At 71.9% G+C, this 53,659-nt stretch carries 60 protein-coding genes (2 of these 60 only partly in view); 34 read left to right on the forward strand and 26 right to left on the reverse strand.

Translation table 11 applies throughout. The features are described from left to right. A protein-coding gene (locus FHX33_RS10900) for a BglG family transcription antiterminator (protein WP_039922741.1) crosses the window boundary here: on the reverse strand, nucleotides 1-1,093 show its 5' portion. It extends 809 nt beyond the left edge of the window; 1,093 of the gene's 1,902 nt are visible here — the first part of the coding sequence; its start codon is at nucleotides 1,091-1,093; its stop codon lies beyond the left edge, outside the window. Nucleotides 1,094-1,258: 165 nt separating this feature from the next. Continuing rightward, nucleotides 1,259-3,460, reverse strand: a complete 2,202-nt coding sequence (locus FHX33_RS10905) for an Ig-like domain-containing protein (protein ID WP_021764789.1) — start codon at nucleotides 3,458-3,460, stop codon at nucleotides 1,259-1,261. A gap of 241 nt (nucleotides 3,461-3,701) precedes the next feature. Between FHX33_RS10905 and FHX33_RS10910 the strand changes: the two genes are divergently transcribed. Genes FHX33_RS10910 through FHX33_RS10935 form a run of 6 tightly spaced genes read left to right on the forward strand, consistent with a single transcriptional unit; the run spans nucleotide 3,702 to nucleotide 9,269 of the window. Continuing rightward, nucleotides 3,702-4,010: a PTS sugar transporter subunit IIB gene (locus FHX33_RS10910; RefSeq protein WP_021764791.1), complete on the forward strand. Its 309-nt coding sequence runs from the start codon at nucleotides 3,702-3,704 to the stop codon at nucleotides 4,008-4,010. A 57-nt stretch (nucleotides 4,011-4,067) separates the two neighbouring features. Next, nucleotides 4,068-4,334: an HPr family phosphocarrier protein gene (locus FHX33_RS10915; RefSeq protein ID WP_021764792.1), complete on the forward strand. Its 267-nt coding sequence runs from the start codon at nucleotides 4,068-4,070 to the stop codon at nucleotides 4,332-4,334. Nucleotides 4,335-4,336: 2 nt separating this feature from the next. Next, the gene (ptsP, locus tag FHX33_RS10920) at nucleotides 4,337-6,013 is read left to right on the forward strand and encodes a phosphoenolpyruvate--protein phosphotransferase (protein WP_183428500.1); all 1,677 of its coding nucleotides are present in this window, start codon (nucleotides 4,337-4,339) and stop codon (nucleotides 6,011-6,013) included. Nucleotides 6,014-6,053: 40 nt separating this feature from the next. Next, on the forward strand, nucleotides 6,054-7,670 hold the full coding sequence (locus FHX33_RS10925; RefSeq protein WP_021763897.1) for a PTS mannitol transporter subunit IIBC: 1,617 nt from the start codon (nucleotides 6,054-6,056) through the stop codon (nucleotides 7,668-7,670). After that, complete coding sequence (locus tag FHX33_RS10930; RefSeq protein ID WP_021763896.1) at nucleotides 7,667-8,104, forward strand: PTS mannitol transporter subunit IIA; 438 nt, start codon at nucleotides 7,667-7,669, stop codon at nucleotides 8,102-8,104. Before FHX33_RS10925 ends, FHX33_RS10930 begins: the two co-directional genes overlap by 4 nt. A gap of 13 nt (nucleotides 8,105-8,117) precedes the next feature. After that, nucleotides 8,118-9,269 carry a mannitol-1-phosphate 5-dehydrogenase gene (locus FHX33_RS10935; protein ID WP_021763895.1) on the forward strand — a complete coding sequence of 384 codons (1,152 nt, stop codon included), beginning with the start codon at nucleotides 8,118-8,120 and terminating at the stop codon, nucleotides 9,267-9,269. A gap of 28 nt (nucleotides 9,270-9,297) precedes the next feature. Here FHX33_RS10935 and FHX33_RS10940 read toward each other — a convergent pair whose 3' ends face one another. The 4 genes from FHX33_RS10940 to FHX33_RS22130 all read right to left on the reverse strand — a co-directional run bounded on the left by FHX33_RS10940 (nucleotide 9,298) and on the right by FHX33_RS22130 (nucleotide 13,806). Continuing rightward, on the reverse strand, nucleotides 9,298-9,861 hold the full coding sequence (locus tag FHX33_RS10940; RefSeq protein ID WP_021763894.1) for an RBBP9/YdeN family alpha/beta hydrolase: 564 nt from the start codon (nucleotides 9,859-9,861) through the stop codon (nucleotides 9,298-9,300). A 443-nt stretch (nucleotides 9,862-10,304) separates the two neighbouring features. Further along, complete coding sequence (locus FHX33_RS10945; RefSeq protein ID WP_183428501.1) at nucleotides 10,305-11,927, reverse strand: N-acyl-D-amino-acid deacylase family protein; 1,623 nt, start codon at nucleotides 11,925-11,927, stop codon at nucleotides 10,305-10,307. Further along, a complete protein-coding gene (locus FHX33_RS10950) occupies nucleotides 11,924-12,547 on the reverse strand; it encodes a bifunctional 4-hydroxy-2-oxoglutarate aldolase/2-dehydro-3-deoxy-phosphogluconate aldolase (RefSeq protein ID WP_183428502.1) in 624 nt (207 codons plus the stop codon). Before FHX33_RS10950 ends, FHX33_RS10945 begins: the two co-directional genes overlap by 4 nt. An 11-nt stretch (nucleotides 12,548-12,558) precedes the next feature. After that, nucleotides 12,559-13,806, reverse strand: coding sequence for an alanine racemase (locus FHX33_RS22130; RefSeq protein ID WP_183428503.1), 1,248 nt, complete (start codon nucleotides 13,804-13,806; stop codon nucleotides 12,559-12,561). Nucleotides 13,807-13,977: 171 nt separating this feature from the next. Between FHX33_RS22130 and FHX33_RS10960 the strand changes: the two genes are divergently transcribed. From FHX33_RS10960 to FHX33_RS10990, 7 genes are all read left to right on the forward strand, one after another. Next, on the forward strand, nucleotides 13,978-14,985 hold the full coding sequence (locus tag FHX33_RS10960; RefSeq protein ID WP_183428504.1) for a sugar kinase: 1,008 nt from the start codon (nucleotides 13,978-13,980) through the stop codon (nucleotides 14,983-14,985). After that, nucleotides 14,982-15,788 (forward strand): IclR family transcriptional regulator, encoded by an 807-nt coding sequence (locus FHX33_RS10965; RefSeq protein WP_021765136.1) that lies wholly within the window; start codon nucleotides 14,982-14,984, stop codon nucleotides 15,786-15,788. The genes FHX33_RS10960 and FHX33_RS10965 overlap by 4 nt, the downstream gene beginning before the upstream one ends. After that, on the forward strand, nucleotides 15,785-16,189 hold the full coding sequence (locus FHX33_RS10970; RefSeq protein WP_021765137.1) for a RidA family protein: 405 nt from the start codon (nucleotides 15,785-15,787) through the stop codon (nucleotides 16,187-16,189). The genes FHX33_RS10965 and FHX33_RS10970 overlap by 4 nt, the downstream gene beginning before the upstream one ends. 168 nt (nucleotides 16,190-16,357) lie before the next feature. Continuing rightward, on the forward strand, nucleotides 16,358-17,461 hold the full coding sequence (locus FHX33_RS10975) for a 3-oxoacyl-[acyl-carrier-protein] synthase III C-terminal domain-containing protein (RefSeq protein WP_183428505.1): 1,104 nt from the start codon (nucleotides 16,358-16,360) through the stop codon (nucleotides 17,459-17,461). Nucleotides 17,462-17,474: 13 nt separating this feature from the next. After that, nucleotides 17,475-17,999 carry an isoprenylcysteine carboxyl methyltransferase family protein gene (locus tag FHX33_RS10980; RefSeq protein ID WP_021765248.1) on the forward strand — a complete coding sequence of 175 codons (525 nt, stop codon included), beginning with the start codon at nucleotides 17,475-17,477 and terminating at the stop codon, nucleotides 17,997-17,999. Beyond that, complete coding sequence (locus FHX33_RS10985) at nucleotides 17,996-19,039, forward strand: NAD(P)/FAD-dependent oxidoreductase (RefSeq protein WP_183428506.1); 1,044 nt, start codon at nucleotides 17,996-17,998, stop codon at nucleotides 19,037-19,039. The genes FHX33_RS10980 and FHX33_RS10985 overlap by 4 nt, the downstream gene beginning before the upstream one ends. Before the next feature lie 100 nt (nucleotides 19,040-19,139). Beyond that, a complete protein-coding gene (locus FHX33_RS10990) occupies nucleotides 19,140-19,469 on the forward strand; it encodes a ParB family protein (RefSeq protein ID WP_021763355.1) in 330 nt (109 codons plus the stop codon). A gap of 78 nt (nucleotides 19,470-19,547) precedes the next feature. On the opposite strand, the gene FHX33_RS10995 is transcribed toward FHX33_RS10990, so the two are convergent. From FHX33_RS10995 to FHX33_RS11010, 4 genes are all read right to left on the reverse strand, one after another. Further along, complete coding sequence (locus FHX33_RS10995) at nucleotides 19,548-19,916, reverse strand: META domain-containing protein (RefSeq protein WP_021763356.1); 369 nt, start codon at nucleotides 19,914-19,916, stop codon at nucleotides 19,548-19,550. Nucleotides 19,917-20,048: 132 nt separating this feature from the next. Continuing rightward, a complete protein-coding gene (locus FHX33_RS11000) occupies nucleotides 20,049-21,818 on the reverse strand; it encodes a hypothetical protein (protein ID WP_246397252.1) in 1,770 nt (589 codons plus the stop codon). 80 nt (nucleotides 21,819-21,898) lie between these two features. Then, a complete protein-coding gene (locus tag FHX33_RS11005; RefSeq protein WP_183428507.1) occupies nucleotides 21,899-22,879 on the reverse strand; it encodes a hypothetical protein in 981 nt (326 codons plus the stop codon). Nucleotides 22,880-22,963: 84 nt separating this feature from the next. Beyond that, nucleotides 22,964-24,166, reverse strand: coding sequence for an MFS transporter (locus tag FHX33_RS11010; RefSeq protein WP_021757643.1), 1,203 nt, complete (start codon nucleotides 24,164-24,166; stop codon nucleotides 22,964-22,966). A gap of 134 nt (nucleotides 24,167-24,300) precedes the next feature. Here FHX33_RS11010 and FHX33_RS11015 point away from each other — a divergent pair, with 134 nt between their 5' ends. Together FHX33_RS11015 and panD are read left to right on the forward strand one after the other, a co-directional pair. Further along, complete coding sequence (locus tag FHX33_RS11015; protein WP_021757642.1) at nucleotides 24,301-24,753, forward strand: MarR family winged helix-turn-helix transcriptional regulator; 453 nt, start codon at nucleotides 24,301-24,303, stop codon at nucleotides 24,751-24,753. A gap of 11 nt (nucleotides 24,754-24,764) precedes the next feature. Then, complete coding sequence (panD, locus tag FHX33_RS11020; protein WP_021757641.1) at nucleotides 24,765-25,178, forward strand: aspartate 1-decarboxylase; 414 nt, start codon at nucleotides 24,765-24,767, stop codon at nucleotides 25,176-25,178. 15 nt (nucleotides 25,179-25,193) lie between these two features. Here the strand turns inward: panD and FHX33_RS11025 are convergent, their stop codons facing one another. Beyond that, nucleotides 25,194-25,694 carry a hypothetical protein gene (locus FHX33_RS11025; RefSeq protein WP_021757640.1) on the reverse strand — a complete coding sequence of 167 codons (501 nt, stop codon included), beginning with the start codon at nucleotides 25,692-25,694 and terminating at the stop codon, nucleotides 25,194-25,196. Between the two features lie 70 nt (nucleotides 25,695-25,764). Between FHX33_RS11025 and FHX33_RS11030 the strand changes: the two genes are divergently transcribed. Continuing rightward, nucleotides 25,765-26,127 (forward strand): nuclear transport factor 2 family protein, encoded by a 363-nt coding sequence (locus FHX33_RS11030; protein ID WP_021757639.1) that lies wholly within the window; start codon nucleotides 25,765-25,767, stop codon nucleotides 26,125-26,127. 42 nt (nucleotides 26,128-26,169) lie between these two features. On the opposite strand, the gene crcB is transcribed toward FHX33_RS11030, so the two are convergent. Genes crcB through FHX33_RS11045 form a run of 3 tightly spaced genes read right to left on the reverse strand, consistent with a single transcriptional unit; the run spans nucleotide 26,170 to nucleotide 27,523 of the window. Then, nucleotides 26,170-26,544: a fluoride efflux transporter CrcB gene (gene crcB / locus FHX33_RS11035; RefSeq protein ID WP_021757638.1), complete on the reverse strand. Its 375-nt coding sequence runs from the start codon at nucleotides 26,542-26,544 to the stop codon at nucleotides 26,170-26,172. Then, entirely contained in the window at nucleotides 26,541-26,954 is a 414-nt protein-coding gene (locus FHX33_RS11040) for a fluoride efflux transporter FluC (RefSeq protein WP_021757637.1), read from the reverse strand. The genes crcB and FHX33_RS11040 overlap by 4 nt, the downstream gene beginning before the upstream one ends. A 41-nt stretch (nucleotides 26,955-26,995) precedes the next feature. Beyond that, nucleotides 26,996-27,523: a universal stress protein gene (locus FHX33_RS11045; RefSeq protein ID WP_039920961.1), complete on the reverse strand. Its 528-nt coding sequence runs from the start codon at nucleotides 27,521-27,523 to the stop codon at nucleotides 26,996-26,998. A 66-nt stretch (nucleotides 27,524-27,589) separates the two neighbouring features. Between FHX33_RS11045 and FHX33_RS11050 the strand changes: the two genes are divergently transcribed. The 4 genes from FHX33_RS11050 to FHX33_RS11065 all read left to right on the forward strand — a co-directional run bounded on the left by FHX33_RS11050 (nucleotide 27,590) and on the right by FHX33_RS11065 (nucleotide 30,022). Next, nucleotides 27,590-28,048: a phage holin family protein gene (locus tag FHX33_RS11050; protein ID WP_021757635.1), complete on the forward strand. Its 459-nt coding sequence runs from the start codon at nucleotides 27,590-27,592 to the stop codon at nucleotides 28,046-28,048. A 44-nt stretch (nucleotides 28,049-28,092) separates the two neighbouring features. Beyond that, on the forward strand, nucleotides 28,093-28,290 hold the full coding sequence (locus FHX33_RS11055; RefSeq protein ID WP_021757634.1) for a DUF3618 domain-containing protein: 198 nt from the start codon (nucleotides 28,093-28,095) through the stop codon (nucleotides 28,288-28,290). Then, complete coding sequence (locus FHX33_RS11060; protein WP_021757633.1) at nucleotides 28,280-29,284, forward strand: YihY/virulence factor BrkB family protein; 1,005 nt, start codon at nucleotides 28,280-28,282, stop codon at nucleotides 29,282-29,284. Before FHX33_RS11055 ends, FHX33_RS11060 begins: the two co-directional genes overlap by 11 nt. Nucleotides 29,285-29,347: 63 nt before the next feature. Further along, a complete protein-coding gene (locus tag FHX33_RS11065; protein WP_051336893.1) occupies nucleotides 29,348-30,022 on the forward strand; it encodes an NUDIX domain-containing protein in 675 nt (224 codons plus the stop codon). A 19-nt stretch (nucleotides 30,023-30,041) separates the two neighbouring features. Here FHX33_RS11065 and FHX33_RS11070 read toward each other — a convergent pair whose 3' ends face one another. The 5 genes from FHX33_RS11070 to FHX33_RS11090 form a co-directional block, all read right to left on the reverse strand. Next, nucleotides 30,042-31,523, reverse strand: coding sequence for an arylsulfotransferase family protein (locus tag FHX33_RS11070; RefSeq protein WP_183428508.1), 1,482 nt, complete (start codon nucleotides 31,521-31,523; stop codon nucleotides 30,042-30,044). Between the two features lie 83 nt (nucleotides 31,524-31,606). After that, nucleotides 31,607-32,686, reverse strand: a complete 1,080-nt coding sequence (locus FHX33_RS11075; protein WP_246397254.1) for a hypothetical protein — start codon at nucleotides 32,684-32,686, stop codon at nucleotides 31,607-31,609. Between the two features lie 252 nt (nucleotides 32,687-32,938). Continuing rightward, entirely contained in the window at nucleotides 32,939-34,627 is a 1,689-nt protein-coding gene (locus tag FHX33_RS11080) for a hypothetical protein (protein WP_183428509.1), read from the reverse strand. Next, entirely contained in the window at nucleotides 34,624-35,292 is a 669-nt protein-coding gene (locus FHX33_RS11085) for a response regulator transcription factor (RefSeq protein ID WP_021765789.1), read from the reverse strand. The genes FHX33_RS11080 and FHX33_RS11085 overlap by 4 nt, the downstream gene beginning before the upstream one ends. A gap of 28 nt (nucleotides 35,293-35,320) precedes the next feature. Continuing rightward, nucleotides 35,321-35,758, reverse strand: coding sequence for a YdeI/OmpD-associated family protein (locus FHX33_RS11090; RefSeq protein WP_183428510.1), 438 nt, complete (start codon nucleotides 35,756-35,758; stop codon nucleotides 35,321-35,323). Between the two features lie 148 nt (nucleotides 35,759-35,906). On the opposite strand from FHX33_RS11090, the gene FHX33_RS11095 reads away from it, so the two are divergent. The 3 genes from FHX33_RS11095 (at nucleotide 35,907) to FHX33_RS11105 (ending at nucleotide 38,061) form a co-directional block, all read left to right on the forward strand. Next, a complete protein-coding gene (locus FHX33_RS11095) occupies nucleotides 35,907-36,542 on the forward strand; it encodes a hypothetical protein (RefSeq protein WP_246397256.1) in 636 nt (211 codons plus the stop codon). Nucleotides 36,543-36,622: 80 nt separating this feature from the next. Continuing rightward, on the forward strand, nucleotides 36,623-37,348 hold the full coding sequence (locus FHX33_RS11100; protein ID WP_021764995.1) for a YcnI family copper-binding membrane protein: 726 nt from the start codon (nucleotides 36,623-36,625) through the stop codon (nucleotides 37,346-37,348). Then, nucleotides 37,345-38,061 carry a copper resistance CopC family protein gene (locus FHX33_RS11105; protein ID WP_183428512.1) on the forward strand — a complete coding sequence of 239 codons (717 nt, stop codon included), beginning with the start codon at nucleotides 37,345-37,347 and terminating at the stop codon, nucleotides 38,059-38,061. The genes FHX33_RS11100 and FHX33_RS11105 overlap by 4 nt, the downstream gene beginning before the upstream one ends. A 62-nt stretch (nucleotides 38,062-38,123) precedes the next feature. Here FHX33_RS11105 and FHX33_RS11110 read toward each other — a convergent pair whose 3' ends face one another. Next, complete coding sequence (locus FHX33_RS11110) at nucleotides 38,124-38,300, reverse strand: hypothetical protein (RefSeq protein ID WP_021758421.1); 177 nt, start codon at nucleotides 38,298-38,300, stop codon at nucleotides 38,124-38,126. Nucleotides 38,301-38,421: 121 nt separating this feature from the next. Here FHX33_RS11110 and FHX33_RS11115 point away from each other — a divergent pair, with 121 nt between their 5' ends. Beyond that, nucleotides 38,422-39,609, forward strand: coding sequence for a MarP family serine protease (locus tag FHX33_RS11115; RefSeq protein WP_021758419.1), 1,188 nt, complete (start codon nucleotides 38,422-38,424; stop codon nucleotides 39,607-39,609). A 19-nt stretch (nucleotides 39,610-39,628) separates the two neighbouring features. After that, nucleotides 39,629-40,651 carry an NADPH:quinone reductase gene (locus FHX33_RS11120; protein WP_021758417.1) on the forward strand — a complete coding sequence of 341 codons (1,023 nt, stop codon included), beginning with the start codon at nucleotides 39,629-39,631 and terminating at the stop codon, nucleotides 40,649-40,651. Here the strand turns inward: FHX33_RS11120 and FHX33_RS11125 are convergent. Then, on the reverse strand, nucleotides 40,635-41,909 hold the full coding sequence (locus FHX33_RS11125; protein ID WP_183428514.1) for an MFS transporter: 1,275 nt from the start codon (nucleotides 41,907-41,909) through the stop codon (nucleotides 40,635-40,637). The two genes, FHX33_RS11120 and FHX33_RS11125, sit on opposite strands and share 17 nt — an antisense overlap. A 90-nt stretch (nucleotides 41,910-41,999) precedes the next feature. Between FHX33_RS11125 and FHX33_RS11130 the strand changes: the two genes are divergently transcribed. The 5 genes from FHX33_RS11130 to FHX33_RS11150 are packed head-to-tail and all read left to right on the forward strand — an operon-like array spanning nucleotide 42,000 to nucleotide 44,567. Continuing rightward, entirely contained in the window at nucleotides 42,000-42,554 is a 555-nt protein-coding gene (locus FHX33_RS11130; protein WP_021760319.1) for a TetR/AcrR family transcriptional regulator, read from the forward strand. A 34-nt stretch (nucleotides 42,555-42,588) separates the two neighbouring features. After that, nucleotides 42,589-43,050, forward strand: coding sequence for a hypothetical protein (locus FHX33_RS11135; RefSeq protein ID WP_021760317.1), 462 nt, complete (start codon nucleotides 42,589-42,591; stop codon nucleotides 43,048-43,050). Between the two features lie 44 nt (nucleotides 43,051-43,094). Next, nucleotides 43,095-43,835 carry an AzlC family ABC transporter permease gene (locus FHX33_RS11140; RefSeq protein ID WP_021760315.1) on the forward strand — a complete coding sequence of 247 codons (741 nt, stop codon included), beginning with the start codon at nucleotides 43,095-43,097 and terminating at the stop codon, nucleotides 43,833-43,835. Beyond that, entirely contained in the window at nucleotides 43,832-44,137 is a 306-nt protein-coding gene (locus tag FHX33_RS11145) for an AzlD domain-containing protein (protein ID WP_021760313.1), read from the forward strand. Before FHX33_RS11140 ends, FHX33_RS11145 begins: the two co-directional genes overlap by 4 nt. A gap of 34 nt (nucleotides 44,138-44,171) precedes the next feature. Further along, a complete protein-coding gene (locus FHX33_RS11150; RefSeq protein ID WP_183428515.1) occupies nucleotides 44,172-44,567 on the forward strand; it encodes a hypothetical protein in 396 nt (131 codons plus the stop codon). Here FHX33_RS11150 and FHX33_RS11155 read toward each other — a convergent pair. The 5 genes from FHX33_RS11155 to FHX33_RS11175 all read right to left on the reverse strand — a co-directional run bounded on the left by FHX33_RS11155 (nucleotide 44,554) and on the right by FHX33_RS11175 (nucleotide 50,867). Continuing rightward, nucleotides 44,554-45,213 carry a GntR family transcriptional regulator gene (locus tag FHX33_RS11155; protein ID WP_021765791.1) on the reverse strand — a complete coding sequence of 220 codons (660 nt, stop codon included), beginning with the start codon at nucleotides 45,211-45,213 and terminating at the stop codon, nucleotides 44,554-44,556. The genes FHX33_RS11150 and FHX33_RS11155 overlap by 14 nt on opposite strands. A 274-nt stretch (nucleotides 45,214-45,487) precedes the next feature. Further along, on the reverse strand, nucleotides 45,488-46,582 hold the full coding sequence (locus tag FHX33_RS11160) for a substrate-binding domain-containing protein (protein ID WP_021763614.1): 1,095 nt from the start codon (nucleotides 46,580-46,582) through the stop codon (nucleotides 45,488-45,490). A gap of 48 nt (nucleotides 46,583-46,630) precedes the next feature. Continuing rightward, the gene (mmsB, locus tag FHX33_RS11165; RefSeq protein WP_021763615.1) at nucleotides 46,631-47,974 is read right to left on the reverse strand and encodes a multiple monosaccharide ABC transporter permease; all 1,344 of its coding nucleotides are present in this window, start codon (nucleotides 47,972-47,974) and stop codon (nucleotides 46,631-46,633) included. A gap of 2 nt (nucleotides 47,975-47,976) precedes the next feature. After that, nucleotides 47,977-49,524 (reverse strand): multiple monosaccharide ABC transporter ATP-binding protein, encoded by a 1,548-nt coding sequence (gene mmsA, locus FHX33_RS11170; protein ID WP_021763616.1) that lies wholly within the window; start codon nucleotides 49,522-49,524, stop codon nucleotides 47,977-47,979. Nucleotides 49,525-49,676: 152 nt separating this feature from the next. Beyond that, nucleotides 49,677-50,867: an ROK family transcriptional regulator gene (locus tag FHX33_RS11175; RefSeq protein WP_039922671.1), complete on the reverse strand. Its 1,191-nt coding sequence runs from the start codon at nucleotides 50,865-50,867 to the stop codon at nucleotides 49,677-49,679. A gap of 109 nt (nucleotides 50,868-50,976) precedes the next feature. Between FHX33_RS11175 and FHX33_RS11180 the strand changes: the two genes are divergently transcribed. The 4 genes in view from FHX33_RS11180 to FHX33_RS11195 are tightly spaced (at most 31 nt apart) and all read left to right on the forward strand, a layout consistent with a single transcriptional unit that may run on beyond the window. Further along, nucleotides 50,977-51,720, forward strand: coding sequence for an SseB family protein (locus FHX33_RS11180; RefSeq protein ID WP_021763618.1), 744 nt, complete (start codon nucleotides 50,977-50,979; stop codon nucleotides 51,718-51,720). Nucleotides 51,721-51,740: 20 nt separating this feature from the next. Beyond that, nucleotides 51,741-52,400: a LysE family translocator gene (locus FHX33_RS11185; RefSeq protein WP_021763619.1), complete on the forward strand. Its 660-nt coding sequence runs from the start codon at nucleotides 51,741-51,743 to the stop codon at nucleotides 52,398-52,400. Nucleotides 52,401-52,431: 31 nt separating this feature from the next. Beyond that, nucleotides 52,432-53,247, forward strand: coding sequence for a shikimate 5-dehydrogenase (locus FHX33_RS11190; protein ID WP_021763620.1), 816 nt, complete (start codon nucleotides 52,432-52,434; stop codon nucleotides 53,245-53,247). Nucleotides 53,248-53,277: 30 nt separating this feature from the next. Then, on the forward strand, nucleotides 53,278-53,659 hold the 5' portion of the coding sequence (locus tag FHX33_RS11195) for a MarR family winged helix-turn-helix transcriptional regulator (protein ID WP_021763621.1). Its footprint extends 56 nt past the window's final position; only the first 382 of its 438 coding nucleotides appear in the window; it begins with the start codon at nucleotides 53,278-53,280; its stop codon lies off the right edge, out of view.

Genomic DNA, 53,659 nt, shown 5'->3' on the forward strand with positions numbered 1-53,659 from the left:
CCTCGATGCCCTCGGCCGTCTGCAGGCGGCTCGCGATGTAGACCGCCAGCTCGTAGATCATCGGGTAGGAGCTCTTGATCGAGCGGGTCAGCGGGTTGCGCGAGTACGTCTTCTCGTGGGCGCGCGCGACGAGGTTCTGCACGTGCAGAGTGAGCCGCACGATGAAGTTCTCGTCGCGCAGGTCGACCAGGTACTCGGTGGAGGCGCGTGCCACGATGCCGCGCACGACCTCCAGATCGTGCTCGCTCACGAACTCCTCGACCGGGTCGCGGCCGGCTCCCGGCGCGATGACGCGCGTGCGCAGCAGGATGGCGAGGTAGCGCAGCTCGGTCGGGTCGAGCACCACGTCGAAGTGCGTGTCGATCAATCCGCCGAGGTCGTCGGCGAGCGCTCGGATGCCCCCGCTGACCTCCGGATCGCCCACGGCGGGCAGCACGCGGTCTTTGGCGACGCGGTCGAGCGCGACGGCCATGTGGAGCAGCACGTCGTTGATCCCGTACTCGTTGACGAAGAAGCCGCGGGCGTCGAGCATCCCGACCAGGTCGGACTTGAACTCGGCCAGCCCGCGCGACGCGAACGCCTCCTGGATGCGCGCCACGTCGACGACACCCTGCCGCATCTCATCGCGGAACAGCCGGCTGATGAGCTTGCGGCGCGCGATCTCCGGGCCGGTGAGCTGCACGACCGGCCCCTGCCGCTGCAGCGCGAGCTCGGTGTCGGCGAGGATGCCGCGCAGCCGGGTCAGGTCGGACTCGATGGTGGATTCGCTGACGAACAGGCTCTCGGCCGCCTCGTACACGTCGACGCCCTCCGGCTCGTCGAGCAGACGACGGGCGAGGAAGACCAGGCGCTCCTGGGGCGAGCCGACGCTCGGTTCGGCGGCCTCCGCATCGTCGAGGTGGGCGGCGTACGCCTCGGTCCGCACCCGGTATCCGCTGGCGCCCGACTCGACCAGGTCTCCCAGTGCGGCGGCGTAGGTGCGGATGCTGCGGGTCGTGACGCCCAGATCGTGCGCGAGCTCGGCCGCGGTCACCCAGGCAGCACGGCGCGCCAGGATGTCCAGCATCCTCGTCTGCTGTGCCGAGAGCGCCACCCGCACCACCTTTCTGCACCGAGTCAACCACGAGGGCATCGGTGGGGGCTCGCGCACGGAGAAGATCTTCCGCTCCCCCCGGAAGGCTGCCGCGGGATCGCCGGGTCACCGGGCGCGCGAAAGGGCCGCACCCTCGCGGATGCGGCCCCTCCACCGGGCGTCGCGCTACGCCCGGTCGGTGCGACGGCGCCGGACGATCAGGAGCGTCAGGCCCGCGACGAGGCACACCGCCGCCGCCGCGCCCAGCCCGATCGGGAGCGTGGATCCCGTCACCGCGAGTCCGCCCGGCTCCGTCGCTGCGGGGGCCGTCGCGGGAGGCGTCGCGGGCGCGGGGTCGACGACCACCCTGATCGTCGCCGTGTCCCGCTGTCCCACCGCGTCCTCGATCGTGTAGCCGAACGTCGCCGTCCCGGCGAAGCCGTCGTTCGGGGCGAAGGTGACCGTACCGTCGTCGTTCAGGGTCACCGTGCCGTCCTCCGGCGTCTCGGCCTCGGCGACGACGATCGCCTCGCCCGAATCGTTGTCGAGGACGGGGATGACGACGCTCGTGCCCGCGCCGGTGCGGGCATCGTCATCCGCGGCGACCGGCGCTGCCGGCGCTTCCACGGTCACGGTGACCGTCGCCGTGGCGCGCTGCCCCACCGCGTCCTCGACCGTGTACCCGAACGACGCTTCGCCCGCGAAGCCCGCATTCGGCACGAACGTCACGGTGCCGTCCGCGTTCAGCGTCACCACTCCGTCCGCACTCTCGTCCACCGCGGACACCGACAGATCGGCACCCGAGTCGTTGGCCAGCACGGGGATCGTCACGGCCGTCGCGTACGGCGTCGACGCCGTGTCGTCCGCCGAGACCGGAGCCGCGGGCTCCGCGACCGTCACGACGACCGTCGCCTCCGAGTGGTTTCCCCGCTCGTCCGTGATCGTGTAGACGAAGGACGCCTCGCCCGCGAAGCCGGCATTCGGCACGAACGTCACGGTGCCGTCCGCGTTCGCCGTCGCGGTTCCGTCGGGGCTCGCGCCGACCGCCGAGACGACGATCCCGTCACCCCGGTCGTTGGCGAGCACCGGGATGGTCACCGCGGTCGCGTACGGGGTCGACGCCGTGTCGTCGGCCGCCGCCGCATCCACCAGGGGAGCCGTCACCGTCACCGTGGTCGACGACTCGAGGACCGGCGCGAGCAGGGCCGAACCGCTGAGCTCGAACGCGGCCGCGCCCTGCTCGCTGAGCACGACGTCGAACGTCACCGCGGCCGACGCCTGACCGGCGATCTCCTGCACGAGCGGGATCGTCAGCGTGTCACCCGTCTGCGAGGCGGGTCCCGACGCTCCGACGAGGGATCCGTCGACGTACGCGGCGCCACGCGGCAGCCGGACGACGAGCGCGTCCATCGACACGTCCGCCGTGTTGGCCGCATTGCTGACCTCCGCCCGGAGGGAGACCGTCGAGCCTGCGGCGACCGACGACGGGTCGGGCGTGATCGTGGTGGGCAGGGCCCGCAGGTCGACCGGGGAGAAGTTCGTCAGCATCGACGCGGTCGCTGTCCCCTCGACCGGCACGTGGAGGTTCCAGGAGAGCGCGATGGCGTTGTCCTGCGCCTCGTCCGCGCCTTCCAGCGTGTTCGGGAGCGGCGCCTTGGACGCGATGTTCGCCCACATCCTCGAATACTTGCCATAGAAGAAGTCCGATCCGGGCGTCCGGGGGATGAACTGCTCGATGCGGGACGAGGAGTCCGGCGATGCCTTGCAGGTCACGGCGCCGGTGGCGGAAGAGTAGTCCCCATAGCCGGAATCCATCTCGCCGAGGTAGCAATCCCCTCCGTGGTAGAGGGTGATGTCGTGGGCCTGCCCGTCAAGGGAGCGGACACTGGTGCTGGTCGCATAGAAGTTGTCGCCGACCACGTAGCTGTCCACCTGGGTCAGCTCGAGCACGTCGACGCCTGCGGCGTTCCGCGCGCGGACGGTCGTCGTGATCGAGTGCGGGTCCGCTCGCGTCCCGGACCCGGCCCGGCTCTGGCTCACCGGGATGTACGTGGTTCCGGCCTGGACGGCCGCCTGCCCCGCCGGAACGGACGCCGGACCCGCCAGCGAACGAGAGCCTTCCTCGTCGAAGGCGACGAAGGTCGCGCACGCGGTCTCGCCGTAGAACTCCGCGTGCGTGTCTCCTGCGTAGTTGACGGCGCAGTTCAGATAGGGGGTGATCTTGACGTCGACGAGTGGCCCGCTGGAGGTGATCGTCTCATCGGCGACGGCCGCCGAGGGCGCTGCCAGTGCCAGGGCGACGGCGGCGGCGAGAGCGCCGACGACGCCGGCGAGCCTGGTGACGCGGCGCCGGGCACGACGAGGGCGGGAGATCGGAGAGATGCGCATGATGTTCCCAACCTGGCGGTCCGGATGCTCGGACTCCGCAGGCGGACGGGATTAACCGAAGCGGGAACCGCCGAGTTCCGTAGTCGGTATTGCATATATATAGCGTCCACGCTCTTCGGCTTCCGCTCCCCCGGAAGAAAGCCGGCTGGAGGGACGGACGCGACCGGACGAGCATGAAGGACGATCCACCAGATCCATCCGCTCCACCCAGCAACTCCGCGTTACCGAAAGGCACAGGTCGATGAAGATCGTGGTCGTCTGCGGCGCGGGTGCCTCGAGCACCTTCGTCGCCGTCAAGCTCCGCAACGCGGCTGCGTCGCGCGGCGTCCCGGTGACCGTCGAGGCGGGGAGCGTCTCCCAGCTCGACGCGCTGACCGGCGTCGACGTGATCCTCGTCGGGGCGCACCTCGAAGCCTCGGTGCCCGCTCTGCGCGAACGCGCCGCCGCCTCCGGCACGTCGGTCGCCGTGCTCCCGCCCATCTCCCCGGCCGCCCTCGACGGCGCCCAGGCGCTGGATCTGGCTCTCGGCGCCCGGACGGCGGCACTATGAGAGCACGAGCCACTCTCCCGGGCACCCGGGGCATCGAACGATCGAAGGAGAACACACATGGCTGAGCGGATCATCACCGTCGGATCGACCCACGGACTGCACGCCCGACCGGCGAAACTCTTCGTCGAGGCGGTCAAGAGCTCCGGCGCCGCGGTGAAGCTGTCGAAGGAGGGCGGCAAGACCGTCGACGCCGGCAGCATCCTCGGCGTGATCTCGCTGGGCATCGACCACGGCGACAAGATCGTCCTCACCACCGACGCGGCGGACGCGGACGCGGTGCTCGACGACCTCGCCGACATCCTGACCACCGACCACGACGCCTGATCATGGCCGAGACGACCACTCAGCTCACCGGCGCCGGCATCGGCCAGGGCGTCGCCCTCGGCCGGGTGCTCCGCATGTCCGACCCGCTTCCCGAGCCCGCCGAGACGCCCAGCACCCGCACCCCCGACGAGGAGAAGGCGCGCGTCGCCGAGGCGGTCGCGGCCGTCGCGGACGACCTGCGGTCCCGCGCGGCGAAGGTCACCGGCGTCGCTGCGGACGTGCTGGAGGCGCAGTCGATGATGGCGGAGGACTCCACCCTCGCCGACGACGTCGCCACCCGGATCGACGGCGGCACGACCGCCGAGCGCGCCGTGTTCGAGGGCTTCGCGGTCTTCCGCGACATGCTCATCGACCTGGGCGGATACATGGGCGAGCGCGCCACCGACCTCGACGACGTCGCCCAGCGCGTCATCGCCGCTCTCGCCGGTCGTCCCGCTCCCGGGGTCCCGGAGTCCGACGAGCCGTACGTGCTCGTCGCGCACGACCTCGCGCCGGCCGACACCGCCCTGCTCGACCTGACCAAGGTCCTCGGCCTCGTCACGCGCGAGGGAGGCCCGACCTCCCACACCGCGATCCTCGCCCGGGAGAAGGCCATCGTCGCCATCGTCGGCGTGGCCGGCGCGGATTCGCTCGCCGACGGCACCGAGGTCATCGTGGATGCGGCCTCCGGCACGGTCACGGTCGCCCCGGCCGACGACCAGCGCGCCGACGCCCAGCACCGCATCGAGGAGCGCGCGGCCGCCCTGGCCGGCGGCCTCGAGCCCGGCGCCCTCGCCGACGGCACGCCCATCCCGCTGCTCGCCAACCTGGGCTCGGCCGACGGCACGCAGAAGGCCCTCGACGCCGGAGCCGAAGGCGTCGGGCTGTTCCGCACCGAGTTCCTCTTCCTCGACCAGCGCATGGCCCCGACGGTGGAGCAGCAGCGCGAGCACTACATCGCGCTCCTCTCCGCCTTCCCCGGCAAGAAGGTCGTCGTGCGCGTGCTGGACGCGGGCGCCGACAAGCCGCTCGCCTTCCTGAACGACGCCCACGAGGACAACCCGGCGCTCGGCCTGCGCGGCCTGCGCGCGCTGCGGGCCAACGAGGACCTCCTCCGCGAGCAGCTCACCGCCCTCGCCGAGGCGGACGCCGCCACCGAGGCCGACCTGTGGGTCATGGCGCCGATGGTGTCGACCGTCGAGGAGACGCGCTACTTCGTCGAGCTGGCGACCGGGTACGGGCTGAAGACCGTCGGCGTCATGGTGGAGGTCCCCTCCGCCGCCCTGCTCGCCGACCGCGTGCTGCAGACGGCCGCGTTCGCCTCCATCGGCACGAACGACCTCACCCAGTACACGCTCGCCGCCGACCGCCTCCTCGGCTCGGTCGCCGGCTTCCAGGACCCGTGGCACCCCGCCGTCCTCCGCCTCATCGGCGAGGTCGGCGCTGCGGGCGCCGCCCACGGCAAGCCGGTCGGCATCTGCGGCGAGGCCGCGGCCGACCCCCTGCTCGCGGTCGTGCTGGTCGGCCTCGGCGCCACCACGCTCTCGATGTCGCCGGCGGCGCTCGCCGACGTGCGGCTCTCCCTCACCCGTTACACCCTCGACCAGGCACGAGCCCTGGCCGAGGTCGCCCTGGCCGCCGACGGCGCGGCCGAAGCCCGGGACGCGGTCCGTGCGGCCGCGACCCCACCCCCTCAGTGATCCACCTCACCGTGATCCCCGACAGAAACGAGGCCCCATCATGACATCGGCGACAGCGACGACGCCGAAGAAGCCCGGAGGCGCGCGCGTCCACGTGCAGCGCTTCGGGACCTTCCTCTCGAACATGGTCATGCCGAACATCCCCGCGTTCATCGCGTGGGGATTCATCACGGCGCTGTTCATCGCGACCGGCTGGTTGCAGAACACCGGCTGGGACATCAACGGCATCCTCGGCGGCTTCGGGGACCAGGCGAAGATCGGCTGGCAGGGCGCGGCGACGGTGCTCGCGCAGGACGGCGACGGCCGCACCTTCCAGCAGTACGTCGGCCTCGTGGGCCCGATGATCACCTACCTGCTGCCCCTGCTCATCGCGAACACCGGCGGCCGGATGGTCTACGGCGTCCGCGGCGGCGTGGTCGGCTCGATCGCCACCATGGGCGTCATCGTCGGCTCGACCATCCCGATGTTCATCGGCGCCATGATCCTCGGCCCCCTCGCCGCGTGGATCATGAAGAAGGTCGACGGGATCTGGGACGGCAAGATCAAGGCCGGCTTCGAGATGCTGGTCAACAACTTCTCGGCGGGCATCGTCGGCATGCTGCTCTCGATCGGCGCCTTCTTCGGCATCGCCCCGATCGTCGAGTGGCTGAGCTCCGTGCTCGGCGGCGCGGTCAACTGGCTGGTGTCTGCGCACCTCCTGCCGCTCGCCAGCATCCTGATCGAGCCGGGCAAGGTGCTGTTCCTCAACAACGCCATCAACCACGGCGTGCTCACCCCGCTCGGCATCGAGCAGGCGCAGCAGACCGGCAAGTCGATCCTGTTCCTGCTGGAGGCGAACCCCGGCCCCGGCTTCGGCATCCTGATCGCGTACTCGATCTTCGGTCTCGGCATCGCCCGTGCCAGCGCCCCGGGCGCCGCGCTGATCCAGTTCGTCGGCGGCATCCACGAGATCTACTTCCCGTACGTGCTCATGAAGCCGATGATCATCATCGCGGCCATCCTCGGCGGCATGACCGGCATCGCGATCAACGTCACCTTCAGCTCGGGCCTGCGCGCCCCGGCCTCCCCGGGATCGATCATCGCGGTCCTGCTGCAGACCCCGGCGGACAGCTTCGTCGGCGTCATCCTGTCGGTGGTCGGCGCCGCGGCCGTGTCGTTCATCGTCGCGTCGATCATCCTGCGGGCCAGCCGCAAGCGCGACCTCGCCGCCGGCAACGCGGGCGACCTCTCGGCCGCCGTCGCACAGACCGAGGCCAACAAGGGCAAGTCGTCCAGCGTCCTCGAGGGCCTGGTCGACGAGGCCGAGCACGACGCCGGCGACGCCCAGGGCGACGGCACCGATCGACTGGTGCGCAACATCGTGTTCGCGTGCGACGCTGGGATGGGCTCGAGCGCGATGGGCGCGTCCGTGCTGCGCAACAAGATCAAGAAGGCGGGCGTCGAGGGCGTCACGGTGACCAACCAGGCCATCGCGAACCTCGACGGCACGGCCGATCTCGTCATCACGCAGCGCGAGCTGACCGACCGCGCGAAGGGCCAGTCCCCGGACTCGGTCCACGTGTCCGTCGACAACTTCATGAACAGCCCGCGGTACGACGAGGTCGTGGACCTCGTCGCCAAGCAGGCCCAAGCAGCACCGGAGGACGCCAACAAATGACCGACACGATTCTCGACCGGGCGAACGTCGTGGCCGCGGGTTCCGCGACCACGCGGGAGGACGCGATCCGCGAGGCGGGTGCGCTGCTGGTGAACGCCGGCGCCGTCCTCCCCGGCTACGTCGACTCGATGCAGGACCGCGAGAACACGGTCTCCACCTTCATGGGGAACGGGCTCGCCATCCCGCACGGCACCAACGAGTCCAAGGACGAGATCACCCGCTCGGCGCTCTCTTTCATCCGCTACTCCTCGCCGCTCGACTGGGGCGGCGAGGAGGTGCGGTTCGTCGTGGGCATCGCCGGGCAGAACAACGAGCACCTCGAGATCCTGTCCAAGATCGCCATCCTCTTCTCGGAGGAGGACGACGTGCAGAAGCTCATCGACGCCCCGGACGCGGACGCCCTGTTCGCGCTCCTCGGCGACGTGAACGAGTGAGGTGACCGAACGCATGAAGGCCGTCCATTTCGGTGCGGGCAACATCGGCCGCGGCTTCGTGGGGCTCCTGCTCCACGAAGCCGGGTACGAGGTCGTGTTCGCCGACGTCAACGCCGAGCTGATCGACGCGCTGGCCGCGGCCGACTCGTACGACGTGCACCTCGTCGGCGAGGAGTCGGAGACCAAGACGGTCACCGGGTTCCGCGCCATCAACAGCGCGACCGACGAGGAGGCGCTGGTCGCCGAGATCGCGACGGCCGACATCGTCACGACCGCCGTCGGCCCCCGCATCCTGCGCTTCGTCGCGCCGGTGATCGCGAAGGGCCTCGCCGCCCGCGCGGACGACGCACCCCGCCTCGCCGTGATGGCGTGCGAGAACGCGATCGGCGCGACCGATCTGCTGGCCGCCGAGCTGATGGACGGCCTGCCGGACGACGAGACCCGGGAGGCGCTGGGCGCCAAGGCGGTCTTCGCCGACACCGCGGTCGACCGGATCGTGCCCGCGCAGGCCCCCGGGTCGGGCGTAGACGTGACCGTCGAGACGTTCTACGAGTGGGTCGTCGACCGCAGCCCGTTCGCCGGGCACGAGCCCGTCATCCCGGGCGCGCACTTCGTCGACTCGCTGGCGCCGTACATCGAGCGCAAGCTCTTCACGGTGAACACCGGCCACGCGACCGTGGCGTACACCGGCTTCCTGCAGGGCGCGAAGACCATCAGTGAGGCCATCGCGATCCCGCTCGTGCGCGAGGCCGCCGAGGACGCGCTGCGCGAGACGTCGGCGGCGCTCGTCGCCAAGCACGGACTGGACGAGGACGAGATGGCCGCGTACCGCGCGAAGATCCTCGACCGCTTCACGAACCCGCACCTGGTGGACGAGGTGACGCGCGTCGGCCGCGAGCCGCTGCGCAAGCTCGGCCGCAACGACCGGTTCATCGGGCCGGCCATCGACCACGTCGCCTACGTCGGCTCCGTGCCGCAGGCGCTGCTGGCAGCGGTCGGCGCGGCGCTCCGCTTCGACGTGCCGGAGGACACCCAGAGCGTGGAGCTGCGACACCTGCTCGAGGAGGCCGCCCCGGAGGACATCGTCACCGAGATCACCGGGGTCGTGCCGGGCGAGGCCCTCTACGAGCCGCTCGTCGCGGTCGTACGCGAGGTGCAGGGCTGAGCTCAGTCCCTGAGCTCGGTCCCTGCGCTCAGCGCGGCTGCAGCGTCGTGGTCGGGTCGAAGCACCACGCGAGCATCGACGGCCACTCGCCGTAGCCCGCGCTGAGCTCCAGATGGCCGCCGCCGGGGATGATCTGGACCGGGATGCCCAGCGGCGCACCGTAGGCGGCCTGGGCGCCCTCGGGGCAGTACGGGTCGTCGTCCGAGGCGACGATGGTCGTCGCGTACGCCGGCCGGGCCGGGTCGGGCGACGCGAAGGCGGCGATCTCGGGGATGCCGGCCACGACCTCCCGCGACGGCGGAGCGACGAGCATGACGCGGTCCACCACCGTGTCGAGCGGGCGGCCGCCGAGCCAGAGCAGGCAGGCGAGGCTGTGGCAGATCACGGTGACCTCGGCGTCGTCGGCCGCGGCCGCGCGCAATGAGACCGCCACCGCATCCCGCCACGCCGGGACGGACGGCGCCGACGCGCTCGGAAGCTGCGGGTACTCCACCCGCTCGCCGCGCGAACGCAGCGCGGTAGCCAGCTCGTGCTGCCAGTGCCCGGGCGGTCGGTGGTTGTCCCAGCCGTGCAGGATCAGGAAGCTGCGCATGCCGTCGAGCGTAGCGCGCGGTTCAGGTTCCGCCCGAGGCGTACCGATAGCCCTCCTCTACGGTGAATCCGTCGCCGAGCTCTACTCTGAGGTCGTGTGCGAGGCGGCCCCCTTCGGCCAGCCATGCTCTTCCGAGGTCCGGATCATCCCACCCACCGCCGGGATGGAAGTGGTCGAACCATTCGTCATACCACCGCCGCATTCTCACGGTGAGGCCAGGTGACAGGCCGTAGTCCTCGGGGGACATGTCCGGCCCCGGCTCGGCCTCCCACAGCGGCCACCGATGACCCCAATCGGGGAAGAGGCGGACATCCCGCGGCTTTTGTTCCATCGGCTGCCTAACTGCAGAAGGATCCGCCGTCTTTCAACGGGAGGGCGGTGATCACGCGGTCATTGCTGTCGGAGGCGACATGCGACCAACATCTCAGGATGTCGCGACGGTGTCAAATATTACATGCTTTAATGGCGTTAGGGTGGCGTAGCGCGCGGCCCGGGCGGGCCTCGGTCCGCCGCCCGTCGGCGATGACCGCCTCGCCCGCCACGAACACCCACGGGATGCCGGCCGCCTGTTGCCGCGGCTCGGCGAACGTCGCGCGGTCGGCCACGGTCGCCGGGTCGAAGAGCACGAGGTCGGCGACCATACCGGGAGCGATGCGACCGCGGTCGGTGAGTCCGAGCAGGGCCGCCGGGCGCGCGGAGAGGTGCACGATCGCGTCCTCGAGGCGCAGCACGTTCTCCTCGCGCACGTAGTGGCCGAGGTAGCGCGGGAAGGTGCCCCAGGCACGGGGATGCGGCTTGTCGCCGACCAGGATGCCGTCGCTGCCGCCCGTGTGCCGCGGGTGCGCCATCATCGTGCGCACGTTGGCCTCGTCGCCGACGTGCTGCAGGATGCCGGTGCCCAGCCGGTCGGCCACCAGCAGCTCGAGGGCGATCGTGGACGCCGGCCTCCCGGTCTCGGCGGCGAGGGCGGCGACGGTGTGCCCGACCCGGCCGGAGAGCGCGGGATCGCGCACGCCCGAGATCTCGATGGTCTCCCACTCCACGGGGACGCCGTGGCAGCCGTCGGTTCCGACCACATCGAGCTCGTACGCGATGCGCGCCCGGGAGGCGGGGTCGCGCAGGCGGTCGAGTGTGGCGGCAGGGCCGCCTGCCGCGGCCCACGACGGCAGGAGCGCGGCGAGGGTCGTCGAGCCCGGGAGGTACGGGTAGGTGTCGAAGGTGAGGTCGACACCGGAGGCCAGAGCCGCATCCAGCAGCGCGACGAGTTCGCCCGCGCGCCCGCGGTTGACGCCGAAGTTCATCGTGGCGTGCGCGAGGTGCAGGGCGACCCCGGACCGGCGGGCCACCTCGATCATCTCGGCGTACGCCTCCAGCGCCCCCGCGCCGTAGGAGCGCTGGTGCGGCACGTAGACACCGCCGTGGGCCGCGACCACCTCGCAGAGGGCGACGAGCTCATCCGTGCCGGCGAACATCCCGGGCACGTAGGTGAGGCCGGACGACATCCCGAACGCGCCGTCCCGCATCCCGCGGTCGACGAGGGCGCGCATCGCCGCGATCTCCGCGTCGGCGGCGGGGCGGTCGACGGCACCGACGACGTCCAACCGCACGGTGCCCTGCGGGACGAGCGCGGCGACGTTGGCGGCGGGGCGTGCGGCGTCGACGGCCGCGAGGTAGTCGCCGACGGTCTCCCAACCGAGGGCGAGATCGGACGGCACGCCGTTCCAGCCCGCGAGCTGCTCGCGGAGTACCTCGATCGCGGCGGGCGTCGCGGGAGCGTACGAGAGTCCGTCCTGACCGACGACCTCGGTGGTCACCCCCTGCGAGACCTTCGCCAAATGGACCGGGTCGGTCAGCACGGCGAGGTCGGAGTGGGCGTGCATGTCGATGAAACCGGGAGCGAGGGCGAGACCGTCGGCGTCGACGACCCGTGCACCGGGTGCGTCGACCCGGCCGCCGGCCCGCTGGATGCGTCCCTCGGCGAGGAGCACGTCCCCGGTCCGCCCCGGCCGTCCGGTGCCGTCGAGCACCAGCGCTCCGCGGAGGAGCGTCGGCGCCGGCCCGGTCATGCGCCCGTCGCGGCGGCGCCGAACTCCCGCGCGCGCTCGGTCACGGCGGCCCAGGAGGCGGCGGCGATGTCAGCCGCGCTCACCACGCTCGAACCGGCGGTCACCGCGAGGGCGCCCGCTTCCATCCACGCGCGCGCGTTACCGGCGTCGAGGCCGCCGGACGGCACGAACGCTGTGCCGGGGAACGGCCCGCCGAGATCGCGCAGGTAGCGCGGGCCGACGAGCGATGCCGGGAAGACCTTCACGGCGGCGGCGCCCAGCTCGACCGCGCGCATCACCTCGGTGGGGCTGAGCGCGCCGAGCAGGATGGGCACGCCCGCCTCCCGTGCGACGGCCGCCGCACTCTCGCTGAGCCCGGGCGTCACCAGGAAGCGCGCGCCCGCGGCGATGGCCGCCTCGGCGGTGCGCGCGTCGGTCACCGTGCCGGCCCCGACGAGGGCGTCGTGCTCCCCCGCGGCCGCCTCGGCGATCACGTCTTCGACGCCGGGAGTCGTGAAGGTGAACTCCACCGTGCGGATGCCGCCCGCGGCGAGCGCACGGCAGAGCCCGGCCGGGTCGTCGATGCGGGGCGCGCGCACGACGGCGAGCGCGCGGTCGTGGCGGAGGGTGTCGAGGAGCATCCGGGGTCCGTTCAGCCGAAGGCGGTCTCGAGCAGGCCGGTGACGTGCGGCTCGGCGGCGAGCGCGTCGTCGACGACGGCGAGCGCGCGCCACTTGTCGAAGGTCGTGCAGGGGTGCGAGAGGCCGAAGCGGATCACGTCGCCGACCTCGACGCGGGCGTGGGAGGGCAGCCGCACGAAGGTGTGCTGGTCGTTCATCGCGGTGACGACGGCACCGTCGAGCGGGATGCCGCTCGCCGCCCCCAGGGCTCGGATCGCCTGCGGGACGGGCATCCCCTCGTCGTAGGGGAAGTCGCGCTTGCCCGCATCGACGAGCGCGAGACCCGGCTCGGGGCGCGAGACGACCGTCGCCCAGCCGTGGATGGCCGAGCGGAACTCGCCGCCGCCCACCCGGCCGAGCGGGGTGATGACGCTGTAGAAGCCGTCGTCGTGGGTGATGTACGCGCCGGAGCGCAGCAGCACGTCGACGACGCGGCCACCGCTGCCGTCGAGGTCGCGACGGGGCGCGAGCACCTCGGCGACGAGGTCGAAGTAGGCGCTCCCCCCGGCCGTGATGATCGCCGGCGCACCGGCGGCGTACAGGCCCTCGGCTTCGAAGCCGTCGTGCAGTTCGCCGAGCGCCTGGAGGTAGCCGCGCACGGTCGCCAGCGACTCCGGGCGCCCGTCGTGCGCGAGCGCACCCTCGTAGCCCGCTACCCCGGCCAGCCGCAGCACGGGCGACGCGGCGACGGCGCGTGCGATCGCGACCGCCTCGTCCGCCGTTCGCGCACCGGTGCGGCCGCCGGGAGCGCCCAGCTCGACCAGCACGGCGAGCGGCTCCGGGAGGTCGAGTCCCGCGAGCGACTCCGTCATGATCTCGACGCCCCGCAGGGAGTCGGCCCAGACGGTCAGCCGGTCGGTGTCGGGAGCGAGGGCACGCAGCGCCGCGGGCTGCACGAGCGCGTTCGCGAGCAGCACCCGTGGGACGCCCCAGCCGAGCGCGACGGAGGCCTGCCACGGCGTCGCCACCGTGATTCCCCAGGCGCCCGCGTCGAGCTGGCGCTGCCAGAGTTCGCGGCTCATCGTGGTCTTGCCGTGCGGCGCGAGGCCGACTCCCGCGGTGCGGCACCATTCCGCCATCGTCGCGAGGTTGTGCGCGACCGCGCTCTCGCTGAGGGTGACGAGCGGGGTCGGGAAGTCGCGGAGCGCGGGGCGCGCGTCGCCGAGCGCGGCGACATCGGCGGCGGCGTAGCCGAGGGGTACGGCCTTGTACTCTCTCACGTCGGTCCTCCGGGATGGGGCGTGGATGCGGGTGGGCTGAACGGCTGCGTTGCGTATTTTGCAACGCGCGTTGCAGTGTGTGCTCGTTCTGTTCTAGCATGCCTCTGGGCGTCCGCCAAGACCGGCGCGAGCGCCGAGAGCCACCGAGAGCCACCGCAGAGAGGAGGGGCAATGCCGTCCCCCCTGCTCGTCACCCTCGGCGAGGCCATGGTCGTGCTCTACCCCGAGGCGCACCGCCCGCTCGCCGAGGCGACGGCCTTCGGCTCCGACGTGGGCGGCGCCGAGTTCAACGTCGCCACCTCCCTCGCCCGGCTCGGCCTGCCGACCGCGTGGATCTCCCGCCTCGGCGCGGACGGATTCGGCGAGCGCATCCTGCGCGTCGCCGCGGACGCCGGCCTCGACACGCAAGGCGTCGAGCTCGACGAACAACGCCCGACCGGCCTCTACATCAAGGAGTCCACGCCCGGCGCCGACGGCGTCGCGACCCGGATGCACTACTACCGCCGCGACTCGGCAGCCTCCGCCCTGGAGCTGCCGCAGCTGCACGCCGCTCCGGCCGCCGACCTGCTGCGCCGCGCCTCCCACCTCCACACCAGCGGCATCACCGCGGCCCTCTCGCCGAGCGCCGCGGAGGTGACCGCCGGGCTCCGGGAGGTCGTCGGCCCGGAGACGCTCATCAGCGTCGACCTCAACTTCCGCCCCCGGCTCTGGCGCGACCACGACACCGCCCCGCTCGACGCGCTCGTCGCCCAGGCCGACCTGCTCTTCGCCGGCCACGACGAGGCCCAGGCGCACTACGGCCACACCGACCCGGCGCGCCTGTTCGCCGCCTTCCCCCGCCTCGACGCCGTGGTGCTCAAGGAGGACGCGCACCGCGCCTCCGTGCACCGCCGCGACGGCCGCGCGACGCACGTGCCCTGCCTGACCGTGGAGGTCGTGGAGCCGGTCGGCGCGGGCGATGCGTTCGCGGCCGGGTTCCTCGCCGGCCTCGCCGAGGGACGCGACGACGCGGCGTCCCTGCGCCTCGGGCACGCCCTGGCAGCGCTCACCCTGATCGGCCACGGCGACCGGCCGCTCTCGGTGCCGACCGCGGCCGAGCGCGAGACGATCGCCGCGGCCGGCGACGAGTGGGCCGGGTGGCGCGTGCATCCCGGCGAGATCCCCTGGAGGTCCGCATGAGTCAGTCCCTCGCCCGCGCGCTCGACGTGCTCGACCTCGTCTCCCGCGGCATCGCGACGCTGGACGCCCTGGCCGAGGAGGTCGGTGTGCACAAGACGACGGTCCTCCGCCTCCTGCAGACCCTCGAGCAGCGCGGGTTCGTCGGGCGCGACAGCTCCCACCGCTACCACCTCGGCCCTGCGGTCTTCGCCCTCGCCGAGAGCGCGCTCGACGCCCGCGACGTGCGCACCGCCGCGGGCCCCGCGCTGCGCGAGCTCGCCGCCGAAACCGGTCAGACCGTGCACCTGGCGACCTACCAGGACGGCGTCGTCACCTACATCGACAAGGTGGAGTCGCGGCAGCCGCTGCGCATGTACTCCCGCGTCGGCCTCCCCGCCGCCCTGCACGCGACCGCCGTCGGCAAGGTGCTGCTGGGCGCGCTGGATGCCGCGGAGCTCGATCGCGTCGTCTCCGCCGTGCCGTTCGAGCGCTACACCGAGCGCACCATCGGCAGCGCCCCCGAGCTCGTGGCCGAGGTGCGCCGGAGCGCCGACCGCGGCTGGGCCGAGGACCACGAGGAGCACGAGACCTTCATGAACTGCGTCGGCGCCCCGGTCTTCGGAGCCGACGGACGCATCGCCGCAGCCGTCTCGGTCTCGGTGCCGAACGTCGTGCTGCCCTACGAGGGTGTGCTCGGCCTCCTCCCGTCGCTGCTCGCGGCGACCGCGCGCATCTCCGCCGAGCTGGGAGCACCCGCCTCCAGCATCCCGACCGCCACCCTGCCGGGCGCGAGCGCGCCCGCCGCACCGAAAGGCTCCGCATGACCGACCGCATCGCCCTCTCCACCACCGACGCGCCCGCGCCCGCCCACACCTTCTCGCAGGGCGTCCGCCGTGGACCGTTCCTCCAGGTCTCCGGCCAGGGGCCGGTCGATCCCGCCACCAACGAGTACCTGCACCCGGGCGACGTGAAGGCGCAGACGATCCGCACCCTCCAGAACGTGGAGGCCATCCTCGCCGCCGGGGGCGCGACTTTCGACGACGTGATGATGCTGCGCGTCTACCTCACCACCCGCGACGACTTCGGCCTCATGAACGAGGCGTACGGCGAGTTCGTCGGCGCGCGCGTCGCGTCCGGCGTGCTCCCGGCCCGCACCACGGTCTTCACCGGCCTGCCGCGCGAGGAGATGCTCGTCGAGATCGACGCCCTCGCCGTCCTGGCCTGACGCGCCGCCCCTCCCCTCCGCTCCCCTTCGCTCCTCCCTCCGGCACATTCGTGCCGAATGTCGTGAATGGGCGCCGCTAACACCGCATTCGTGCCGAATGTCGGGAGTGGGGAGACTGCCCCGTGCCCTCCCTGTGGCGCACGGAGCCACGGGGTGTACGTTGCGCTTGTGAGCCGAATCGTGTCGGTGGCGCCGGTGCTCCCGGCCCGCAGCTACCCCCAGCAGGAGATCACGACCGCGCTTCTGGGGATGATCACACCGGACCCGAAGCGCCAGGCCGTGATGCGCCGCATCCACGCCTCCAGCGGGGTGGAGACACGCAGTCTGGTCATGCCGCTCGAGCGGTACAGCTCGATCGCGTCGTTCCAGGAGTCGAACGACTTCTTCATCGCCGAGGGCACGACCCTGGCCGAGCGCGCCATCACCGGGGCGCTCGCCTCGGCCGGGCTCGAACCGGCCGACGTCGACTTCCTGCTCTTCACCTCGGTGACCGGCATCGCCGCCCCGTCGATCGACGCGCAACTCGTCGCGCGACTCGGGCTGCGCCCCGACGTCAAACGGCTGCCGAGCTTCGGTCTCGGCTGCGTCGCCGGCGCAGCGGGCATCGCCCGGGTGCACGACTATCTGGCCGGTCATCCCGGGGAGGTCGCCGTGCTGCTGTCGGTGGAGCTCTGCTCCCTCACGGTGCAGGCCAGCGACGACTCGATGGCGAACATCGTCGCCAGCGGCCTCTTCGGCGACGGCGCCGCGGCGGTCGTGATGGTCGGCGACGAGCGGGCCGAGGCTCTGGGTCTCCCAGGCCCCGAGGTGGTGGACACCCGCAGCCACATCTACCCCGACACCGCCGATGTCATCGGCTGGGACATCGGCGGCACCGGTTTCCGCATCGTCCTGAGCGCGGGCGTGCCCGACGTGATCGAGCGCAATTTCGCGGGGGATGCCCGTGGGATCCTCGCCGCGCACGGCCTCGACGTCTCCGACGTGGGGGCCTGGGCCGCGCATCCCGGCGGCCCGAAGGTGCTGGAGGCGTTCGCGCAAGCGCTCGACCTGCCCGAAGGAGCCTTGGACGCGAGCTGGCGGTCGCTGGCCCGCGTCGGCAACCTGTCGTCGGCGGCCGTGCTGCACGTGCTCGCCGAGCAGCTGGACGCCCACGAACCCGGGACGGTCGGGTTGCTCTTCGCCCTCGGCCCCGGCGTGACGAGCGAGCTCGTGCTGCTGCGCTGGGCGGCCGGCGCTGCGCAGGCCCCCGCGGCGATCGGCGCGGCCGCGTGATCCGGGCGGCGTCGTGATCTGGTACACACTGCTCGTGCTGGCGACCGGCGGCGAGCGCATCGCCGAGCTGGTCGTCTCCGCCCGCAACGCCCGCTGGTCGTTCGCCCGCGGCGGGGTGGAGTTCGGCCGCGGGCACTTCCCGCCGATGGTCGCCCTCCACACGGGCCTGCTGCTCGCCTGCCTGGCCGAGGTGTGGTTCGGCGACCGCCCGTTCCTCCCCTGGCTCGGCTGGCCGATGTTCGCGCTGGTGCTCGCCAGCCAGGCGCTGCGCTGGTGGTGCATCACCGCCCTCGGTCCGCGCTGGAACACGCGGGTCATCATCGTGCGCGACCTCCCGCTCGTCGCGGGCGGCCCGTACCGCTGGCTGAAGCATCCCAATTACATCGCCGTCGTGGTGGAGGGGTTCGCCCTCCCCCTCGTGCACACCGCGTGGATCACCGCGCTCGCCTTCACCGTGCTGAACGCGGTGCTGCTGCTGGCCGTGCGCATCCCCTGCGAGAACCGCGCCCTGGCGACCGTCGCCCCCGCACGGGCATGACAGCCCCCGACCTGATCGTCGTCGGCGCCGGCCCGGTGGGGCTGGCGTGCGCGATCGAGGCGCGGCTCGACGGGATGGACGTGCTCGTCGTCGAACCGCGCAGCGGCCCCATCGACAAGGCGTGCGGGGAGGGGCTCATGCCGGGCGCGCTCGCGGCCCTGCACCGGATCGGCGTCGATCCCGCCGGTCGCCCGCTGGCCGGGATCGCGTACATCGATCGCGACGCGCGCGTCGAGCACCGGTTCGCCGAGCGCCCGGGGCGCGGAGTGCGGCGAACGGTCCTCCACGCCGCCCTCGCCGAGCGCGCCGAGTCGCTGGGCGCACGGAGGGCCGAGGGCCGGGTCACGGGTGTCTCCCACAGCGGCGACCGCGTGCGGCTCGAACTCGCCGACGGCGGGTCGCTCGAGGCTCCCTGGGCGATCGCGGCCGACGGCCTCCACTCCCCCATGCGCCGGCTGCTCGGACTCGAGCGGCGCCCGCAGGCCGAGGCCCGGCGCCGGTTCGGCGTCCGGCGGCACTACGCGGTCGAGCCGTGGAGCGATCTGGTGGAGGTGCACTGGTCCCCGGTCGCCGAGGCCTACGTCACCCCGGTGGACGAGCGCACGGTCGGCGTCGCCGTGCTGGGGCGGCGGCCGCTGGATCAGGAGGCCGTGCTCGCGTCGCTGCCGGGGCTCGCCTCCCGGCTCACCGGCGTCGGGACGATCGGCTCGCTGCGCGGCGCCGGCCCCCTGCTGCAGCGCGCCCGATCGCGGTCGTCCGGGCGCACGCTGCTCGCCGGCGACGCATCCGGGTACGTGGACGCCCTCACGGGCGAGGGGATGCGCGTCGGCTTCGCGCAGGCGCGGGCCGCCGTCGCCGCCGTGCGCGCGGGCGACACCGAGCAGTACGAGCGGGCGTGGCGGGCGACGACCCGCGATTTCCGGATGCTGACCTCGGCCCTGGTGATCGCGGCGCGCTCGCGATTCCGGCCCCGCATCGTGCCGACCGCCGCGGCGCGGCCCGAGCTCTTCGGCTCCATCGTCGAGCGCCTCTCGCGCTGACAATGCATGCATAGGAGGGTCTAAATAGTGTGCTCGCCGGTGTCCGCCGGTTAGAATATAGAAGATCGATTATCACCTACTGATATTCTGTGAGGTCTTCATGAGCCGACCCTCCGATGAGAGCTCCTCAGCCCGTCGGCGCAAGCCTCCCGACACCTCGCCGTTTCACGCCCAGCCCAGCGCGGTCGGCAGCCCTGCGGGGTCGCGCCGCCGCACGACCATCACGTTCTATCTGACCGACGCCCTGCGCAATCGCGCCCGGTCCGTGTACCGGGCCACCTCGTTCGCCGAGCGAGACAGCAGCTGGTCCGAGATGCTCACCAAAGCGCTCCTCGCCGAGGTCGAGCGCCGCGAGCTCGAGCACAACGACGGCGAACCCTTCGTCATCACCGACGAACCATTGACCCCCGGCAGACCCATCGGGTTCTGACCGGGCCGAGAGGGCGTCCCGCCTGGCGGATCCCCCCAACTCCCCGCGGGGCGCCCTCTCACTCCCCGGTCGGCACGCTCAGCCCTTGGCGAGCGTGCCGACCTTCTCTCCACCGTTCGCGTAGACGACGAGGTCGCCGCCGGAGATCTTCGCCGTGTTCGCCCGGCTGAGCCAGGGGTTCACACCGTCGCACGCCTTGAGGGTCGAGGCGAAGGGACCGAAGGTGAACGTGTCGCCGCTCACCGTCCCCTTGCCCGACATGTCGTTGCAGCCGTCGTTGCCGCTGAAGGTGCCGTCATCCTTGATCGTCAGGTTCGGCTGTCCCGCTGCCGACGACCCCCAGGTGCCGGTGAAGGACGAACCGGGCGACGAACACCCGGTGAGGGCGACGATCGCGGCGACAGCGGCGAGGGCGAGGGCGGCGCGGGCGGGTCTCAGGCTCATCATGCCTCACACCGTAGTGGTCGGGCCGCGCGGCGGAAAGATGCATTCGCGGGCGAGACCACGCCTCACGGCGGGCATGGCGAAGCGGGCCGTCGACCGGGATCGACCGACGGCCCGCGCGCCGTTCGCACGCGACTAGCGCGTGCGGTGGTGCCGCCGTTCGCGGCTGGCCGCCGTGAAGAGCGCCAGCACTCCGAAGAGCGCCAGGAGCGCGGCGAGCGCGCCCAGGGCCAGTTCGTTCGAGCCGGTCGAGGCGAGCATCGCCGAACCGCCGGAGCCGAGCGCCATCACGGCGCCGACCGAAGCCGTCGTCGTGCCGGTGCCCGTGCCGGTTCCGTTGCCGCCGTCACCCGGGACGACCGGAGTCGTCGGCGTGGTGGGCGTGGTGGGAGTGGTGGGAGTGGTCGGGGTGGTCGGCGTCGTCGGGGTCGTGGTCGACCCGGTCGTGCCACTGTCGCCGATGACGCTGATCGCGTTGCCGCCGACCGTCACGGGCACATCCAGCCCGATCGGCAGCTCGACGGGGAGCAGACCGCCGAGGAGGCCGGTGCCGGAGTCACCCGTGCCGGTTCCGCCGGTGACGGTGGTGCCGCCGCCCGTGGTGGGCGCCGTCACCGTGGAGCCGCCGCTGGACGAGTCGCCCACGACGCTCACCGCGTTGCCGCCGGCCGTCACGGGGACACCGGCGTTGATCGGCAGCTGGACGCCGCCGGTCAGGCCGCCGAGCAGTCCGCCGTCCGTTCCGGTGCCGGTCCCGCCGCTGGTGGCGGTGGTGCCGGTACCGGACCCCGCCGGGGCGGTGGTGGAGGAGCCGGTCGACGAGGAGTCGCCGACCACGCTGATCGCGTTGCCGCCCGCGGTCACGGGGACTCCCGCGTTCACGGGAGCCTGCACGTCGCCGAGCAGGCCGCCCAGGAGGCCGGAGTCACCCGAGCCGGAGCCCGAGCCGCTCGCCACCGTGGTGCCCGAGCCCGTCGCCGGCGCCGAGGTCGTCGACCCCGCCGTGGTGGAGTCGCCCAGCACGCTGATCGCGTTGCCGCCCGCGGTCACGGGCAGTGCCGCATTCACCGGCGCCTGCACGTTGCCGAGCAGACCGCCCAGGAGGCCGCTGTCGCCCGAGCCGGAGGCCGGGTCGCTCGTCACCGTGGTGCCGGCTCCCGCCGCCGGAGCGGAGGTCTGCGAGCCGGTCGACGACGAGTCGCCCAGCACGCTGATCGCGTTGCCGCCGACCGTCACCGGGACCGCGGCATCCACCGGGGCCTGCACGTCGCCGAGCAGGCCGCCCAGCAGTCCGTCGTCCGAGCCGCCTCCGGTCGACGTCACCGTCGCGCCGGGAGCCGCCGCCGGGGCGGTCGCGGTCGAACCGGACGACGACGAGTCGCCCAGCACGCTGATCGCGTTGCCGCCGACCGTCACGGGGACGGCCGCGTTCACCGGCGCCTGCACGTCGCCGAGCAGGCCGCCGTCACCAGACGAATCGGTCGTGGTCGCCGTCGGCGCCGGGGCCGCGGCAGGCGCGGCCGGAGCCGTCTGCGACTGGTCGCTGCCGGCATCGCCGGCCACGCTGATCGCGTTCCCGGTGACCGTGACCGGCACCGAGACGTCGGCGACGGCCTGCGTGCCGTCGAGGACGCCGCCGATGGCGGACGGGTCGATCGTCACGGACGGAGCCGCGGCGGGCGCCGGAGCGCTCGTCGTCGCCCCGGCCGAGGACGAGTCGCCCAGGACCGAGATCCCGTTGCCGGAGATCGTGACCGGGACGGAGAGTCCGACCACCGCTTGGGTGCCGGAGCCGGCGCTGTCGGCGGTGGGGGCCTCAGCGGCGTTCGCCGCCGCCGTCCCCGCCAGCCACAGGCCGCCGGTGCAGAGGGTGATCCACAACCCTCGCGAGACGTACTTGTTCATGGTTCAGCCTTTCGAATGAGTGATGTCGCCTCCGCGTGGGAGGCATGGTCGCGTTCTGCCCGCAGGCAGACGGGACCCACTCAGTCGGGGCTGGTGTCGTGGTCGGCGACGGGGGACGCCGGGATGCGGTCGTCCATTGAAGCGCTGGTCGCGCCGCCCAGGGCGCATGTAGGCAGGGCGATGCCGTCGGCGACGGCCGAGAGCGCGACGCCGCCACCGCCTGCCGAGGTCGAGCCGGCACCGGCACTGCCCGAGGGCACACCGGGCGGCGGCGCCTGGCCGCCCCCGCCCGGGTATCCGGGAACAGGGGACGACGGGTCTGCGGGCGCACTCGCTGCGGAGCCGCCGATGAGCGCCGATCCGGCGATGCCGAGGCCCGACGAGCCGGCGGCAGCGAAGCCGATCGGCAGATCGAACGTGGCTGCGGGAGCCGCGGCGAAGACGGATGCGGAGGTCGCGGCCGGTGCGTTGACGGCCGGCCCGTCGACCCCGCTGCCGGCGGGCGGCTGCGAGACGACCGGGGGCTCGGAGGCACCCGGTGCGAGCGGGGTGACGGTGTCGGTGACCACGCCCGCGACACCCGAGACCGTCTGATCGACGAGACCGGTGACCGGTGTGGTGACGGACTGAACCGGGGTGCTCCCCAGCAGACCGGTCACGACGTCGCCGACGACCGGCGTCGAGGTGACGACCGTGTCCACCGTCGTGGCGACGGGCTGGACGACGGCGGTCACGGGCGCGGAGTCCGCGATGCCGGAGACCGCCGAGGTGACGGGCGTCACGACGGCCGAGACGACCTCCTTGACCGGCTCCGGAAGGACCGGGGCGACACTCGAGGTGACCGCGCCGACCGTCTGGCCGAGGCCGCTCGTCAGTCCCGTCACGACTCCGCCGAGACCGGAGGAGGCGGCGGGCGGCGGAGGCGCGGCCTCGTCGGCGTGCGCGGACCCACCGCCGAACAGCAGGCCGAGACCGACCAGAGCTGCGCCGCCGATCATCGAACCGAGCAGGACGCGGAGGCGCAGGCGTGACGGGAGCAGCTCCTCAGCCACATCAACCATCACGATCACCCCCTGATCGTCACGCTTCAGATACTTCTGGTGTCCGGTTCGTTCGGGACAAGCGAGAGTGTACGCCTCCGTCTACTAGACCGGAAGCTTCACATCGGAAACCCCGTCGGACACCGCTCCCCCGCGTCGCGCTGCCGACCGGGCCGCCCCGGCGGCCAGCGCCACGACGATGAGCGCCCCCACGGTCATGGCGGCACCGACCCAGAGCGGCGAGGTGTAGCCCAGCCCGGCCGCGATCGTGAGACCGCCGAGCCAGGCGCCGATCGCGTTGCCGACGTTGAAGGCGGCGATGTTCGCGCCCGACGCCAGGGTCGGCGCGTGGTCGGCGTAGGTCAGCACCCGCAGCTGCAGCGCGGGGACGGTGGCGAAGCCGGCGGCGCCCATCAGCACCAGCGCGATCACGGCGGGGACGGGCATCCCGGCGACGAGCGCGAAGCCCACCAGCACCACCGCGAGCACGGCGAGCAGCACGAGCAGCGTCCGGTCGATCGACCGGTCGGCGAGGCGCCCGCCGACCCAGTTGCCCGCGAAGAGCCCGAGGCCGAACAGGATGAGCAGCCACGGCACGGCGCCGGCCGCGAAGCCCGAGACGCCGGTGAGCGTGTAGGCGATGTACGTGAAGGCGCCGAACATCCCGCCGAAGCCGAGCACGGTGGCCACGAGGGAAAGCCACACCTGCCCGGAGCGGAAGGCGCTCAGCTCACGGCGCAGGCTGGTGGCGCCGGAGTCCGCGGCTTCGCGGGGCACCAGGACGGCCACGCCGACCAGGGCGATGACGCCGATGCCGGTGATCGCCCAGAAGGTGGAGCGCCACCCCGCCGCCTGTCCGAGCAGCGTCCCGAGGGGCACTCCGAGCACGTTGGCGGCGGTCAGGCCGGTGAACATGATCGCGATGGCGCGGGCGCGCTTCTCGGGCCCGACGAGCCCGGCCGCGACGACCGAGCCGATGCCGAAGAAGGCACCGTGGCAGAGCGCGGCGACGACGCGTCCCCCGAGCATCATCGCGTAGGTCGGGGCGAGGGCCGAGAGGAGGTTGCCGACGATGAACAGCACCATCAGCCCGAGGAGGGCGGCCTTGCGCGGGATGCGGGTCGCTGCGGCGGTCAGGGCGATGGCGCCGACGGCCACGGCGAGCGCGTAGCCGGAGATGAGCCAGCCGGCGGCGGCCTCGTCGACGTGGAAGTCGGCGGCCACCTCGGGCAGCAGCCCGGCGATGACGAACTCGGTCAAGCCGATGCCGAATCCGCCGAGGGCGAGGGCGATCAGGCCAGCAGGCATGTGAAGACTCCGTGAGTGAGGGGGTGGATGGGGTGAGCGCGTTATCCTGTTACTTGCAGACGCGCTATAAATAGTTGCACGCGCAATTACTTTGCGCAACCCCGGCGCCTCTGCGCGACCAGACAGGAGACCCCGTGGGGATCGGAGACGACGCCGTCGAGGTGCGCGCGCAGGGCTGGCGCACGCTCGCCGCGCTGCACAACTTCATCGAGACCGAGCTCGAACGCGCCCTGACCCGCGACGCCGGGCTCTCCGTGGTCGAGTACACGGTGCTGGACGCCCTCAACCGCCAGGACGGCTGGCACATGCGCATGCAGCAGCTGGCCCGCGCGAGCGCCCTCAGCCCCAGCGCCACCACCCGCCTCGTCAACCGGCTCGAGGAGCGCGGCCTGCTCACCCGGGTCGACTGTCTCGACGACCGCCGCGGCATCTACACCGAGCTGACCCGGCCGGGCCACGCGCTGCTCGACACCGCACGCCCGGTGCACGACGCCGCTCTCGAGCGCGCCCTCGCCGAAGCCACCGACGTGCCCGAGCTGGCCGCGCTCGTGGCCGCCCTGCCGCAGCTCACCCTCGCGACCGCCTGAGAGAGGCCCGCATGCTCCGCACCATGTTCACGTCCAAGATCCACCGCGCGACCGTGACCCACGCCGACTTGCACTACGTCGGCTCCCTCACCGTCGACCAGGACCTCCTCGACGCCGCCGACCTCCTGCCCGGTCAGCAGGTCTCCGTCGTCGACATCGCCAACGGCAACCGGTTCGAGACGTACCTCATCCCGGGCGAGCGCGGCAGCGGAGTGATCGGCGTGAACGGTGCGGCCGCGCACCTCGCCCACGTCGGCGACCTGGTGATCGTCATGGCCTACGGGCAGATGGACGACACCGAGGCCCGCTCGTATGTGCCTCGCGTGGTGCACGTCGACGAGCGCAACCGCATCGTCGCGCTCGGCTCCGACCCGGCGGAGGCGCTCACCCCCGGCGTCGAGACGCCGCCGTTCGCGCTGCGCTGAGCCGCCCCTGAGGCGTCAGCGCAGCACTTCGATCAGCGCCACCCACGAGAACAGCACCGTGGCGACGATCGCCAGGATGCTCGCCGCCGCCACGACGACGAGCCCGACGGCCGGCTGCGCGATCAGCAGGAGCACACCCCCGGCGAGGTAGGTCAGCACCGGGATCACGAACGGGACGATCTGCGACGCGTCGTACTGATGGAAGCCGGCCCGCGTCTCGTCGTGGCGGATCGCCCGCGCGGCGAGGGCGGCCACCACGGCGACCGCGAGCCCGCCGACCAGCACCTGGATCGCGTAGCCGACCGGCTCCTGGCCCGGGATGAGAGCGAGGCAGCAGAGCACGACGCCCAGGATGAGGGAGGCGATGGACGCACCTGCCCGCGCGGCCAGTCCGCGCGACTCGGCGATCTGCTTGATGTTCACCGACAGCGCCACGATGAGCAGGCCGCCGAGGGCCGCGCCCGCGCCCGCGACAGCGGTGTTGAACGGCACCCAGTCCTCGAACAGCGGATCCATGGCGCATATCGTATCGGCCGGCCGCGCACCAGGCTGGTGGGCCGGTGCGGGCAAGGCGTATAACGGGGTCATGGCCGACGCGATCACCAGCTGGATCGACGACTACCGACGCGCATGGGAGTCGAACGACCCGGACGACATCCGGGCGCTCTTCACCGAGGACGCGAGCTACCGCACCGAACCCTTCGCCGAGCCGTGGGACGGCCACATCGAGATCGTCGAGGGCTGGCTCGACGCCCGCGACGAGCCCGGCGCGGCGGCGTTCGAGTGGCGGGTGGTCGGGCAGGACGGCCCCCAGTACTTCGTGGAGGGCGTCACCGACTACCGGGACGGCCCCACTTACAGCAATCTCTGGATCATCCTGCTGGCACCCGACGGGCGCGCGCAGGAGTTCACCGAGTGGTGGATGGAGCAAGACGCCGGCGACGAGTGAGCGCCGGGGAGCGAGACTGCCGGTGCGCCCCGTCGCCTCCCGTCAGAGCTGCCCGACCCACAGGCCGAGCCCGGCCGCGGCGAGCGCGAGCAGCAGCATCCCGACGCCGTTGAACGCCGCCGCCCGGTAGCGGCGCTGCTGTGCCAGCCGCACGGTCTCGAAGCTGGCCGTGCTGAAGGTCGTGTACCCGCCGAGGAACCCGGTGCCGAGGACGGCGCGCCACTCCGCGGGCAGCCCGTTCGCGAGTGCCAGCCCGGTGACGAGTCCGAGCAGGAACGAACCCGTCACGTTGATGACCGTGGTGCCGAGCGGGAAGTTCACCCGCACCAGGCTGCGCGTGACGCCGTCGAGCACGAGGCGCGCGACGGCGCCGAGGCCGCCCGCCACGGCGACGGCGAGCACCAGGAGGGGTGTCACGAGGCGTCCCCATCGCGCCGAAGACGGCCCGCTCGGCGGCGTCCGAGGGCGGCGCCGAGGGCGATGCCGGCCAGGGACGCGAGTGCACCCACGGCGATCGTGGCGACGGCGTAGAGGATGCTGCCGCCGACGTTCTGCGCCACGAACAGCCCATCCGTGTCGACGGCGAACGCGCTGTACGTCGTGAAGCCGCCCAGGATCCCGGTGCCCACGAAGAGGCGCACCGCGCGGCGGCGGCCCTCGTCCGGCCCGCGGAGGGCGAGCGCCTCGAGCAGCCAGCCCAGCACGAACGCGCCCACCACGTTGATCCCGAACGTCGCGAGAGGGAGGCCGTACACCGAAGGGACGGCGCCGGAGATCAGGTAGCGCACGGTCGTGCCGAGCGCTCCGCCCACGAACACGAGCAGCACGGAGCGCCAGTGGAGGTGGACGGGAACGGGAGGGCGCGGCGTCACTTCTCCGTGGGGTCTTCCCACGGCAGGGACTCGGCACCCGCGACCGGGGCCAGCGGCACGACGATCACCGGCCGGTGCTGGCGGTGCGCCAGGTGCACGGCGACCGACCCGTTGAAGAACTCGCGTAGGCTCCCGCGCAGGCCCGCTTCGCGCGTGCCGACGACGATGTAGCGCGCGTCCACCTCGTCGGCGAGCCTGGTCAGCGCCCACGCGGGGTCGCCCGCGAGCTGCTTGAAGCCGAACGGGACCCCGCGACCCTTGAGCACGGCCCGGACGCGCTCCTCCAGCTCGGCGTCGAACTCCTCCTCGGCCGCCTCCGGTAGATCGGGGTCGTACGGCAGGGCGACGACCGTGCCGTCGACGTAGTTCGAGACGAGATACCGGTTCGGGTCGACCGTGGCGCACACCAACGGCACCCCGAGATCGCCGGCCAGACGGGCCGCCTGCTCGAGCACCGCCACCGGCTGCCCGGCGACCACCGCGACCAGCACGCCGCCACGCCCGAGGGAGTCGTTGCCGCTCATGTCCCTAGTGTGCACCATCCCATCGGGGTACGGTCCAGGTACACGCGAAAGGTGAGACGGCACAGGATGAGTCACGACAACACGAGCACCGGAGCCCCCACGGCGGGGTCCGCCATCCCCCGAGAGCGTCGGCGCACGACGCGCGGGCTGCGCCCCCTGCCCGAGTTGACCCGGGATCTGGTCGCGCAGCTGAAGCGGCTCGTCAGCTCCGAGCTCGCCCTCTTCAAGGCCGAGATGTCGGCGAAGGCCAAGGCAGCCGGGATCGGCGCCGGCCTGCTCGTCGGCGCGCTGGTCTTCGTCTTCTTCGCCCTCTGCGTGCTGGTGACCGCCGCGGTGCTCGGGTTCGCCCTCATCGTGCCGGCCTGGCTCGCCGCCCTGATCGTCGCGGGCATCCTCATCGTGCTCGCGATCATCGCCGCCCTGATCGGCCGCGCCAGCCTCAAGCGCGGCGTGCCGCCGATCCCCGACGACCTCGGCTCCGAACTGCGGGCCGACGCACACGCCCTGAAGGGGGAGCAGCCGTGACCGCGCCGACCACCACCCGCCCGCCCCTCCCGAGGGGCGCCGGGATGAACACCATCCAGCTCGACCTCGAGGTCACCCGCAGCGAGCTCGCGCGCACCCTCGACGACCTCTTCGCGACCTTCAACCCGCGCATCCAGATCCGCTCGCACCCGGTCGCCGCCGGCAGCGTGCTCCTCGGCGTGCTCGCGGCCACGGCGGGCATCGCGACTCTGCTCATCCGGAAGCGCCGGCGTGACGGCTGAGCGCCCCAGGGTCCCCTGGGTCAGGCTCCCCTGGGGCTTCATCCTGAAGGGCACGCTCCGCCGCTTCTCCCGCGACGCCTGCACCGACCTCGCCGCCGGTCTCACCTACTTCGGCGTGCTGTCGCTGTTCCCGGCCATGATCGCGCTCGTCAGCATCCTGGGCCTGGTCGGTCAGAGCAAGACCGGCATCGACGCACTGTTCGGGATGGTGAACCAGCTGGCGCCGGGGATGCTCGACGTCGTGCGCGGCCCGATCGAGGCGCTGGCCGAATCCCCGGCGACCGGGATCGCCCTGGCCATCGGCATCGTCGGCTCCGTGTGGTCGGCCTCCGGGTACGTCGGCGGCTTCGGTCGCGCCCTCAACCGCGTCTACCACGTGGAGGAGGGCCGCACGACGTTCGCCCTGCGTCCCGCGCAGCTCCTCGTCACCATCGCCGCCCTCGCCCTCGTGGCCATCGTCGCGATCCTGCTGGTCGTCTCCGGCCCCATCGCGCAGGCGATCGGCGACGCGATCGGGCTCGGGGACGCCGCGCAGACGGCGTGGTCGATCCTGCGCTGGCCGATCGTGGTCGCGGCGCTGGTGGTGCTCGTCGCCCTGCTCTACGGGGTGTCGCCCAACGTGCGCTACCCGCGCCTGCGCTGGCTCACGACCGGGGCCATCGCCGCGATCGTCGTGATCGGGATCGCGTCGACCGGGTTCGCGTTCTACGTCGCCAACTTCGGCAGCTACGACAAGACGTACGGCGCACTCGCCGGCATCATCGTCTTCCTGCTCTGGATCTGGATCGCCAACGTCGCGCTGCTCCTCGGCGCCGAGCTCGATCGGGAGGTCGAGCGCGCGCGAGAGATCCTGGCCGGCGAGGAGGCGGAGTACGGGCTGAGCCTGCCGCTCAAGTCCGACGCCGCGATCGTCAAGGCGCGAGACGCCGAGGCGGGCGTCGTCCTCGCGGCCCGCAAGCTCCGCAAGGAGCACGCCGCCCGAGACGGCGAATAGTCCGCCCGCTCGGCGCTTTTCGCGGCACATCGTGCCGCCTCGGTGCCGGGTAGGCTCGCGAAGGTGAGCGATCAGCAGGATGCACGGGACGAGCGAGTGGGACACGACCGGGCGGACGCCCGAGGGCGCACCGGCCTCCACCTGACCGGGCGCGATCTCGCGGGCAACGCGGACGTGCGCGTGCGCGACGTCGAGGTCACCTCCGACGGCTGGCACGTGCTGCGCCGCACCACCTTCGACTACCGCGGCCGCGACGGCTCCTGGACCACGCAGTCCCGCGAGACCTACGACCGCGGCAACGGAGCCACCGTGCTGCTCTACGACCCCGAGGCGCGCACGGTGCTGCTGACCCGCCAGTTCCGCTTCCCGGTCTACGTCAACGGCCACCCCGACGGGATGCTGGTGGAGGCCGCCGCCGGCCTGCTCGACGGCGACGCGCCCGACGAGGCGATCCGCCGCGAGGCCGCCGAGGAGCTCGGCGTTCGCATCGGCGAGCTCGAGCACCTCTTCGACCTCTACATGAGCCCCGGCTCGGTGACCGAACGCGTCCACTTCTACGCGGCGCCCTACCGCCCGGCCGACATCGACGGCGGCGGCGGAGTGGAGGCCGAGGGCGAGGAGATCGAGCCGGTCGTCGTCCCCTACGACGACGCCCTCGCGATGATCGCCGACGGCCGCATCGCCGACGGCAAGACGGTCATCCTGCTGCAGTGGGCGGCGCTGAACCTGTTCGGCTGAGTCCGCGCGCCGGCCGCGCTCAGACCGTGACGGTCTTCGACGTCCCGAGCACCGTGCCGCCGGCATCCAGGGCCTGCACGGCCACCGTGGCCGCCGCCGGCACGAGCAGCGACGTCTCGAACCCGGAGCGCGTCACCTGACCGACGGCCCTCGGGTCGCCGGTCGTGGCGGCGAGCACGCGCCAGGCGGCCACCTCCGTCGCGCCGTTCCAGCTCGCGTAGACGCGGGCCCCTCCGGACTCCGCCTTCGCCGCGACGTCCGGAGCGGAAGCGGGATGCGCCGCCCACTCGTTGCGCGCCGCCCGGTAGGAGATCGCGCCGAGGGTGGCCTCCCAGACCACATCGCCCGCGGCCGTGAACTCGGTGACGGCCGGGTCGGTGCCCCACCCGACGAGCACGTTCCCGCCCGGAAGGACCTGGGTGCTCCCCATCGCGGTGCCGAGATGGCCGGCGGTGGCGTACTCCTGGGCGAGCGTCGCCGTCTTCGCCGTCTCGTCGACGCGGAACGCGAGTCCGCGGGAGGCCCCTCCGGCGCTGCTCGAGTAGAGATGGTTGTCGAAGAGGGTGATGGTGCCGTCGTCCTGCGCGCGCACATCGTGCTGCCAGGCGAACACCGCGCCATCGGGCACGGCGATGTCGCTCTTCTTGCCGCCGAACCGCCACGCCACCTCTCCGGTCGAACGGTCGATCGCGTAGACGGTGTGCGTGTGCCGGGACGAGACGAGCAGCCGATCGCCGGCGTCGTCGACCGCGTTGAGATGGTACGGATCGAAGGCGCGTCCGGCCGTCGTCCCGTCGTGGCCGGCATCCTGGCTGAGCCCCAGATACGTCTCGGAGACGGGGATGTGGTCGCTGGCCTTCCAGTCCAGCAGCACCGCTCCGGTCGCGACGTCGATCTCCTGCGCCCGGCAGTCGTACATGTAGCCCTGCTTCGGGCCGCCGATGGAGCTGAGGTCGGCCGGGACCGTCTCGTAGACCGTGATGAGCGCGGTGCCGCGATCGGTGAGGTTGAACTCGTGCAGATCCGCATCCAGGCCGCCGCCCGCGGAGACCGTCGCGACCTGCGCGTACGACGTGTCCAGGATGACACCCGTCCCGGCGCCGTGACCGCCCGTGCTCTTCCCGGTCCAGTAGGTGAGCACCGAGGCACCGCCGTACGACTGGACCCGCAGGTCGGTCACGTTGGCCTTCGTCGGCTCGATCCAGACCGGCTCGCCGTCGTCGTCCATGATCAGCCCGTTGAATCCCGACACCTGCTGCGTCACGAACACCAGCCCCGCCGCCGTGGTGCCCGTCTTCACCGTCGACACCGCGGGCACGGTGAGGTCGGTCGAGTGGAAGGTGCGCATCGTCGGACCGGCCGCGGAGGGTGTGGCCGTCGGAGAGGGGTTCGAGCCCGCCGTCGAGCGCGAGGCCACGACGAGCGCGGACGCGATCCCGACTACGACCACACCGCCTCCCGTGATGAGGGCGCGACGGGAGAGGCTCGGGTTCTGGTCCATGCCTTCCACTATCCGCGCAGCGATGGGCAGACTCCAGGTCACGCCTATGAGCGGGCTGTGGACGGCGGCCGGGCGGCCCCCGATCAGTACTTGATCGTGGTGCCCTGCGAGTTGAGGAAGTCGATGTGCACGTGGTTGCACGTGTCGTCGAACGGCTTGAAGTTGTCGAGCGAGATCGAGGCGCGGCAGCCGATCTGACCGAGGCCGGTACCGGCCGGGACGATCGGGTCGAGCAGCTGGATCAGTTCGATGGACTTCGCGTCGCCACCGGTGAGGGGCGAGCCGTTGAGCAGGTAGAAGTCGAGGGCGTGACCGCCGCCGTCGGCGTAGTGCGCCGACTCGGTTCCGGCGCCCTCGATCTGGCCGGTGCAGCGGCGGTTGATGTCCGAGATGCCCACCTGGCTGAAGTGCGCCAGAGCGAAGGAGATGGTCTGCAGCACGCGGTAGTCGATGCCGCAGCCCGGGACGGCCTTGCCCTCCGCCAGGTTCGCGATCTCCGGGAGGTGGTTCGGCGTGGACCCGACGAGCCGGCCCGACGACACGGCGCCCATCAGCTGGATGGCGAGCGCCTGGACGGTCGGCGAGACGGTGGAGTTCATGGTCGAGTCGAGCGCCTGCGGGCTCTCCTGGATGTCCATGCCGTCGCGCGCGACGACCTGGACCGCGTCGGTGTTGCCGCCGGTGAGGGTCTGCACCGCGAGGGCGGTGCGGGCGGTGCCGATGGCCGAGCCCTCGCTGGTGGTCGCGTAGGCCGGCAGCGCGGCGGTGCCGAAGAAGGCGGTCAGGGCGAGCATGACGACGACGTGGAAGCCGCGGCGACGGTGCTCTCCGGGGCGCCCGGTCCCGCGCAGTCGGCGGGCGACGCCACCGCCGGTGTTCGCGGCCGCGGCGCGCGCGGCGGACTTCTTCGCGACGTCGCGTGGGGCGGTGGTCGGCTTGACGACGATCCGCTCCCGCTTGCGCGGACGCGAGCGCTCCGCCTCGAGACGGGCGCGACGGCTGCCGAAGACCTGTTCCGCGGGCTCCTCCGCTGCGGTCAGGTGCTCACCGCGGGTGAAGTCCTCGACCGGGTCCGCCGTGAGTTCCGACTGCTGCTCGACGTCCACAACGAGGGGTGCGCGAGATCCGCGGCGGGGCCGCGTGGAGGCAGTGGAACGGGGCAAGCTGGTCTTCCTGTGGGGCAGGGGGCGGGGGCGTACCCGATCCTTTCTACCCCATTTCGCCTGAACGTTCTATCAATGCAGACGAATGGATTCCGGATTCTTTCGCGCAGGCCCGCTGCTGGGGCGCATCCCGCGCGTTCGGGTCGCGCAGAAGCGCCCCGGCTTTCCGTACACGGATGCGGGGCTCCGACCGACAGAATCTAACCCCGCCCGACGGGCATCCCCGGCCCGGGTACGGCTGGTACGACGGGATCAGGGGACGACGACGGCGAGCTCGACCCGCCCGTCGAGCTCCCTCAGCTCCACCGTCCCCTGCTCGGCGAGCTGCCGGAGACCGATCCCGGGCGAGGCCGTCGAGAGGGTCCCACCGGAGGACACGACGACGGCGACCCCCGCGGGGGATGCAGAGCGGACGTCCAGGGTCACCGGGCCGCCGTCGCCGTGGCGGACGGCATTGGCGAGTCCCTCCGAGATGGCGTCGACCACGGCCTCGCAGCGCGCCGGCTCGCGCAGGCGGTCCCAGGCGTCCGGCGCCACGCTCGCCTGCAGCGCGATGGCCGACCGCCAGCTCTCCACGAGCGCGCGCACGCGGGTCTCTGGATCGGGCGCGGCCGGCGGGGCGAGCAGCTCCGTGCGGATGCGGTCGACCACGCTCCGCAGCTCGCCCGACGCGTCGTCCCCGCCTCCCGCGCCGAGTGCCAGAGCGGCCGCGATCAGCTCGGACTGCACGCCCGAGTGGAGCACGCGGGCGAAGGCGGCGCGCTGGTGGTCGTAGTCGGCGCGCAGCCGTGCGGCGTCGAACACGCTCGCCTGCACGGCGGCCTCGAGCCCCTGCTGGTCGAGCCGGATGCGCGCCGAGAGCGAGACGACCAGCGCCACGCCGAGGGCGATCAGGGGGTAGGTGCCCGCCTCGAACCAGATGAAGTGGGGGTGCAGTCCCTGCACCCGGATGGCCGCATCTGTCGTCAATGACAGCGCCACTCCGACGACGAGGTACCCGGCGACGAGGACGATCCCCCGATACGGCCGGGCCGTGCGCTCGGCGACGCGGGAGACCACGAGGTTGCCCGCCCCGACGACGACCAGGCCGCCCACGACGGCCGGCAGGCACTGCAGCGGCCCGTACTGCGACAGCCCGAACGGCGTGACGAGCGCTGCGAAGAGCACGGCGAGCAGGAGGGGCGGCGCGGGCTGCATCCCGCCCAGCACGGAGCCGACCCAGTCGCGCCACCGCACCGGCAGGGCCTCGGCGTCACCCGCCGGCGCGGTGTCGTCGTTCTCGTACAGCCAGTGGCTGACCGGCCGCACGACGTCCGTCGCGAGCCCGCGCAGCACGCGGGCAGCCTCGCGCGGCGGCAGCGGTGCGTCGGCGATCGCGGCTGCGCGCTCGATCTCGGCGAGCACGTCGTCGACGGCCGCGTGCCGGAGGCTGCTGACGCGCAGGGCCGCGCGTTCCGCGTCGAGCTCGGACGCGCGCTGTGCCGCGCGCAGACGCCGGTAGACGCCGAGATGGTCGCGCACGAGGTCGACCGCGACGGCGATGAGGGTGAAGATCGTCACGGTCGTGACGACGTTGATGCCGATCCGGCCGCCGAGGTCGCCCGTCTCGACCGTGATGTCGAGCACCCGCCCGACCCCGAGGAAGATCAGGGGCCGCAGCACCCCGATGGCGGCGAACAGCACGAACACGGTGACGACGCGGATCCGCGGCGGCGTGACCCGCAGCACGCCCCAGCCCGCGGCGAGCAGCAGCCCGACGACGACGTGCTGGGTGATCGAGAGGGCCAGCACGGCGCCCGGACCGCCGCGCACGTACTGGAGCCCCGACATGACGGTCAGCGCGAAGGGCGCCGTGATCGCCCAGGTCCAGACGGTGATGGCCGACCGGCCCGTGGCCCGCGCGAGCAGCCGGCGTGCGCGCACCTGGGCGAGGCCGGTCATAGGCCGGACGTAGGATCGCCGAAGGTCGTGACGTACAGCGTGGCCGCCGCGACCCGGGGCGTCGTGCTCTCCCCCGCCGAGAGGCCGAGGGCGTGGAAGACGCGTTCGACGCTCTTCTCGACCGCCCGCACGGAGATGCCGCGACGGCGGGCGATCTCGGCGTTGGTGAGCCCTGCGGCCAGCAGCCGCGCGGTCTCGAGCTGGGCCTCGCTGAGACGGAGCAGCGCGTCGCGGCGCTGGCTCCCGGGCCGGTCGTGCGAAACGGGACGGTCGGCGAGCACGGCCTCGGCGGCATCCACCAGTTCGTCGACGGACTCCACGGCGGACTTGTTGACGTACGAAGCGTCCGCGACGGTGTCCTTGGCGCGGGCGGCGGCGGCCTCGCGCGACAGGTTGCTCAGGAAGAGGACGGCGACGTGGGGCGCACGCTCCCGGACGATGGTCGCGAGCTCGACGCCGTTCGGGCGCTCCCCCAGGTCGATGTCGGTGACGAGGAGGTCGGGGTCGGCCTGGTCGAGGGCCGCGAGCGCCTCCGGAGCCGACGCGGCGGCAGTCGCCTCGAACCCCCGCTGACGGAACGCGTCGGCGACCAGGGAGCGCATGAGGGCGTGGTCCTCCACCACAAGCACCCGCCTGCTCCACACGCCCTTGCTCTCCTCGGCCATCCAGCACAGGATAACCGGCGCGCGGCGCTCAGCCGGCGAGTTCCTCCAGCACCTTGGCGACGCGGCGCGCGCGGGTCTCCGCGGCCTTGGCGCCCTCGACCGCGAGCACGTGGCGCTTGCGGTTGCTGACCGACAGGGCGTCGAACCGCTCGCGCGCGCCGGGCACCGCGGCGAGCGCCGCCGCCAGATCCTCCGGCACCTCCACCGTGCGCGGCTGGTCGTCGCGGACGAGGTCGACCTCGACGTCGTCGCCCGCCGCGATGCCGGCCCGGGTGCGGATGTCGGCGCTGACCGGGAGCTTCGCCTGACCGGCACGCATCGCGATCGTGCTCGGGTACTCGACCCCGGCGACGGTCGCCCGCACGGGGATGCGACCCCCTCCGCCGAGGGCCTCCACCACCTCGGGCGGGACGACGATCCCGGTCGCGGTCGCGCCGTCCAGCTGCAGCACTGCTCGGAATGTCATCCGGCCACCTCCACGATCCGCACGATACTGCGGCCGCGGCCCGCGCCGCCAGACCGCGATGGCGGCGGCGATCCGTTCCCTAGACTGGTTCCGAATGCCCCATGACCGACGAGGGCGGCCCGCGAGGGCGACGAGTGAGGACGGGCCGATGGGATCGAGGCCGGCACGCGCGATGCGCGGCACGCTCGCGTCCGCCGTCGCGATCTTCGTCGCCGCCCTCTTCCACGTCGCCGGCGGCGGCGCGGCGCCCGGCATCGTGCCGGTGGCGCTCAGCCTCGCGTTCGCCACTCTTGCCTCCATCGCGCTCACGTCGCGGCGGCTCTCGCTCTGGCGGCTAACCGTCTCGGTCGTGCTGAGCCAGTTCCTCTTCCACGCGCTGTTCAGCCTGGGCGACGGGACGGCGCGGTTCGTCGGCGCGGACGGCACGTCGGCGCTCGGGCACCTGCACACCGGCGCGCACCTCACGATGACCGGTGCGGCCATGCCCGCCTCACACAGCGACCCCGCCTCCCCCTCGATGTGGCTGACGCACGCGACGGCCGTGCTCGTCACCGTCGTCGCGCTCCGACTCGGCGAGCGCGCGTTCTGGGGCCTCTTCGCGACGGCCCGCGTCGGCGTCCTGCGCTTCGCCGCCCTGGTCGCGGGAGCCACGCCCATCCCCGTCCGCGTCGTCGCGGTCGTCTCCGCCGTCGCCGCGGCCGAGCCGGCCCGCCTGCGCGACCTCGGTCTCCCCCTCGCCCGGCTGCGGCACCGCGGTCCTCCGGCGCTCGTCAGCGCGTTCTGACGGGCGTCCCGGTCGCGATCGGGGTCGTCCGCGTGCGCGCACGCGCATCCGACGAACCTGCACCGTACCTAAGGACCCTCATGAAGAAGACGACCTTCGCCGCCTCCGTCGCGGCGACCTCCACCGCCCTCCTGCTGCTCGCCGCGCCGCTCGCGGCCAGCGCGCACGTGCACGTCACCCCCGACGCGGCGACCCCCGGCAGCTACGCCACCCTCACGTTCAAGGTGCCCACCGAGTCCGCGACCGCGGGCACGGTGAAGCTCGTGGTCGACCTGCCGACCGAGACGCCGTTCACGTCGGTCAGCTACCAGCCGATCCCGGGATGGTCGACCTCCGTCGACACCGAGACGCTCGCGAAGCCGGTGAAGACCGACGACGGCACCATCACCCAGGCCCCGGTGCGCATCACCTGGACGGCCGACAGCGGCACCCAGATCGCGCCCGGGCAGTTCCAGGAGTTCACCATCTCGGCGGGCGCCGTGCCCGACACCGGCTCGATCCTGCTCCCGACCCACCAGTACTACTCGGACGGCAGCGTCGTGAACTGGGCGGAGGCGACCCCCGCCTCGGGCACGGAGCCGGAGCACCCGGCGCCCACGCTCTACGTCAACACCCCGGCACCCGGCGAGGACGGCGGCACGATGACGACCCAGGTCGTCACGAGCACCGAGACACCGGCGCCCGCTGCCGGCACGACCGCGACCGCCGTCTCGATCGGGCTCGGGATCGGCGGCCTCGCGCTCGGCGCGATCGCCCTCGTGATCTCGGTGCTGGCGCTCGTGCGCCGGGGTAAGGTGCGGGCATGATGCGCCGCGCCCTCGCCGCGACGGCCGGCCTCGCCGCCGCCGTCGCGCTCGCCCTGCTCCCCGCCGTCGCCGCCTCGGCCCACGACTACCTCGTGAGCAGCGACCCGGCGGCGGACTCGACGGTCACGGCGCCGCCGAGCATGGTGACGCTGACCTTCAACGACCGGGTGCTCGACCTGGCCGGCGACGGCTCCAGCACGCTGCTGACGGTCACCGGGCCCGACGCGGCTACACGCCACTTCGAGACGGGCTGCGCGACGGTCGCGGACGTCAACGTGTCTGCGCCGGTCGCCCTGGGCGGCGCGGGGTCGTACACGGTGACGTACCAGATCGTGTCGGCCGACGGCCACACGGTCTCGAACTCGTACGCGTTCGCCTACCAGCCGCCCGCGGGCGCCACGGAGGCGGCGGGCAGCGAGAAAACCCCGTGCGGTGCAGCAGCGGGAGGCTCGGGCACGGACACCCCGGCGGCCTCCGATCCGGCGACCCCGGAGGCGACCGCCGGCGGTTCGGAGCCGCTCGTCACAGCCTCCACGCCGCAGCCCACCGCGGCGGCGAACGACTCGGGGCTCGGACTGGTCATCGGGATCGCGGTCGCGATCGTCGTGCTGGCCATCATCGGCGTCGTCATCGTCATCCTGACCGCCCGGCGCAAGCCCCCGGCGGCTGAGGCGGCGGCCGACGCCGACGCGAACACTCCGCCGTCCAGTTGACGCAACACGCCGCGCGGTCGTCTGACCGCGCGGCGTGTCTCGTCCGATAGGTGCGGTCCGGCTCAGTCGGGAGCACCGCCCGAGGCGGTGTCCTCCTCGGTCTCGGCGTCGTGGTGGCTCTGCTGCGACGGCTCCGCGCCGTCCGGCAGCTCGCCGTGCTCGCCGTCGTGGGCCGTCAGGTCTGCGCTCGTCATCTCCCGCTCTCCGGGGTCGAGGTCTCCGCGCTGCTCGTCGCTCATGTCCGTTCCTCTCGCTCTCTGAGCCTCGGACGGTAGGCCCCGGGTGGCTCGGAGGCAAGGGCCAGAGGATGCTCACCCGGGGTTGAGGCTCCGCACAGCCTGGTGCGGCATCGTAAGGCGCGTGGAGATCGTGGTCGACGTCGTGCTTCTGGTGCTCGGCGTGCTGGCCGTCGTCGCCGGGTACACCAACGGCGCCATCCGCGCGGCCGGCTCCCTGGTCGGTCTCGGCTGCGGCGTCGCGCTGGGCCTCTTCCTCGCCCCGACCGTCGTCGGCTGGGGCGTCTCGTACGGACTCACCGGTGTCACGCAGCGATCGATCGTGGCCGGTGTCGTCATCCTGGTCTGCGCGGGCGTCGTCTACGCCATCGCCGGGGGCATCGCCGCCCTGCTCGGCAAGGTGCTCCGGCGCGGCCCGATCCGCTGGCTCGATTCGCTGATCGGCGCGGTGCTCGGCCTCGCGACCTGGGCGGTCGTGGTGTGGCTGGTCGCCGGTTTCGCCATGTCGACGAGCCTCGCGACCGTCGTCCAGGCCGCGAACTCGTCCCGCGTCGTCGCCACCCTCAACGGCATCGCCCCGCTCCCCGCCTCGACGGTGCTCGGAGCGATGGATGATGCGCTCGCCAGCGCCGGACTGCCGAAGGTCTTCGAGGGCGAGGAGTCGATCAAGACCATCGCGGCGCCCGATGCCTCCGTTCCGGCGGACATCGCGAAGTCCGAGCAGTCCGTGGTGACCGTGCTCGCCTCCAAGCCCGCGTGCGGTGTCGACTCCGAGGGCAGCGGCTGGGTGGTGCAGCGCGGCCGCGTCGTCACGAACGCGCACGTCGTGGCCGGCGCCTCCTCGATCGTCGTCCGGGAGGCCGGGAGCAACACGCTGGACCGCGCGACGCTGGTGGCCTTCGACCCCTCCCGCGATCTCGCGGTGCTCGACGTGACCGGGCTCGGCGCTCCCGCGCTCGACATCGGCCAGGACCTCACGTCCGGCGCGCAGGCGTACGCGGTCGGCTACCCGGGAAACGGACCCTTCACCGTGAGCCCGCAGCGCGTGCGCGACCAGCTCGTCGCCCGCGGCACCGACATCTATCAGAGCGGATCCGTGGAGCGCGAGATCTACTCGCTCCGCGGCACCATCCGCCCCGGCAACTCCGGTGGCCCCCTCCTCGACTCGGCGGGGGATGTGGTCGGCGTCGTGTTCGCCCGGTCGACCGTCGACCCCGACACCGGGTACGCGCTCGCCCTGTCCGAGCTGCGGCCGGTGCTCTCCTCCGTCGGCAGCGCACCGATCAGTTCCGGGGCGTGCTCTGCGGGCTGACCCGTGGTTGGCTAGGGGCATGCAGGCTGTCACGTACTCCTCCACCGGCGACTCCGACGTGCTCGTGCTCGGCGAGCGGGAGGAGCCGCACGCCGGCCCCGGCCAGGTGCGCGTGCGCATCCACGTCTCCGGGGTGAACCCGACGGACTGGAAGTCGCGGCGCGGCAGCGGCGACAAGGCCCCGCTTCCCCGACCGCAGGTTCCGAACCAGGACGGAGCCGGCGTCGTCGACGAGGTCGGCGACGGTGTGACCTCGGTGCGCGCCGGCGACCGCGTCTGGGTGTGGGACGCGGCGTACCAGCGCCCGGACGGCACCGCGCAGGAGCTCGTCGTGCTGCCCGAGCGCCAGGTCGTCGCCCTGCCGGACGAGGTCGGCTTCGACGTGGGAGCCAGCCTCGGCATCCCGGCGCTGACGGCGCATCGCGCGCTGACGTCGTACGAGCACGCACCCACCGAGCTCTCCCGCGGCAGTCTCGAGGGCCGCACGGTCCTCGTGGCCGGTGGCGCCGGAGCCGTCGGCCACGCCGCCATCCAGCTGGCCGTGTGGGCCGGCGCGACCGTGGTCTCGACCGTGAGCAGTCACGACAAGGCCGAGCTCGCCCGCGCGGCGGGTGCCCACCACGTCGTCAACTACACGGACCCGGACACGGCCCAGGCGATCGGTGCGCTGGCTCCGCGCGGCGTCGACATCGTGGTGGAGGTCAACCCGGCCGCCAACGCCGAGCTCGACGTTCGCGTGGCGGCCACCGGCGCCACGATCGCGGTCTACGCGGACACCCCCGGCGAGTCCGAGGTGAGCGTCCCCGTCCGCCCCAGCATGTCGAAGAACCTGCGCTGGCAGTTCGTGCTGACCTACACGACGTCGGCGGATGTGAAGGACGCCGCAGTGCGCGCCGTGGCGGCCGCGGTCGCCGACGGCGCGCTGCCGGTCGGCGTCGAGCACGGCCTACCGCTCACCCGCTTCCCGCTGGCCGAGACGGCCGCCGCCCACGACGCCGTCGAGGGCGGCATCGTGGGCAAGGTGCTCATCGACCTGGTGTGAGCTCCCGCCGCACGCGCGCCGCCTGCACCACCAGGGCCACGATGGCGGCCGCCGCGATCGCGACCGCGTAGCCGAGCACCGTCGGCAGCAGACCGACGGTGGCGATCAGTTCGCCGGCGACCAGCGCGGGCACGCCGTACGCGAGGTAGCTGACGAGGAAGATCCCGGCGAACAGCTCCGCCCGCTTGTCGTTCGGGGCCAGCGGGGCCAGGATGCGGAGCATCGCGGAGAAGCCGGCGCCGAATCCCGCGCCCGCCACGGTCGCGCCGGCGAACAGCAGGGGCAGGATCGCCGCGGCGATCCCCGCGCCCGCCAGCACGATCCCGGCGACGATCGCGGCCATCGCCCACACCGTGGTGCGTCGAGCGGGCGCGCGGGTGAGTGCCAGGCCCGCGACCGCGCCGACCGCGGGCGGCACCGCGACGATGGCGCCGTTGAGCAGGCCGCTGTCGAGGTGGAAGACGCCGTGGAGGATGGAGGGCGAGAGCCCGATGAACAGCCCGGCCAGCATCCACGTGGCGAGGAAGAGCGGGATCGCCCCGACGAACTCGCCCCGTGCGGCGCGCGGGATCACGAGCCGCGGCACGAGCGACCGCACCGCTCCGGGGCGGCGACGGACCGTCTCGGGCGAGGCCGCGACCACGACGATGCCGGCGGCGAAGAGCAGGGCCAGCGTCACGAAGACGAGCACCGTCGGCGCGGAGGCGAACTGCACGGCCAGGCCGGTGAAGAAGGCACCGAGCGCGATCCCGCCGACCGGCGCGGTGCTGCCGATGGTGGCCCCGAGCTTCTTCTGCTTCTCGGGCGCCAGCTCGACCAGTGCGGCCGTGAAGGTGCTCATGGCGGCGCCGGTCGCCACGCCCTGCACGGAGCGCGCCGCGATGATCCAGCCGATGTCGGTCGCGAACAGGAACATCAGCATCGCCACGACTTGGAGCGCCAGTGCGCCGATCAGGACGGGACGGCGACCGATGTGGTCGGAGAGCGATCCCGCCACCAGGAGGGTGATGAGGAGCGTGACCGCGTAGATCGCGAAGGCGACCGTCAGCAGCCACGGCGCGAAACCCCACTCCTGCTCGTAGAGCACGAAGAGGGGGCTCGGGGCACCCACGGCGAGCGCGACCGCCACGAACGCCAGGGCCGTGCCCGCGAACGCCGCGACCGGCCGCAGCCGGAACCCACGACCGGAGGTGCGCACCGCGCCCGGGACGGCGGCGGTGGAGCCGGTTGCGCAGAGCTCATCCGCTGTGGTCGTCATGACTGCCTCCTTAAAGCAAATACCGTTGCTTTAGTGGACTCTAGGGCCTCGTTCGAGTTAAAGCAACAGGATTTGCTTTAAGCTATTCCCATGTCCGATTCCACGATCGACGAGGCCACCTCCAAGCGCACGGGCGGTCGCAGCGCCGCCGTCATCCACAACGTGCGCACCGCGGTCGAGGAGCTCGTGAAGGAGAAGGGCCGCGAGCGCGTCACCGTGCCGATGATCGCCGAGCGCGCGGGCGTCAACCCGACAAGCATCTACCGCCGCTGGGGCGACCTTCCCACGCTCATCAACGACATCGTGACCTACCAGCTCGATCCCGAGCGGCCGATCGCACAGACGGACAGCCTCCACGACGACCTGGCCGGCTGGGCGCGCGAGATCGCCGCCCACTACCGCAAGCCGGTCAACGCCGCCCTGCTCCGCGGCGGGGCCTCCAGCGCGGGCGAGCGCCAGTCCGACTGCCTCCGCAACCGCCGCGCGGAGGCGGGGATGCTGCTGGCACGCCACCCCGACGCCACGATCACCGTCGACGACATCGTCGATGTCGTCGTCGCGCCGATCGTCTACCGGACGATCTTCCTGCCCTGGACCCTCGACGACAGCACCGCCGACGGACTCGTCGCCCGCCTCTTCCGGTAGTCCTCCGCGCGCACGATATCGGTAGAGTGCGGTCATGATCCCCTGGGGCAGAGGCGGCATCGCGGCTTTCGCGGCGACTGCAGCCCTGCTCGCGGTCACGGGATGCGCCTCCGCCTCCATCGCCGAGAGCTCCTACCCCGGGCTACCGGAGGACGCCGCTCCGCTGGCCACCGTCGCTCCGGAATCGGGCGCGATCGACCTGCCCGACCCGGATCTCGGTCCTCGAGTGCAGTGGGCGACGGAACCCGGCCTGCTGGCGATCTCACTGTGGGGCAGTTCGAGCTGCCCGCCCGAGCCGACGGGGCTGCGCGAGCTCCGACGTGACCGCGTGGAGATCACGGTCGACCGTCGTGAAAGCCCGTTCGGAGTGTGCACGGCCGATCTGGCCCTGGTCACGCACGAGGTGCGGGTACCGGGAGCGGAATCGCTCACCGGTGAGTTGACGGTCGTCGTCGGCGACAGAGAGTTCGCCGTCGGGGGCCGACCCGGGCGCTAGACATCCGACCGTCGCCCGATCCGTCGGCGCGCTAGTCTCGCAGGATGGCCGACGACCGCTCCCCCGAGGTCCGGGCCGCAGCGCGCTCCGGCTGGGCCGTGGGGCTCGCGACGGCGGCGTACGGGATCTCGTTCGGGGCCCTCGCCACGGCGTCCGGTCTCGACGTCTGGCAGGCCTGCGTGCTGAGCCTGCTGATGTTCAGCGGCGGGTCGCAGTTCGCGTTGATCGGCGTCCTCGCCTCGGGCGGCACCGCTGCCGGCGGGACCGCCATCGCGAGCGCGGCCCTGCTGGGCGTGCGCAACTCCTTCTACGCCCTCCGGCTCTCCCGGATCATCGACCGCGGTCTCTGGCGCCGCACCGCGGCCGTGCAGCTCACGATCGACGAGTCGACGGCGGTCGCGACGGCGCAGACCGATCCCCGGGCCCAGCGCGTGGGCTTCTGGGTCACCGGCCTGGTCGTCTACATCGGCTGGAACCTGACCACCCTCGCCGGCGCCCTGCTCGGCAACCTCATCGGCGACGTGCGAGCCTACGGGTTGGATGCCGCTGCCGCAGCGGCCTTCCTCGGCCTCCTCTGGCCGCGGCTCAAGGCACGTCAGACGCAGGCGGTCGCGGTCGCCGCCGGCTTCGTCGCCACCCTGTTGACCCCGTTCATCCTGCCGGGCCTCCCCGTGCTCGCCGCCGCGGCGGTGGCGATCATCGTCGGCGTGCTCAACCTGTTCGGGAGGCGCGATGATCCGCCGCATCCCGAGGCCATCCCGATGGAACGGGAGGTCGAGCCGTGACCACCTGGAACATCATCCTGCTCGCGTCCATCGCCGTGCTCGCCCTCAAGGCGGTGGGGTGGCTGGTTCCGCCCAAGGCGCTCGACCACCCGACCGTCGCGCGCGTCAGCGACCTGCTGACGGCGGCACTCCTCGCGGCGCTCATCGCGGTGCAGACCTTCGGCGCCGGCCAATCGCTGCAGCTCGACGCACGCCTGCCCGCCGTCGCGATCGCCGCCGGCCTCTACGCCCTGCGCGTGCCGTTCATCGTGGTCGTGCCGGCGGCCGCCGTCGTCGCGGCCCTCATCCGCCTCTTCACCTGAGGCCGGTGTCGGGGGCGTTTCGTACAGTTTCGCCGTGACCGCATCCTGGCATCCCGTGGCGAACGCCCACCCCACCGAGTGGGTGCTGCGGCAGGGTGCGGCAGGGATGGCGTACGCGGTGGTGCGCCGCTTCGCGTTCGGGGACCCCGGACGGCCGGAGGTGTGGTTCCGCGTCGTCACCTGGGCCGCCGCGTCGGCGGAACGGGAGCTGATCGGCTGGTGCCGCACGCTCGAGGCGGCTGCGAAGGTGGCGTGGGACTACCGCTGCGCCTCCGAGTCGTGGCGGCACCACATGGCGTCGCGGCGGGTCGATGCTGCGACCATGGCCGCGCAGCGCCCGCGCGCAGCGGAACTGGTGCGGTTCTACCGGGCGGCGATGCGCCGCACCGAGGCGGCGACGGCGCAGCGCGCGCCCGTCAACGCGCGGTGACCGTCCGCTCCGCATCGTCGAGCACGCTCTCGATGATCGTGCCCGCCCGGTCGTCGTGCGCGCAGAGCGCCGCGGCGAACGCGAGCACCCGCTCCCGCGACAGCACGTCCGCGGCGCACGGTGCGAGGCGGAGGTAGCGCAGCACGCGGAGGTGGACCGTGTCCACCGCCTCGACGAGCACGCCGTTGGGCAGCGCGTCGAGCACGACCTGCACGATGCGGACGAACACGTCGACCGGGTTCTGGTCGGGATCGCGGTCGAGCCGCCCGGCGAGCAGCCCCACTTCGAGTTCGGCGTCGGCGTCCAGGCCGGCCATGCCCGCACGGATGGCGTCCGGGTAGAGCTGCCGGAGCACCTGGATCGCATCGGCGGCCTCCGCTCCTTCGAGGGGCGCCACGATCGTGTACCGGTTGGGCGAGGTCTGGACGAGGCCGATGCTGCCGAGCTTGCCGAGCGCCTCGCGGACCGGCGTGCGGGACACACGCATCCAGGCCGTGAGTTCGGCGTCCTTCAGGCGGGAGCCGGGTTCCAGGGAGCCGTCCATGATGCGTTCCAGCAGCAGCTCGAACACGTCGTTGCGCAGCAGCCTCCGATCGGCGGAGCGGTTCGGAGCGGGGTGGTGGTCGGTGATGCTGTCGAGGGTCATGTCGTACTTTCGCCGGGTGAGGGCGGATGGGATGCGGGTACCCTGATATATGTTTAGTTCACCCGGGGTGCTCGCGTCAAAGCAAACTTTTCGGTACGGGTGGACACGGGCCGGAAATCAGTGGAAGCCCCGATGCCCGCCCCGCCGCGGGCTCATAGGGTTGTCACAGGTTTTCGGCCAGGGGGACACATCCAGGGGGATACCGAAAGGGCCGGAGCGACATCGTCGCTCCGGCCCTTCTCGCCTTCCCGCCTCTCGGCGGGCGAGACCGGTGTTACTTGGTCAGCGGCTCCAGGGTCGGGTCGTTGGCGTACGCCTCCGCCGCGTTCTCCTTGGTCACGACGACCGGGGTGAGCAGGTAGGCCGGGACGACCTTCTTGCCGTTGTTGTACGACTTGTCGTCGTTCGTCTTCGGCTTCTCACCCTTCTGCAGCGAGGAGACCATCGCGACGGCCTGCTTCACGAGGTTGCGGGTGTCCTTGTTGATGGTCGAGTACTGCACGCCGGCCATGATCGACTTGACCGACTCGGCCTCCGAGTCCTGTCCGGTCACGACGGGGACGGGCTTGCCCGCACCCTGCACCGAGGTGATGATCGCGCGAGCGAGGGTGTCGTTCGGCGACAGGACGCCGTCGAGCTCGGTCGACGCGTAGTTGGCCGCGAGGAGGTTGTCCATGCGGGTCTGCGCGTTCGCCGGCAGCCAGCCCTGGGTGGCGGTCTGCTTGATGTCGGTCTGACCCGAGACGACCTTCAGGGTGCCGTCGTCGATCTTCGGCTGGAGGATCTTCATCGCGCCGTCGAAGAAGACCTTCGAGTTCGCGTCGTCCGGCGAGCCGGAGAAGAGCTCGATGTTGTAGGTCTTCTTGTCCGGGAAGCGCTTCTTCATCCCGTCGAGGAGGGCCTGCCCCTGCAGCTCGCCGACCTTCTCGTTGTCGTACGCGACGTAGTAGTCGACGTCGTTCGTGTTGAGGATCAGGCGGTCGTAGGCGATGACCACGGCGCCGGCGTCGTGCGCGGCCTTGGCCTGGGCGGCCAGCTGGCCACCGTCGACGGCGCCGATGATGACGACCTTCGCGCCGTTGGTGATCATCGACTGGATCTGCGACTGCTGGTCGGCGACGGCGCCCGAGGCACCGGCGTACTGCACGTCGCCCTTGAAGCCGGCGTCCTTGAGGTCGTTGGTGAAGAGGTCACCGGCGAGCACCCAGTTCTCCGACGTCTTGGTCGGGAGGGCGACGCCGATGGTGGCGCCCTTGTCGAAGCCGGCAGCCGACGACGAGCCGGACGAGCTGTCACGGCTCGAGCAACCCGTCAGGGCGAGCGCGGCGGCAGCTGCGACAGCCACTGTCGCGAGTGCGAATTTGCGCATGGCGTTTCTACTTTCTGTGTGTTGGATGGTGCAGGTGTGAGGTGGAAGTCAGTTCGTCAGTGAACGGGACGAGGCCTCGGCGGAGTCGTCCGAGGGGGCGACGGCGGGCTGGTCGGCGCCCAGGGCGTCGGCCTCCTGCTTCTTGCCGCCGCCGAACATCCGGCCGATCAAGGAGGGGCCGCCGCGACGCTTGGAGTAGACGTCGATGCCGACCGCGATGAGGAGGACGAGGCCCTTGATGATCTGGACCTTGTCCGTGGTCACGCCGAGCAGCTGGAGGCCGTTGTTGAGGACGGCGATGACCAGACCACCGACGATGGAGCCGGCGACCGTTCCGATGCCGCCCGAGACCGCGGCGCCACCGATGAAGACGGCGGCGATCGCATCGAGCTCCCAGCCGAGGCCGTCCTGCGGGCCGGAGGAGACCGACCGGGCGACCGAGATCATGCCGGCCAGCGCGGCGAGCACGGACATGTTCATCATGACGAAGAAGTTGATCCGCTTGATCTTGACGCCGGAGAGCTCGGCCGCGTGCCAGTTGCCGCCGACCGCGTAGATGTGGCGGCCGAAGATCGTGCTGCGGGTCACGAACGAGTACAGGATGATCAGCACGCCGAGGATGACACCGGCGACGGGGAACGAGGTCCCGACGCGGCCGCCCGCGAAGACGAAGGTGAAGTAGATCACGACGGCGCCGAGCACGATCACCTTGAACACGCTGACCCAGAGCGGCGCCTTCTCGGAGCCCATCTTGGTCTGGTTGCGGCGGGTGCGGACCTCGATCAGCACGATCGCGATCACGATGATGAGGCCGAGCAGCAGAGTCGAGTTGTTGAAGCCGGTGTCCGGGCCCCACTCGGGGAGGAAGCCGCCGCCGATGTAGGTGAAGCCGTCCGGCACCGGGATCGTGTTGGCGTTTCCGATGAACTGATTGAGGCCACGGAAGATGAGCATGCCGGCCAGCGTCACGATGAACGCGGGGACGCCCACGTAGGCGACCCACCAGCCCTGCCACGCGCCGATCACGGCGCCGAGCACGAGACCGAGGACGACGGCGAGCGGCCAGGGCATGTTCCATTGCGTCATCGCCTGTGCCACCACGATGCCGACCACCGCCGCGACCGAGCCGACCGACAGGTCGATGTGGCCGGCGATGATGACCATCACCATGCCGATCGCGAGGATCAGCACGTAGGTGTTCTGGTTGACCAGGTTGATGAGGTTCACCGGGTCGAGCGTCTTGCCGCCGGTCATGATCTCGAAGAACACGACGATGACGACGAGCGCGCCCAGGATGCCGAACTGACGACCGGTGGACTGGCCGTTGCCGAACATCTTGCCGAGGTCGCGGATCCCTCCGGACTTCTTCTTCTCGGGAATCTGTGTGGTCATGATTATGCGGTCACCCTCTTCTTGGCGGATGTCATGCTCTTCAGGAGCGTCTCGGGGGTCGCCTCCGCGATCGGGAGTTCGTTGGTGATCTGACCCTCGAAGATCGTGTAGATGCGGTCGGAGATGCCGAGGAGCTCTGGCAGTTCGGAGGAGATGACGACGACGCCCTTCCCCTGAGCGGCGAGCTCCTGGATGATCCCGTAGATCTCGTACTTGGCCCCGACGTCGATGCCGCGGGTGGGCTCGTCGAGGATGAGGAGGTCGGGGTCGGTGAACATCCACCGGGCCAGGACGACCTTCTGCTGGTTGCCGCCGGAGAGCGTGCTGACGCCGCGGTCGACGTCCGGCGTCTTGATGCGCAGGCTCTTGCGGTACTGCTCGGCGACCGCGTACTCCTGCAGGTCGTCGACGACGCCGCGCTTCGCGATCTTGCTGAGCTTGGCCGCGACGATCGACTCCTTGATGTCGTCGAGGAGGTTGAGGCCGAGCACCTTGCGGTCCTCGCTCACGTAGGCCATGCCGTTGTCGATCGCCTCGGAGACGTTGCGGACCTGGATCTGCCGGCCGTCCTTGTAGATCTCGCCGGAGATGAAGTTGCCGTAGGAGCGGCCGAAGACGCTCATCGCGAGCTCGGTGCGGCCGGCGCCCATCAGGCCGGCGAAGCCGACGATCTCGCCGCGGCGGACGGTGAAGCTGGAGTTCTTGACGACGAGGCGGTCCGCGACCTGCGGGTGCTGGACGACCCAGTCGCGCACCTCGAAGAAGGTCTCGCCGATGTTCGGAGTGCGCTCGGGGAAGCGGCTCTCGAGCGTGCGGCCGACCATCCCGCGGATGATGCGGTCCTCGTCGACGCCGTCGGCCTTGACGTTGAGCGTCTCGATGCTGTGGCCGTCGCGGATGATCGTGATCTCGTCGGCGACGCGCTCGATCTCGTTGAGCTTGTGGCTGATGATGATCGAGCTGATGCCCTTGCTCTTCAGCCCCAGGATGAGGTCGAGCAGGTGGGCCGACTCGGCCTCGTTCAGCGCGGCGGTCGGCTCGTCGAGGATGAGCAGCTTCACCGACTTGTTGAGCGCCTTGGCGATCTCGACCAGCTGCTGCTTGCCGACGCCGATGTTCTTGATCTGGGTCTCGGGGTCGTCGGTGAGGCCGACGCGGGCGAGCAGCTCGACCGCGCGCTTCTTGGCCTCGTTCCAGTCGATGACGCCCCAGCGGCGCGGCTCGTTGCCGAGGAAGATGTTCTCGGTGATCGACAGCTCGGGGATGAGGGCGAGCTCCTGGTGGATGATCACGATGCCCTGCTGCTCGCTGGACTTGATGTCCTTGAACCGCATGACCTCGCCCTGGTAGACGATGTCGCCGGAGTAGGTGCCGTACGGGTACACGCCCGAGAGGACCTTCATGAGGGTGGACTTGCCTGCACCGTTCTCGCCGCAGATCGCGTGGATCTCATCGGCCTTGACGGTCAGGGACACATCCTCCAGCGCTTTGACACCGGGGAACTCCTTGGTGATCGCGCGCATCTCGAGGATGACTGCGTTCGACGACATCGTCGCTCCTTGGTTTCGGATTCCTGCCGCACATGTTCGGTCATGTGCCTAAGTAGTAAACGCTATGTCTGGACTTGGCGTCAAATAGTGAAGACAACGAGACGATAACGGTTTGCTGTGACCGCCACGGTACGCGCCTGCGGTGCGGCCGACTACTCCGCTCCGGCGAGGGCGCCCTGGATCACGAGAGCGGCGGCGCCGAGCGACTCGGCCCGGTCGCCGAGCGACGAGACGCTCACCGTGGTGGTCTCGGCGATGATCGGGATGGCGTTGTGCTGGATGCCGCGACGGATCGGCTCGAGCAGCGCCTCTCCCAGCCCGACGAGCGGGCCGCCGATCAGCACCAGCTCGGGGTTGATGACGTTCGCGATGCTGCCGATCGCCTGGCCGATGGCCTGGCCGGCGTCGCCCACGACGCGGAGGGCCGCGGGGTCGCGTTCGAGGCCGCGGCGCAGGATGTCGGCGGTCGTGACCGGCTCCGTCCCGCTCCGGCCGAGCGACTCGATCATGACGGTGGTCGATGCCACCGTCTCGAGGCATCCGCGGTTGCCGCACCGGCAGATCACGCCCGGATCGACGACGGGCGTGTGCCCCAGCTCGCCGGTGATGCCGAGGTTGCCGTAGTAGGTCTGGCCGTTGATGATCAGCCCGGCGCCGATGCCCGATCCGATCTTCACGAAGATGATGTTGCGCGCGCCGCGATGCGCACCCCAGGTGACTTCGCCCAGGGCGCCGAGGTTGGCGTCGTTGTCGAGCACGACCGGGAAGCGGAAGGCGTTCTCCAGGTCGCGCAGGTTGACGCCCACCCACTCCGGCAGGATGGCGCCCTGCAGCACCGTGCCGGTCCGTCGGTCGATCGGGCCCGGGATGCCGATGCCCACCGAGAGCACCGACTCGCGGTCGTGGCCGCCGTCGGCCAGCATCCTGTCGAGCAGACCGGAGGCGTCGACGACCGCACCGGCGACGTCGTAGCCGAGCGGGAGCGCGAGCTCCTGCTCGGCGAGCACCGCGTAGCCCAGCGTGCAGAGCACGATCCGCACGTGGCGGCGGCCGAAGTCGACCCCGACGGCGATGTCGCCGGTGTCGGTGAGCTGCACGAGCAGCGCCCGGCGGCCGCTCGACGTGACGGGACTCGTGGCGACGACGCCTTTGACGGCCATGTCGCGGACGATGTTCGAGACGGTGGCGGTCGACAGCCCCGTCCCGCGCGCCAGCTCAGCCTGGGTGGAGGGACCGTTCGCCAGCAGGAACTCGACGAGCCGCTCCTGGTTCAAGTGCCTCAATGCGCCCTGCGACCCGGGATTGCGAGCGCCACGGGGCGCGAGGCCCGGAGTGGCGGTCATAGGGACAAGCGTGAATCATCCTCGGGTTGGAGTCAAGCTGTGAACGTAACGGTCGGCTGTCACGGCGCTGAGAGAGTTCCCAGACGGCCGTCTCGGGGATACTGGACGCGTGAACGATCGCCTGGTGCGCAACCTCCCCGTCCAGACCGCTCTGGAGGCGTGGGCCGATCTGAAGGACGCCCGCACCTTCTCCGGCGTCCTGCGGCAGTGCGTCGCGGGCGAGCTGCTCCTCGACATCAGCGCGTCCGTCTTCGCCGACCCGTCGGCCGGGTTCCGGGCGGGAGACACGCTCGCGCTCGCCAAGCAGACCGACGCGGCGGGCAAGGACCTCCTCGTCGCCTTCACGAGCAACGAGCGACTCGCGGCCTATCGCGGGGGCGCCGAGTTCCGCTCCCTCGCGCAGCCCGGCTGGTCGGTGCTCGCGGAGGCGATGAACCGCGCGGACGGCCTCGCCCTCGACCCGGGCGACGACGCCCTCCTCATCGCCTACGCCGACGAGTTGCGCGGCCAGGTGACCGACGAGCCGGGCCGCAACGCCGCTCTCAAGAACGCCCTGGTCGACCGCGACCTGCCGTGGCCGTCGTTCCTCGCCCTCGTCACCGCCGCCCCGGTCGTCTACGTCGGCCTCGACGAGGGCCAGGGTGCCATCCCCTCCGCCGTCGGTCAGGACGGCGACCTCCTGCATCCGGTCTTCACCTCTCCCGCCGAGGTCTTCGCCTGGTCCCCCGGGCTGACGGCACGTGGCACGACCGTCGAGGCGGTCGCCCGCGTCGCCCGCGAGGACGGCTACGCCGGCCTGCTGCTCGACCCGGCGGGGCCGTCCGCGGTCCTGCGGCTGGACGAGCTCGCCTGATCGGGTCCTAGGATCGTCGCATGACGGCGCTCTCGATCCTCGCGTTCGCCGGGCTCTGCCTGGTACTGGCGCTCACCCCGGGTCCCGACACGTTCCTCGTGCTGCGGTACAGCATGGGGCGTGCGCGCGACGGGTTCGCTGCGGCCGCCGGATGCGCCGCGGGTTCGCTCGTGTGGGCCGCCCTGGTCGCGGTCGGACTGGCGACACTGCTGGAGCAGTCGGCGGAGTTGTTCCGCATCGTCAAGATCATCGGCGGCCTGTACCTGATCTACCTCGGCGTCGCCGCGTTCGTCGCCACGCGCCGCAGCGCCCGCGCCGCATCGACCGAAGCGGGCGCCGCCGCGGAGGGCGTCGACACGGAACCGGTCGCGCGTCGCCGCTCCACGTCCAGCCTGCTGGCCGGGCTCCTCTCGACCCTCCTCAACCCCAAGGTCGGCCTGTTCTTCCTCGCCGTCGTGCCCCAGTTCGTGTCGGCCCATGCCGGCTTCGGCGAGACGATGCTCCTGGGTGCGGTGGATGCGGCGGTCGGCGGCCTCTACCTGGTGGCCATCACTCTGCTGGCCTCCCGGATGGTCGCCTGGCTCAAGCGTCCGCGGGTCACCCGCGTGATCGAGCGCATCTCCGCGGGCATCCTCGCCGCGCTCGGCATCGGCACGGTCGTCGCCGGCGCCGAGGGGTGAGTCGCCCGGCCCGTCCTGCGACAATGAACCCATGCCCATCCTGAACAAGGACATGCAGGTCTGCATCTCGCTGGCCGCGCGTCCGAGCAACATCGGCACCCGCTTCCACAACTACCTCTACGACGAGCTGGGCCTGAACTTCGTCTACAAGGCGTTCACCACGAGCGATCTGGAGGGCGCGGTGCGCGGCATCCGTGCGCTCGGCTTCCGCGGCTGCTCGGTGTCGATGCCGTTCAAGGAGGCGATCATCCCGCTGGTCGACAACCTCGAGCCCTCGGCCGTCGCCATCGAGTCGGTCAACACGGTCGTCAACGAGGACGGCCTGCTGACCGCCTCCAACACCGACTACGAGGCCGTCGAGCAGCTGCTCGCCGAGCACGCCGTCGATCCGGCGCAGCGCGTGCTGCTGCGCGGCTCCGGGGGCATGGCCAAGGCCGTCGTTGCGGCATTCCGCGGCGCCGGCTTCGACGACCTGACGGTGCTCGCGCGCAATGCGGATGCGGGCCGGGCCCTCGCCGAGCGCTACGACTACACGTGGACCGCCGACGAGCCGCGCGCCGAGTACGACGTGATCGTGAACGTGACGCCGCTCGGGATGCGCGGCGACCACGAGACCGCCCTGGCCTTCGGCGAGGAGCACATCGAGCGTGCGACGACCGTCTTCGACGTGGTCGCGTTCCCGTCCGAGACGCCGCTGGTCCAGGCGGGACGCGCGGCCGGCAAGACCCTCATCACGGGAGCCGAGGTGATCGCTCTGCAGGCCGCGCGCCAGTTCGAGCGCTACACCGGCGTGACGCTCACCGCGGACCAGGTCGCCCGGGCCTCGGAGTTCTCGCGCGCCGAGTGAGCGGACCCGCGCCCCGCCTAGACTGTCCCCGTGTCCGATGACCTGCTCGCCCTGGAGAACCAGGTCTGCTACGGCCTCGCCGTGGCCGCCCGGAGCGTGATCGCGCTCTACCGCCCGGTGCTCGAGCCGCTGTCGCTGACGCATCCCCAGTACCTCGTGATGCTCGCCCTCTGGGAGCGCGAGCCGCGGTCGGTCAAGGACCTCAGCGAGGCGCTGCAGCTGGAACCGGCGACGCTCTCCCCGCTGCTCAAGCGCCTGGAGACGACGGGCTATGTCGAGCGCAAGCGCAGCACCGCCGACGAGCGCGCGCTGGAGGTGCGGCTGACGCCCGCGGGACGCGAGCTGCGCGCGGAGGCGGAGAAGATCCCGCACCGCATCGTCGAGCGCCTCGGCCTGCCCGTCAGCGAGCTCG

This window comes from Leifsonia aquatica, from assembly GCF_014190775.1.
GTDB lineage: Bacteria > Actinomycetota > Actinomycetes > Actinomycetales > Microbacteriaceae > Leifsonia > Leifsonia aquatica.

Bases quoted from the DNA above. Each gene is read 5' to 3' on its own strand.
- FHX33_RS10905 (WP_021764789.1), bottom strand. From the start codon at position 3,460: ATGCGCATCTCTCCGATCTCCCGCCCTCGTCGTGCCCGGCGCCGCGTC.
- FHX33_RS10910 (WP_021764791.1), top strand. From the start codon at position 3,702: ATGAAGATCGTGGTCGTCTGCGGCGCGGGTGCCTCGAGCACCTTCGTC.
- FHX33_RS10915 (WP_021764792.1), top strand. From the start codon at position 4,068: ATGGCTGAGCGGATCATCACCGTCGGATCGACCCACGGACTGCACGCC.
- ptsP (WP_183428500.1), top strand. From the start codon at position 4,337: ATGGCCGAGACGACCACTCAGCTCACCGGCGCCGGCATCGGCCAGGGC.
- FHX33_RS10925 (WP_021763897.1), top strand. From the start codon at position 6,054: ATGACATCGGCGACAGCGACGACGCCGAAGAAGCCCGGAGGCGCGCGC.
- FHX33_RS10930 (WP_021763896.1), top strand. From the start codon at position 7,667: ATGACCGACACGATTCTCGACCGGGCGAACGTCGTGGCCGCGGGTTCC.
- FHX33_RS10935 (WP_021763895.1), top strand. From the start codon at position 8,118: ATGAAGGCCGTCCATTTCGGTGCGGGCAACATCGGCCGCGGCTTCGTG.
- FHX33_RS10940 (WP_021763894.1), bottom strand. From the start codon at position 9,861: ATGCGCAGCTTCCTGATCCTGCACGGCTGGGACAACCACCGACCGCCC.
- FHX33_RS10945 (WP_183428501.1), bottom strand. From the start codon at position 11,927: ATGACCGGGCCGGCGCCGACGCTCCTCCGCGGAGCGCTGGTGCTCGAC.
- FHX33_RS10950 (WP_183428502.1), bottom strand. From the start codon at position 12,547: ATGCTCCTCGACACCCTCCGCCACGACCGCGCGCTCGCCGTCGTGCGC.
- FHX33_RS10960 (WP_183428504.1), top strand. From the start codon at position 13,978: ATGCCGTCCCCCCTGCTCGTCACCCTCGGCGAGGCCATGGTCGTGCTC.
- FHX33_RS10965 (WP_021765136.1), top strand. From the start codon at position 14,982: ATGAGTCAGTCCCTCGCCCGCGCGCTCGACGTGCTCGACCTCGTCTCC.
- FHX33_RS10970 (WP_021765137.1), top strand. From the start codon at position 15,785: ATGACCGACCGCATCGCCCTCTCCACCACCGACGCGCCCGCGCCCGCC.
- FHX33_RS10985 (WP_183428506.1), top strand. From the start codon at position 17,996: ATGACAGCCCCCGACCTGATCGTCGTCGGCGCCGGCCCGGTGGGGCTG.
- FHX33_RS10990 (WP_021763355.1), top strand. From the start codon at position 19,140: ATGAGCCGACCCTCCGATGAGAGCTCCTCAGCCCGTCGGCGCAAGCCT.
- FHX33_RS10995 (WP_021763356.1), bottom strand. From the start codon at position 19,916: ATGATGAGCCTGAGACCCGCCCGCGCCGCCCTCGCCCTCGCCGCTGTC.
- FHX33_RS11000 (WP_246397252.1), bottom strand. From the start codon at position 21,818: ATGAACAAGTACGTCTCGCGAGGGTTGTGGATCACCCTCTGCACCGGC.
- FHX33_RS11005 (WP_183428507.1), bottom strand. From the start codon at position 22,879: ATGGTTGATGTGGCTGAGGAGCTGCTCCCGTCACGCCTGCGCCTCCGC.
- FHX33_RS11010 (WP_021757643.1), bottom strand. From the start codon at position 24,166: ATGCCTGCTGGCCTGATCGCCCTCGCCCTCGGCGGATTCGGCATCGGC.
- panD (WP_021757641.1), top strand. From the start codon at position 24,765: ATGCTCCGCACCATGTTCACGTCCAAGATCCACCGCGCGACCGTGACC.
- FHX33_RS11025 (WP_021757640.1), bottom strand. From the start codon at position 25,694: ATGGATCCGCTGTTCGAGGACTGGGTGCCGTTCAACACCGCTGTCGCG.
- FHX33_RS11030 (WP_021757639.1), top strand. From the start codon at position 25,765: ATGGCCGACGCGATCACCAGCTGGATCGACGACTACCGACGCGCATGG.
- FHX33_RS11045 (WP_039920961.1), bottom strand. From the start codon at position 27,523: ATGAGCGGCAACGACTCCCTCGGGCGTGGCGGCGTGCTGGTCGCGGTG.
- FHX33_RS11050 (WP_021757635.1), top strand. From the start codon at position 27,590: ATGAGTCACGACAACACGAGCACCGGAGCCCCCACGGCGGGGTCCGCC.
- FHX33_RS11055 (WP_021757634.1), top strand. From the start codon at position 28,093: ATGAACACCATCCAGCTCGACCTCGAGGTCACCCGCAGCGAGCTCGCG.
- FHX33_RS11070 (WP_183428508.1), bottom strand. From the start codon at position 31,523: ATGGACCAGAACCCGAGCCTCTCCCGTCGCGCCCTCATCACGGGAGGC.
- FHX33_RS11080 (WP_183428509.1), bottom strand. From the start codon at position 34,627: ATGACCGGCCTCGCCCAGGTGCGCGCACGCCGGCTGCTCGCGCGGGCC.
- FHX33_RS11085 (WP_021765789.1), bottom strand. From the start codon at position 35,292: ATGGCCGAGGAGAGCAAGGGCGTGTGGAGCAGGCGGGTGCTTGTGGTG.
- FHX33_RS11090 (WP_183428510.1), bottom strand. From the start codon at position 35,758: ATGACATTCCGAGCAGTGCTGCAGCTGGACGGCGCGACCGCGACCGGG.
- FHX33_RS11095 (WP_246397256.1), top strand. From the start codon at position 35,907: ATGGGATCGAGGCCGGCACGCGCGATGCGCGGCACGCTCGCGTCCGCC.
- FHX33_RS11100 (WP_021764995.1), top strand. From the start codon at position 36,623: ATGAAGAAGACGACCTTCGCCGCCTCCGTCGCGGCGACCTCCACCGCC.
- FHX33_RS11105 (WP_183428512.1), top strand. From the start codon at position 37,345: ATGATGCGCCGCGCCCTCGCCGCGACGGCCGGCCTCGCCGCCGCCGTC.
- FHX33_RS11110 (WP_021758421.1), bottom strand. From the start codon at position 38,300: ATGAGCGACGAGCAGCGCGGAGACCTCGACCCCGGAGAGCGGGAGATG.
- FHX33_RS11120 (WP_021758417.1), top strand. From the start codon at position 39,629: ATGCAGGCTGTCACGTACTCCTCCACCGGCGACTCCGACGTGCTCGTG.
- FHX33_RS11125 (WP_183428514.1), bottom strand. From the start codon at position 41,909: ATGACGACCACAGCGGATGAGCTCTGCGCAACCGGCTCCACCGCCGCC.
- FHX33_RS11130 (WP_021760319.1), top strand. From the start codon at position 42,000: ATGTCCGATTCCACGATCGACGAGGCCACCTCCAAGCGCACGGGCGGT.
- FHX33_RS11135 (WP_021760317.1), top strand. From the start codon at position 42,589: ATGATCCCCTGGGGCAGAGGCGGCATCGCGGCTTTCGCGGCGACTGCA.
- FHX33_RS11140 (WP_021760315.1), top strand. From the start codon at position 43,095: ATGGCCGACGACCGCTCCCCCGAGGTCCGGGCCGCAGCGCGCTCCGGC.
- FHX33_RS11155 (WP_021765791.1), bottom strand. From the start codon at position 45,213: ATGACCCTCGACAGCATCACCGACCACCACCCCGCTCCGAACCGCTCC.
- FHX33_RS11160 (WP_021763614.1), bottom strand. From the start codon at position 46,582: ATGCGCAAATTCGCACTCGCGACAGTGGCTGTCGCAGCTGCCGCCGCG.
- mmsB (WP_021763615.1), bottom strand. From the start codon at position 47,974: ATGACCACACAGATTCCCGAGAAGAAGAAGTCCGGAGGGATCCGCGAC.
- mmsA (WP_021763616.1), bottom strand. From the start codon at position 49,524: ATGTCGTCGAACGCAGTCATCCTCGAGATGCGCGCGATCACCAAGGAG.
- FHX33_RS11175 (WP_039922671.1), bottom strand. From the start codon at position 50,867: ATGACCGCCACTCCGGGCCTCGCGCCCCGTGGCGCTCGCAATCCCGGG.
- FHX33_RS11185 (WP_021763619.1), top strand. From the start codon at position 51,741: ATGACGGCGCTCTCGATCCTCGCGTTCGCCGGGCTCTGCCTGGTACTG.
- FHX33_RS11190 (WP_021763620.1), top strand. From the start codon at position 52,432: ATGCCCATCCTGAACAAGGACATGCAGGTCTGCATCTCGCTGGCCGCG.